At 67.4% G+C, this 57,671-nt stretch carries 40 protein-coding genes and 2 pseudogenes; 27 read left to right on the top strand and 15 right to left on the bottom strand.

Annotated features, from left to right (window positions below):
- The first annotated feature begins 101 nt into the window (after nucleotides 1–101).
- The 9 genes from ACZ6SD_RS14995 (at nucleotide 102) to ACZ6SD_RS14955 (ending at nucleotide 10,618) form a co-directional block, all read left to right on the top strand.
- A complete protein-coding gene (locus tag ACZ6SD_RS14995) occupies nucleotides 102–389 on the top strand; it encodes a hypothetical protein (protein ID WP_465317512.1) in 288 nt (95 codons plus the stop codon).
- 221 nt (nucleotides 390–610) lie between these two features.
- A complete protein-coding gene (locus ACZ6SD_RS14990) occupies nucleotides 611–1,405 on the top strand; it encodes a helix-turn-helix domain-containing protein (RefSeq protein WP_465317511.1) in 795 nt (264 codons plus the stop codon).
- Between the two features lie 122 nt (nucleotides 1,406–1,527).
- On the top strand, nucleotides 1,528–1,764 hold the full coding sequence (locus tag ACZ6SD_RS14985) for a hypothetical protein (RefSeq protein WP_465317510.1): 237 nt from the start codon (nucleotides 1,528–1,530) through the stop codon (nucleotides 1,762–1,764).
- A 265-nt stretch (nucleotides 1,765–2,029) separates the two neighbouring features.
- Nucleotides 2,030–3,268, top strand: coding sequence for a methyltransferase, FxLD system (fxlM, locus tag ACZ6SD_RS14980; protein ID WP_465317509.1), 1,239 nt, complete (start codon nucleotides 2,030–2,032; stop codon nucleotides 3,266–3,268).
- Between the two features lie 60 nt (nucleotides 3,269–3,328).
- Nucleotides 3,329–3,490, top strand: coding sequence for an FxLD family lanthipeptide (locus ACZ6SD_RS14975; RefSeq protein WP_465317508.1), 162 nt, complete (start codon nucleotides 3,329–3,331; stop codon nucleotides 3,488–3,490).
- 86 nt (nucleotides 3,491–3,576) lie between these two features.
- Entirely contained in the window at nucleotides 3,577–6,570 is a 2,994-nt protein-coding gene (locus ACZ6SD_RS14970; RefSeq protein WP_465317507.1) for a lantibiotic dehydratase, read from the top strand.
- Nucleotides 6,567–7,802, top strand: a complete 1,236-nt coding sequence (locus ACZ6SD_RS14965; protein ID WP_465317506.1) for a lanthionine synthetase C family protein — start codon at nucleotides 6,567–6,569, stop codon at nucleotides 7,800–7,802. The genes ACZ6SD_RS14970 and ACZ6SD_RS14965 overlap by 4 nt, the downstream gene beginning before the upstream one ends.
- A 22-nt stretch (nucleotides 7,803–7,824) precedes the next feature.
- Nucleotides 7,825–8,637 (top strand): thiopeptide-type bacteriocin biosynthesis protein, encoded by an 813-nt coding sequence (locus ACZ6SD_RS14960; RefSeq protein ID WP_465317505.1) that lies wholly within the window; start codon nucleotides 7,825–7,827, stop codon nucleotides 8,635–8,637.
- Nucleotides 8,638–9,250: 613 nt separating this feature from the next.
- Nucleotides 9,251–10,618: an RCC1 domain-containing protein gene (locus tag ACZ6SD_RS14955; RefSeq protein WP_465317504.1), complete on the top strand. Its 1,368-nt coding sequence runs from the start codon at nucleotides 9,251–9,253 to the stop codon at nucleotides 10,616–10,618.
- 896 nt (nucleotides 10,619–11,514) lie between these two features.
- Here ACZ6SD_RS14955 and ACZ6SD_RS14950 read toward each other — a convergent pair.
- Both ACZ6SD_RS14950 and ACZ6SD_RS14945 read right to left on the bottom strand, forming a co-directional pair.
- Entirely contained in the window at nucleotides 11,515–11,910 is a 396-nt protein-coding gene (locus tag ACZ6SD_RS14950) for a hypothetical protein (protein ID WP_465317503.1), read from the bottom strand.
- A gap of 157 nt (nucleotides 11,911–12,067) precedes the next feature.
- Nucleotides 12,068–12,832, bottom strand: coding sequence for an alpha/beta fold hydrolase (locus ACZ6SD_RS14945; RefSeq protein ID WP_465317502.1), 765 nt, complete (start codon nucleotides 12,830–12,832; stop codon nucleotides 12,068–12,070).
- Between the two features lie 1,135 nt (nucleotides 12,833–13,967).
- Here ACZ6SD_RS14945 and ACZ6SD_RS14940 point away from each other — a divergent pair.
- On the top strand, nucleotides 13,968–15,317 hold the full coding sequence (locus ACZ6SD_RS14940) for an RCC1 domain-containing protein (protein WP_465317501.1): 1,350 nt from the start codon (nucleotides 13,968–13,970) through the stop codon (nucleotides 15,315–15,317).
- Between the two features lie 654 nt (nucleotides 15,318–15,971).
- Nucleotides 15,972–16,487: pseudogene (locus ACZ6SD_RS14935) on the top strand (IS30 family transposase); the annotation flags it as partial.
- Here ACZ6SD_RS14935 and ACZ6SD_RS14930 read toward each other — a convergent pair.
- The 5 genes from ACZ6SD_RS14930 to ACZ6SD_RS14910 form a co-directional block, all read right to left on the bottom strand.
- A complete protein-coding gene (locus ACZ6SD_RS14930) occupies nucleotides 16,435–17,010 on the bottom strand; it encodes an IS3 family transposase (protein ID WP_465317500.1) in 576 nt (191 codons plus the stop codon). The pseudogene ACZ6SD_RS14935 and the gene ACZ6SD_RS14930 overlap by 53 nt on opposite strands.
- Nucleotides 16,979–17,299, bottom strand: coding sequence for a transposase (locus ACZ6SD_RS14925; protein ID WP_465317499.1), 321 nt, complete (start codon nucleotides 17,297–17,299; stop codon nucleotides 16,979–16,981). Before ACZ6SD_RS14925 ends, ACZ6SD_RS14930 begins: the two co-directional genes overlap by 32 nt.
- 140 nt (nucleotides 17,300–17,439) lie before the next feature.
- Nucleotides 17,440–18,636, bottom strand: coding sequence for an RICIN domain-containing protein (locus tag ACZ6SD_RS14920; protein ID WP_465317498.1), 1,197 nt, complete (start codon nucleotides 18,634–18,636; stop codon nucleotides 17,440–17,442).
- A 1-nt stretch (nucleotide 18,637) separates the two neighbouring features.
- A complete protein-coding gene (locus tag ACZ6SD_RS14915; RefSeq protein ID WP_465317497.1) occupies nucleotides 18,638–20,161 on the bottom strand; it encodes an RICIN domain-containing protein in 1,524 nt (507 codons plus the stop codon).
- A 255-nt stretch (nucleotides 20,162–20,416) separates the two neighbouring features.
- A complete protein-coding gene (locus ACZ6SD_RS14910) occupies nucleotides 20,417–21,952 on the bottom strand; it encodes an RICIN domain-containing protein (RefSeq protein WP_465317496.1) in 1,536 nt (511 codons plus the stop codon).
- A gap of 158 nt (nucleotides 21,953–22,110) precedes the next feature.
- On the opposite strand from ACZ6SD_RS14910, the gene ACZ6SD_RS14905 reads away from it, so the two are divergent.
- Nucleotides 22,111–22,317, top strand: coding sequence for a hypothetical protein (locus ACZ6SD_RS14905; protein ID WP_465317495.1), 207 nt, complete (start codon nucleotides 22,111–22,113; stop codon nucleotides 22,315–22,317).
- Between the two features lie 107 nt (nucleotides 22,318–22,424).
- On the top strand, nucleotides 22,425–23,657 hold the full coding sequence (locus ACZ6SD_RS14900) for a glycosyltransferase family 2 protein (protein WP_465317494.1): 1,233 nt from the start codon (nucleotides 22,425–22,427) through the stop codon (nucleotides 23,655–23,657).
- Here the strand turns inward: ACZ6SD_RS14900 and ACZ6SD_RS14895 are convergent.
- Nucleotides 23,619–24,716, bottom strand: coding sequence for a hypothetical protein (locus ACZ6SD_RS14895; protein ID WP_465317493.1), 1,098 nt, complete (start codon nucleotides 24,714–24,716; stop codon nucleotides 23,619–23,621). The two genes, ACZ6SD_RS14900 and ACZ6SD_RS14895, sit on opposite strands and share 39 nt — an antisense overlap.
- A gap of 155 nt (nucleotides 24,717–24,871) precedes the next feature.
- Here ACZ6SD_RS14895 and ACZ6SD_RS14890 point away from each other — a divergent pair.
- Both ACZ6SD_RS14890 and ACZ6SD_RS14885 read left to right on the top strand, forming a co-directional pair.
- Nucleotides 24,872–25,591: pseudogene (locus tag ACZ6SD_RS14890) on the top strand (transposase family protein); the annotation flags it as partial.
- Between the two features lie 32 nt (nucleotides 25,592–25,623).
- Nucleotides 25,624–26,526, top strand: a complete 903-nt coding sequence (locus ACZ6SD_RS14885) for a transposase (RefSeq protein WP_465317492.1) — start codon at nucleotides 25,624–25,626, stop codon at nucleotides 26,524–26,526.
- Between the two features lie 34 nt (nucleotides 26,527–26,560).
- On the opposite strand, the gene ACZ6SD_RS14880 is transcribed toward ACZ6SD_RS14885, so the two are convergent.
- Nucleotides 26,561–26,827 carry a hypothetical protein gene (locus ACZ6SD_RS14880; RefSeq protein WP_465317491.1) on the bottom strand — a complete coding sequence of 89 codons (267 nt, stop codon included), beginning with the start codon at nucleotides 26,825–26,827 and terminating at the stop codon, nucleotides 26,561–26,563.
- Between the two features lie 350 nt (nucleotides 26,828–27,177).
- On the opposite strand from ACZ6SD_RS14880, the gene ACZ6SD_RS14875 reads away from it, so the two are divergent.
- Nucleotides 27,178–27,936: a hypothetical protein gene (locus tag ACZ6SD_RS14875; protein ID WP_465317490.1), complete on the top strand. Its 759-nt coding sequence runs from the start codon at nucleotides 27,178–27,180 to the stop codon at nucleotides 27,934–27,936.
- Nucleotides 27,937–27,948: 12 nt separating this feature from the next.
- Here the strand turns inward: ACZ6SD_RS14875 and ACZ6SD_RS14870 are convergent, their stop codons facing one another.
- The 3 genes from ACZ6SD_RS14870 to ACZ6SD_RS14860 all read right to left on the bottom strand — a co-directional run bounded on the left by ACZ6SD_RS14870 (nucleotide 27,949) and on the right by ACZ6SD_RS14860 (nucleotide 32,236).
- The gene (locus tag ACZ6SD_RS14870) at nucleotides 27,949–29,355 is read right to left on the bottom strand and encodes a hypothetical protein (RefSeq protein ID WP_465317489.1); all 1,407 of its coding nucleotides are present in this window, start codon (nucleotides 29,353–29,355) and stop codon (nucleotides 27,949–27,951) included.
- 5 nt (nucleotides 29,356–29,360) lie between these two features.
- Nucleotides 29,361–30,143, bottom strand: coding sequence for a serine/threonine-protein kinase (locus ACZ6SD_RS14865; protein ID WP_465317488.1), 783 nt, complete (start codon nucleotides 30,141–30,143; stop codon nucleotides 29,361–29,363).
- Between the two features lie 992 nt (nucleotides 30,144–31,135).
- Complete coding sequence (locus ACZ6SD_RS14860) at nucleotides 31,136–32,236, bottom strand: tyrosine-type recombinase/integrase (protein WP_465317487.1); 1,101 nt, start codon at nucleotides 32,234–32,236, stop codon at nucleotides 31,136–31,138.
- Nucleotides 32,237–32,714: 478 nt separating this feature from the next.
- On the opposite strand from ACZ6SD_RS14860, the gene ACZ6SD_RS14855 reads away from it, so the two are divergent.
- The 10 genes from ACZ6SD_RS14855 (at nucleotide 32,715) to ACZ6SD_RS14810 (ending at nucleotide 51,694) form a co-directional block, all read left to right on the top strand.
- Nucleotides 32,715–33,512 (top strand): hypothetical protein, encoded by a 798-nt coding sequence (locus ACZ6SD_RS14855; protein WP_465317486.1) that lies wholly within the window; start codon nucleotides 32,715–32,717, stop codon nucleotides 33,510–33,512.
- 39 nt (nucleotides 33,513–33,551) lie between these two features.
- Entirely contained in the window at nucleotides 33,552–34,679 is a 1,128-nt protein-coding gene (locus tag ACZ6SD_RS14850) for a hypothetical protein (protein ID WP_465317485.1), read from the top strand.
- Nucleotides 34,680–34,783: 104 nt separating this feature from the next.
- Nucleotides 34,784–36,175, top strand: coding sequence for a hypothetical protein (locus ACZ6SD_RS14845; protein WP_465317484.1), 1,392 nt, complete (start codon nucleotides 34,784–34,786; stop codon nucleotides 36,173–36,175).
- Entirely contained in the window at nucleotides 36,172–37,503 is a 1,332-nt protein-coding gene (locus tag ACZ6SD_RS14840; RefSeq protein WP_465317483.1) for an AAA family ATPase, read from the top strand. Before ACZ6SD_RS14845 ends, ACZ6SD_RS14840 begins: the two co-directional genes overlap by 4 nt.
- Nucleotides 37,504–37,536: 33 nt before the next feature.
- The gene (locus tag ACZ6SD_RS14835; RefSeq protein ID WP_465317482.1) at nucleotides 37,537–38,799 is read left to right on the top strand and encodes a metallophosphoesterase family protein; all 1,263 of its coding nucleotides are present in this window, start codon (nucleotides 37,537–37,539) and stop codon (nucleotides 38,797–38,799) included.
- Nucleotides 38,800–38,804: 5 nt separating this feature from the next.
- On the top strand, nucleotides 38,805–41,798 hold the full coding sequence (locus ACZ6SD_RS14830) for an AAA family ATPase (RefSeq protein WP_465317481.1): 2,994 nt from the start codon (nucleotides 38,805–38,807) through the stop codon (nucleotides 41,796–41,798).
- A gap of 412 nt (nucleotides 41,799–42,210) precedes the next feature.
- Complete coding sequence (locus ACZ6SD_RS14825; protein WP_465317480.1) at nucleotides 42,211–43,785, top strand: DUF2397 family protein; 1,575 nt, start codon at nucleotides 42,211–42,213, stop codon at nucleotides 43,783–43,785.
- Nucleotides 43,782–45,227 carry a DUF2398 family protein gene (locus ACZ6SD_RS14820; protein WP_465317479.1) on the top strand — a complete coding sequence of 482 codons (1,446 nt, stop codon included), beginning with the start codon at nucleotides 43,782–43,784 and terminating at the stop codon, nucleotides 45,225–45,227. Before ACZ6SD_RS14825 ends, ACZ6SD_RS14820 begins: the two co-directional genes overlap by 4 nt.
- Before the next feature lie 66 nt (nucleotides 45,228–45,293).
- Nucleotides 45,294–50,453 carry an SbcC/MukB-like Walker B domain-containing protein gene (locus ACZ6SD_RS14815; RefSeq protein ID WP_465317478.1) on the top strand — a complete coding sequence of 1,720 codons (5,160 nt, stop codon included), beginning with the start codon at nucleotides 45,294–45,296 and terminating at the stop codon, nucleotides 50,451–50,453.
- Nucleotides 50,453–51,694 (top strand): TIGR02679 domain-containing protein, encoded by a 1,242-nt coding sequence (locus ACZ6SD_RS14810; protein ID WP_465317477.1) that lies wholly within the window; start codon nucleotides 50,453–50,455, stop codon nucleotides 51,692–51,694. Before ACZ6SD_RS14815 ends, ACZ6SD_RS14810 begins: the two co-directional genes overlap by 1 nt.
- A gap of 504 nt (nucleotides 51,695–52,198) precedes the next feature.
- Here ACZ6SD_RS14810 and ACZ6SD_RS14805 read toward each other — a convergent pair.
- Entirely contained in the window at nucleotides 52,199–52,858 is a 660-nt protein-coding gene (locus ACZ6SD_RS14805) for a DCL family protein (protein ID WP_465317476.1), read from the bottom strand.
- 222 nt (nucleotides 52,859–53,080) lie between these two features.
- Between ACZ6SD_RS14805 and ACZ6SD_RS14800 the strand changes: the two genes are divergently transcribed.
- Complete coding sequence (locus ACZ6SD_RS14800; protein WP_465317475.1) at nucleotides 53,081–53,305, top strand: NUDIX domain-containing protein; 225 nt, start codon at nucleotides 53,081–53,083, stop codon at nucleotides 53,303–53,305.
- Between the two features lie 516 nt (nucleotides 53,306–53,821).
- Here the strand turns inward: ACZ6SD_RS14800 and ACZ6SD_RS14795 are convergent.
- Nucleotides 53,822–55,255 carry a hypothetical protein gene (locus ACZ6SD_RS14795; protein WP_465317474.1) on the bottom strand — a complete coding sequence of 478 codons (1,434 nt, stop codon included), beginning with the start codon at nucleotides 55,253–55,255 and terminating at the stop codon, nucleotides 53,822–53,824.
- A 5-nt stretch (nucleotides 55,256–55,260) separates the two neighbouring features.
- Complete coding sequence (locus tag ACZ6SD_RS14790; RefSeq protein WP_465317473.1) at nucleotides 55,261–57,561, bottom strand: glycohydrolase toxin TNT-related protein; 2,301 nt, start codon at nucleotides 57,559–57,561, stop codon at nucleotides 55,261–55,263.
- Between the last annotated feature and the right edge of the window lie 110 nt (nucleotides 57,562–57,671).

Genomic DNA, 57,671 nt, shown 5'->3' with positions numbered 1-57,671 from the left:
CGAACGCGCCGCCCCGGGTTTCACCGTGATGGCCCTGCCCGACAGCCGCGCGACACCATCCCGTCGCGCGAACAACCTTGCCCACAACCAGGGAATCATTCATGCGGTCTCAAACAGTCACGATCAACGTCGACCTCCTCGCCGGGCCCATTGAGTACCGGGTCCACGAGGAACTCCTCGAACTCACCATCGGCGCCTCCGGATCAGGCCAGATCACCACCATGAACCTGACCGAGCCCTGCGTCAGGACACTCACCGCGATTTTTCAACTCCTGATACCCACCCTGCGGACCAACACCACACTGATCGACACCGGGCGCCACCAGGAAGCGACATCCACCCCAGAACGCGTCGTGCACATCGGACAGCTTCCGGACACACCCACCTGACACCGGGTGTCGAGACCACCGCCCCCACCACCTCTCGCCGCACTGGGACCTGGTGTCAGTGCGAGTTCTCCGGATCAGGCGAGAGGCCGCGCGATCGGCGCGGAACCGCCGCACCTCGTCCCGCGGTGAAGCCGTATTCCCGGATCACCCACTCGCCACCAACCACCTGACCGACCCGACCGACCTACTTGACTGACGTTGACTTGCCGACAGGAACTCCATTGAGCACCCATCCCAGCCTCCGCGTCCGCACCCTGGCCCACACCCTGCGCGACCTACGTCAGAAAGCCGGACTCACCCAAGAGGAAGTCGCCGACCGACTCAGCTTCAACGACCGCAAGATCAGCAGGCTGGAGACCTTCCAGATCCCCAGCCACCACGAACTGCTCGCCATGCTCGACCTCTACGGCATCCCCGTCAACGAATGGGACCCCTACGTCACCCTGCGCGAAGAAGCCAAAACCCCCGGCTGGTGGCGCGAATACGGCCTCGACAACCGCGGCTACATCCCCCTCGAAGCACAAGCCACCCGAGTCCGCTCCTACCAACTCGGCGCCCTCCACGGACTCCTCCACACCCCAGACCACACCCGCGCCCAAGGCCACAGCACCGTCACCGTCCTGATCAACCAACGCCGCCAACAACGCCTCACCGAAGACCCGCCGCTACACCTTCACCTGATCACCGACCACAACACCCTCACCCGGCCACAACCCCACATGGCCGCCCAACTACGGCACATCACCACGCTCGCCGACCTCGACAACATCACCATCCAAGTCATCCCCCCAGGACCCCAACCCCCCATCGCCCTCATCGGCTCCTTCACCATCCTCGACCTCCCCCTCCCCCACGAACCCGAAATCGCCTGCGTCGAACACATCGCGGGCGCCACCCGCCTGCACCGCACCACCGAAATCGCCGCCTGCACCGCCGCCTTCCACACCCTCACCGAAACCGCCCTCCCCCACGACGACTCCATCACCCTCATCCACGACCTCGCGGCCCGACTGTGAACACCCGTGGATCGAGCGCCCAAGTGCGATGGGCGGCGACTGTTCCCGGTACCAGCCCGATCGGCGGACCAGACCGGTACCAGGAACATCACCCCGGGCGGCGCCACGGCGCCGTGGGCGCGGTGCTCGACCGGCCCCGGCCCGCGACACCGCCGCGCCTTACGGCCACCGGGCCGTCGACCGAATACCTGCCCATCCTCGGACACCTGCCCCACCACGAGGCAGAACCCGACCACCCACCGGACCCGGCAACGGAGAAAGCCGCCGCCTTGCGAGTGGCCCTACTGGAAGAACACACCGACGACGAGCACACCGACATACTCGAACGCGTGCTGGTCGGCTTACGCAGGCTGCAATGACCCACACCACAGACCGAGGTGGTCAGGCCCGCGCTCTCGCCGAGACTCGATCCTCACCGCTCCCAAATGGATCAGGCGAGTTCGACCAGCACCTGGGCGCGATGGCCGGACTCCCCGACACCACGAGACGACCAACCGACCTGCCGTCTCACCATCCGACCAGACCGCGGCATCCCACGCAGCGCCGCCAGCCAGTCGGATGATGATCTTCGACGCATCGGCGCGTACCCGCGGGCCCCGAACCAACGACTGGAAGAGTGACCGAGTGAACACCGCAGAAGACAACGACACCAACCGGCAGAACGCCACCGCGCTGCGTGTGGCGATGGTCGAGCAGCTGCGCGCTCAGGGAGAGTTGCGTACTGATGCCGTGATCCGGGCCTTCGCCACCGTGCCGCGCGAGGCGTTCGCGCCCGAGGCCCCGCTGGAGAAGGTCTACGACCGCGACGACGTCGTGGTCACCAAGCGGGACGAGAACGGGCTCGCGCTCAGCTCGGTGTCGGCGCCACGTATCCAGGCGATGATGCTGGAACAGGCCGACATCCGGCCGGGGATGCGGGTGTTGGAGATCGGCTCCGGCGGCTACAACGCCGCGCTCGTCGCCGAGCTGGTCGGCGCGGGCGGCGAGGTCACCACCGTCGACATCGACCCGTTCGTGGTCGGCCGCGCGCAGCGCTACCTCGCCGACGCCGGGTACCCGAAGGTCCGGGTGTTGCTGGTCGACGCCGAGGGCGGCGTTCCCGAGCACGCCCCGTTCGACCGGATCATCGTCACCGCCGGGGCCGCGGACATCCCACCCGCCTGGACCGAGCAACTCACCGAGGACGGCGTGCTCGTTGTTCCACTGCGGATGCGCGGGCTGACCCGGTCCGTGGCGCTGGTCCGCGAACAGGGACACCTGATCAGCCGGGGCTACCAGCTGTGCGGGTTCGTCCCGATCCAGGGCTCCGGAGCCAACGCCGAACGCCTGGTCCCGCTGCGCGGCGAGGACATCGCGCTGCGACTGGACGACGAGCAGGCCGTGGACGCCGAGGCACTGAGCGCGGCGTTGACCGCGCCTCGCGTCGTGCGTGCTTCCGGCGTGGAGGTGGGTGGGTTCGAGCCGTTCGATGAGCTGGACCTGTTCCTGGCCACGGCGCTGGACGAGTTCGGGCTGCTGGTGGCCACGCCTGCCGGGATCGAGTCCGGGTTGGTGGAACGTTCCGCCCGCATGGGCGCCAAGACCGCCCTGGCCGGTGGCAGCTTCGCCTACCGGGCCTCGCGGGCGACCTCGGAGGAACGCACGTCGTTCGAGTTCATCGTCTACGGCCACGGTCCCGACGCCGACGCGGTGGCCGACCGGTATGTCGCGCTGATCCGCGAGTGGGACCGCGCGCACCGGGGCGGTCCCGGTGCGCGGATCGAGGTCTTTGCGGCGGGCACTCCGGACGCAGAGATCGGCGAGGGCCGCCTGATCGACAAGAAGCACACACGCGTCCTGATCTCCTGGCCGGTCTCGTCCTGACGTTCGCGGCCAGGTAGTCCCATCCGCACGATTCACCAATCCTGCAGAGGAGATTCGTCCATGACCTTGCAGCACACGCAGGCGCCCGCGGCAGCGGACGCCGAGTTCGATCTCGACGTGTCGATCGTCGCCTCCGGGCCGGTGCTGGCCGACCTGATGCGCAACACCGACGACAACTGCGGCCAGACCTGCCAGAGCGCCTGCTCCAATAGCACCTGCTGAACGCGCAACGGCGAGTTGACCCGATGACGGCCTGGCGGGCGTCTCGCCCGCCAGGCCGTCGTTCACGTGAAAGGGGGTTGTCGCGGGTGTTCACCGTCGTGGACGCGGCCGTGCTCCGACTGGCGAGCCGACCGTCCGATGTGGACGAACTGGTGTGGCCGGATCTGACCGGCGATCACGTGCCGGGGTGGTGCGACTGGCTGGTGCGGACGTGGGCGGACGAGGTGTTCGCCCGCGCGGTGCGGGCGGCGAGCCCTGACCTGGCGCGCCGTGTGGTCGCGGTGTGCGCCGGGGGCGAGCGACGGCCTCGGCGGGTGCGCGGCGCGGTGGTGTCACTGTTGCGCTATCGGCTGCGGGCATCGAGCCGGGCCACCCCGTTCGGTTTGTTCGCGGGCGTCGCGCCCGCCCGGTTCGGACCAGCCACGATGGTCCGGGTCGGCGATGACCACCGCGTCACCAACCGGATCGACCCTGTGTGGCTGTCCGGGTTGGTGGGCGAGCTGGAACGCTGCCCAGGTCTGGCCGAGCGGTTGCCGGTCGTGGTGAACAACACCGCGACGGTCCGCGACGGGCGGCTGGTCATCGACCTGCGCCAGCATCCCACTCCGGCCGCTGCCCGCACCGATCCGGCCGAGGTGTCCGTCCGCCGCACCCGGTCGGTGGAGCTGGTCGTGCACGCGGCGCGGACCCCGATCCGCTTGGGCGATCTTGCTGACCGGCTCGCCGCCGAGTTCCCGGACACACCGGCTTCGGTGATCACGGCGATGCTGATGCAGCTGGTCGAGCAGCGTGTTCTGCTCACCGCCCTGCGCCCGCCGATGACGGTCACCGACCCCCTCGAATACGTCCTGGGCGTGCTGGCCGACGTCCGCGCCGAGCACGTTCCGGCCGCGGCCAGGCTGCTCGCCCGTCTGCGTGACCACCATGGCACCGGCGGGGTTGATCTGCGTGCGGACGCCCATGTCGTGCTGCCCCACTGTGTGGCCGCCGAGATCACGCGGGCGGCGGGCGTGCTGGCGCGGTTGACGCCGCATCCGTTCGGCACACCGACATGGCGGGACTACCACGGCCGGTTCCTGGAGCGCTACGGCGTCGGCGCGGCCGTGCCGCTGCTGGAGCTGGTCAACCCCGACATCGGCCTGGGATATCCCGCGGGCTACCGGGATTCCCTGTTGGAACGCCCCCATGCACGGGCGAGTGAACGGGACACCGCCCTGTTGCGGCTGGCCCAGACCGCGGCGATGAACCGGCAGGTCGAGGTCGTGCTCGACGACGCGGCGATCACCGGGCTGGAGGCGGACAACCTCGGGCAGGCGCGATGGCCCGCGCACACCGAGCTTGCGGTGCGGGTGCACGCGCCCAGCCGGGCCGCGCTCGACCGGGGCGAGTTCCAGGTGGTCGTGGCAGGCGCGTTCCGTGCGGCCGGGACCACCGCGGGCCGTTTCCTCGACCTGTTCGACGACGCCGACCGCGACCGGATGACCCGCGCGTACGTCGGGCTGCCGACCGTCGACGACGGCGCGCTGCGGGTGCAGGTGTCCTGCCCGCCGCTCTACACCGAGACCGAGAACCTCGCCCGCCACCCGCAGGTCCTGCCCGGCCTGCTGTCGATCGGCGAGCACCGCCCCCTCTCCGAGACGGTGGTGACGCCGGAGGACCTGGTGGTCGTCGGCGACGCGCACCGGTTCACCATGTGGTCCCGCTCGACGGCGCGCCCGGTGGAGCCGGAGGTGTTCAGCGCGGTGGAGTTCACCAACTTCTCGCACCCGCTGCTGCGGCTGGCCTGCGAGCTGACCACGGCCCGAACCGCCACCTGGGGGCCGTTCACGTGGGGCATCGCCTCACGGCTGCCGTTCCTGCCCCGACTGACCTACCGCCGCACCGTCCTCTCGCCCGCCCGATGGACGCTGACGGCGGCCGACCTGCCCGGCAAGCACGTCCCCTGGCCAGAATGGACAGCCGCAGTAGTCGGCTGGCGAGGCTCGGCGATGGCGCCCGCCGCGGTCTACCTCGGCGGCAACGACCAGCGCCTCCGGCTGGACCTGGATCAGCCCGCGCACCTGCACCTGCTGCGCGCCCAACTCGACCGGGACGGGCACGCCACCCTGCACGAAGCCCCCGACGCCGAGGCGTTCGGCTGGATCGACAACCACGCCCACGAGATCGTCGTCCCGCTGGCGTCCACCCAGGCCCGCACCCGGGCGCCGCTGCCCGCCCGCACCGCACCGATCACCGCCACCACCGCGGACGACGGACACCTGCCCGGCGCGGGGAAGTGGCTGTTCTGCAAGCTGTACGGCCACCCCGACCGGCACACCGCCCTGCTCACCACCCACCTGCCCGAGCTTCTGTCCACACTGGACGATCCGGTGCGGTGGTGGTTCCTGCCCTACCGCGATCCCGACAACCACCTGCGGCTGCGCATCCAGCTCACCACCCCCGACCGCTTCGGCGCGGTCGCCGCCGCCCTCGGCGCGTGGGTCGCGCGGCTGCGCCAAATCGGACTGATCGCGAGGATGCGGCTGGACACCTACCTCCCGGAAACCGGCCGCTTCGGGCACGGCCCCGCGATGGCCGCCGCCGAGGAGGTGTTCGCCGCCGACTCCGCCGCCGCACTCGCCCAACGCGCGCACCTGGCCGCCGGCCCCGCCGCCGACGTGCGGGCGCTGACCGCCGCGAGCCTTCTCGACCTCGCCGCCGCGTTCACCGGCGACCACACCACCGGCAACGCCTGGCTGATCGAACACATCGCCACCGACCCGGTTCCCGCGCCCGACCGCGCGATCCACGACCAAGCGCTGCACCTGGCCGACCAGCGCGACGATCTCGCCGCGGTACGCGGCCTGGCCAGTGGCGAGCAGATCGCCGCCGCGTGGGCGGCGCGACGCACGGCGCTGGCCGTCTATCGCAACGCCCTCGCCGACCGCGCGGCGCCCGCGTCGGACTCGGTGCTGGCCTCGCTGCTGCACCTGCACAGCGTCCGCGCCTGCGGCATCGCCCCGGAGACCGAGCGGATCGCCCACCGGCTGGCCCGCGCCGCCGCCCTGAGCCAGACCACCCACCCGAGGGGCCGTCGATGAGCCGCCACCAGCCCCGGCTCGCGGATGTGGCCGAGGACATCGCCGCAGGTCTGGCCGACCCCGACACCGCGGCCGCCACGCACGTCGGCGTCCACACGCCACGACCGCAATCGCTCGCGGGCGGCAGCGCCGGAATCGCCCTGCTGCACATCGAACGCGCCCTCACCCAGCTCGACAGTTGGACCACCGCGAACACCTGGCTGACCGCCGCCACCCGCGGCGACATCAACGGCGGACCCGGCGCGTGCCTGTTCTTCGGCGTGCCCGCCCTGGCGTTCCTCACCCACGCCGCGGCCGAGGCCACCGGCGGCTACCAGCGCGCCCTGACCCGGCTCGACTCCGCGACCCAGCAGGTGACCCGGGCCCGGCTCGCGGCCGCCCACGCCCGCATCGACCGCGGCGAGCACCCAATGCTGGCCGAGTTCGACCTGATCCGCGGCCTGACCGGGCTGGGCGCCTACCACCTGCTGCACGCGCCCGAGCACCCGGTGACCGCCGAGGTGCTGTCCTACCTCGTCCGGCTCACCGAACCCCTACCCGGCCACGACGAGTTGCCGGGGTGGTGGACCACGCACGGTCCGACCGGCCAACCACCGGCCGACTACCCCGGCGGGCACGGCAACTTCGGCATGGCGCACGGCATCACCGGCCCGCTCGCCCTGCTCGCGCACGCCCTGCGCGCAGGCATCGACGTCGACGGACACACCGACGCGATCACCCGAATCCTGGCCTGGCTCGACGCCTGGCAACAGCCACACCCCCGCGGTCCGTGGTGGCCGCGCACGATCACCGTGTCCGAAGCGCGCTCCGGCCGGTGCGAGCAGCCAGGCCCCGCTCAGCCGTCATGGTGCTACGGCACGCCCGGCATCGCCCGCGCCCAGCAACTCGCCGCACTGGCCACCGGCGACACCGCCCGCCGCCACACCGCCGAGACCGCGCTACTGGGCTGCCTGACCGACCCCGCCCAACTCGCCCGGATCACCGACCCGAGCCTGTGCCACGGCGCCGCCGGACTCCTGCACACCACCTGGCGCACCGCACGCGACGCCACCACCGGCGATCTCGCCGACCACCTCCCCACACTGGCCACCCTGCTGCACGACCAACTGGCGAGGTCCCCGCGCAACGCCCAACTGCTCGAAGGCAGCACCGGAGCCGCCCTCGCCCTGCACACCGCCGCCACCGACACGCCCCCGCGATCACACTGGGACTCCTGCCTGCTGCTCTCCTGACCCCCACACCCGGAGAACCCACATGAACACCGCCCCCACCACCCAACCCACACCGGCCTGGCAGCAGGTCACCGTCGAGTTCACCGACTACACCCACGCCGAACAGATCACCGCCGACCACCTGCGACCGATCATGAACACCATCGCCGAATCATGGTGGTTCATCCGCAAAGCACCCCGCTGGCGAATGCGCTACCTACCCACACCAACAAGCGACAAGGACCAAACCCGCGACACCCTGACCCAAGCACTGAAAGACCTACAAAACGACGGCCGCATCACCAACTGGGCCGACACGATCTACGAACCCGAAGTCCACGCCTTCGGCGGCACCGACGGCATGACCACCGCCCACCAACTCTTCCACCACGACAGCCAACACATCCTCGCCCACCCACCCACACCCGGCCACCACCGACACGAGCACACAATCCTGCTCTGCACCGCCCTGCTCCGCGCGGCAGACCAAGACTGGTACGAACAAGGCGACGTCTGGGCACGCATCGCCAAGAACCGACCACTACCACCGCAAACACCAAGCAACCGACCGCAAACCCTCATCACGGCACTCCGCCGACTGATGACCGTCGACGCAGGCCCGCACAGCCCACTGACCGCACCGGACGGCCAACTCGCCGACATCACCACATGGATAACCGCATTCCACACCGCGGGCAAAGCGCTCAACCACTATGCCAGCCGCGGCACACTCACCCGAGGCCTACGCGCAATCCTCACCCACCACGTAATCTTCCACTGGAACCGACTCGGCCTGCCATACGAAACCCAGAGCGTTTTCGCCACCGCAGCCCGCGAAGTCATCTTCGGCGACTGACACCGAAAACTTGACCAGCCCAAACCCGACCTTGCCGTCGACCGATGACCGCGACGACAGCTCAGAAACCTCGTCCCAGCAGCAACAACGTGGCCCCCACCAGACCAAACTCACTCACATATCAGTACGAAGAGCCCGGATACGGTGCCGACGTTGGGCCCGCCCGGCCGGCCGGGCGTCCGGCCAAGGATTACGGCCCCGGCGAGGAAACGGCACGGCCACAGGGAAACCTGGCGGTGGCCAGTACAACGGAGCCACCACTCTGATTGCCTGTCCTTGAACCCGGGCCGTCACGTATCGCACGAGGTGTGAGTCGTCGCTCCGGGTGGATCGCAGGCGTCTGGTCGGATCGGCTCGGCGGATGTGTGCGCGGTACCTGGTCGGGTCGGTCGCACCACTGGGGGGCGCGCCGCGGGGTACCCGGTTGAGGCAGGGGTGGCATGCCACTTGATCGTGTTGCGGGACAGGGGACGGAGTGGTGACACTGAAGCGCTTGACTGCGTACAGTTGCGACTCGATCACTCGTCGTGATCGAGTCGGGCTATGCTTTTCGGTCGTAGGCCCGTCGTCCCCACCGGTGACCTGTCGACACGGAAACACGGAACGAGGAAGCATGCGATCACCATTATCAGCACGATCACGATCACGGTTGGGGCGGGCGTCGGTGTTGGGCGTGGCGTTGTTGGGCGCCGTGGTCCCCGTAGCCCATGCCGATGTCTCGGCCCGGAATCTGGCCGGGTCGGGCAGCGGGGAGGTGATCGCGTGGGGGTCCAACACCAACCGGCAGGTGGGTGACTGGAATTCCGCCGCGGTCGCGTCGACCGGTCATGTGCCCACGTTCGTGTGCGAGGAGGGGGTGTGTGTGAACAACGCCCTGAGCGGCATGACCGCCGTGGAAGCCGGCGAGCAGCACAGCCTGGCTCTGGGCAGCGACGGCAGGGTGTGGTCCTGGGGCAGCAACACCGGCACGTTTGGGCAATTGGGCACCGGCACCCTCGATGACGGGCCACAGCGACCGAGGCCGGTGTGCGATGTGGATCAGCCCCAGTCCTGGTGTGATCCGCTGGACAGGATCAAGGCCATCTCGACCTACGGCTCTCACAGCCTGGCGTTGGCCGACGACGGCTCGGTGCTGGCCTGGGGCCGCAACACCTTCGGGCAGTTGGGCGACAACTCCACCACGAACGCACCGGCGCCGGTGTACGCCTGCAAGAAGGGCGAGCGCGGCCCGTGTGAGAAGGGCGCCAAGGCCATCGGCACCGGCTACTACCACAGTGTGGCGTTGCTGGACGACGACCGCGGTTCGGTGCTGGCCTGGGGCTACAACCACTACGGGCAGTTGGGCAACAACACCACCGACGACAGCGGCAAGCCGATGTACGTGCTCAAGGACGCCGGCACCAGGCTCGACGGTGTCGTGTCCGTCGCCGCGGGCTTCTACCACAACGCGGCCGTGCTGGCCAACGGCGAGGTCCTCACCTGGGGCTGGAACCATTACGGTCAGCTCGGTGACGGCACCACCACCGACCGGCCGACCGCGGTGACGGTGTCCGGCCTGCCCGGCAAGGCGGTCGCGGTCGCGGCAGGCGGCAGCTCCACCATGGCGCTGCTGCAGGACGGCTCGGTCTACGCCTGGGGCTACAACGGCAACGGACGACTCGGCGACGGCACCACCACCATCACCGGGAGCAGGCCGCGGAAGGTGTGCGCGCCCGGTGAGTCCGCGCCGTGCGCCAACGGCCTGGAAAACGTCGTCGCGATCGACGCGGGCCCCGGCCACCTCATCGCCCGCCTCGAGGACGGCACGGTCGCCACCTGGGGCTACAACGCCAACGGGGAGATCGGTGACGGCACCACGACCGACCGGACCACACCGTGGGTGGTCACCGTGCCCGGCGGCACACCCCTGACCGGCATCACCGCCATGAGCGCGGGCGGCTCGCACACGATGGTCGTGCGCGGTGCGGCCGCGAACTACTGATCCAGCCCGCGAGCGGCGACACCCTGGCCCTGGTGGCCACCACCGCCGGAGCAGCCTCAAGCCGCGCACCGGCCAATCCGCCCCGCTGCTCTTCCCGGCCCGATCCGCCGGGTCGGGAGGAGGCGGTCCGAGCACCACGCCCCGGTAGGACACGGTGTGGTGCTCGACCTCTCGTCCGGTGAAGTGTTAGTTCAGAGAAGCTGGCAGATCCTCGCCTACGCCTGGCTGGACACCCTGGACCGCACCACATCCGGTCGGTGGGCCGGTACCTGGCCCGCCACGGCGTTCACTCTGACGGCATGTGCGAATCCCCCGGCCGATGAGGGGCTGATGCTGTCCGTGTGAGGTGTACGGGCGGCGTCAGCCCCGCAGCGTGGCGTACCCGCCAGCGGTGGAGCGTGCTGTACACGCCGTAGTTAAAGCAGACCGCCGACAAGGGGCAGCCCGCCGAGCAGACCGCGAGCAGCGGGCAGCCCAGCGGACACGTCGCTCCTGTACTCGGCGGTTGATCGCATCGGGGCCAATGCACATGTCTTACGAGAGAGCATGCAGCCGAAGCGGTCGCCATCGGCAGGCGCGTTGTCACCGAATTACTTCGTCGAATCGTGCGTGCGATCGATCTGCCCCACGTTTGTAAGGTCACGAGAAACGGAGGACTTCTCCGGCACCGACCGCCCTCCTCCCTGGGAGGCCAGACGCGCTGGCTTACTGTCTCCAGGTGACAGCCGCCCGGTGTGCACTAGGTGCACGGCTCAGGTTGGGGCAGCCCCGCGCGCGTTGCCAGGCCGGAGTTTTGACGTGCTGCGATCTCGGCCGGTGAACGACGACGGCGCGGTGGTCGCCTTGGCCGTCGGAGAGCAGGGTGACGACCTTGTTCTCGTGTCCGCCCGGCCAGATCATTCCGCCTGCGGCTGTCCATTGGGTCTGGCCCTGCACGCCCCAGCCCTGCAGGCCGAGTCCGACCGGTTGGGAGGAAGTGTCGAAGGGGCAACGTGGAGGGTGAAGGCGGTGCGGATGTCTTTGTTGGCGTTGACGAGGTGCCAGTCTTCGTCGCCGTAGGTGTTCTTGACCTCGTTGAAGAACCAGACGTCGCCCCTGTCGCCGTTGGGTTCGCGGACGACGAGGACTTGGTCGTTGGTGTGGCTGTAGGGGATGTAGCCTGCCTCGCCGGTCCAGCGGTCGTAGGCCTGCTGGGCGCCGTAGGTGGTGCCCCCGTGTGCGGCGGCCAGGCACAGCCCGGCGTCCTGGTTGACGATGCGGAAGAATTTCGCGGTGGGAAACCCGTGACCCATGTGGCTCCTCGAACATGATTTGCTGAGCGCGTGGACGCTTGGTGCCGGGTGCCCTGGGTACGTGCCCCGGGCCGAACCGGATCGCCGACGGCGCTGCTCTCGGCCGATGTCCCGCATTGGCGGCGCGGCTCGGAACCGCCGGCGGTGTCGGGGTGATTCAGACGCTCGTCGTGGCCGGGGTGGTGGTGCGAGCGTTGGCGTCGATCGTGTCGATGATCTGTGGCCAGAGGGGTTGGGGCAGGTCGTGGCCCATGTCGGATAGTTCGAGGTAGGTGGAGCCGGCAATGGCGTGGTGGGTGGCCCTGCCGCCGCTGATGTTGATCAGGCTGTCCTCGGCGACGTGGATGACCGCGGTGGGCATGGTCAGCTCGCGCAGTTTCGGGGTGCGGTTGACCGCGTTGGCGATCGCGGCGAACTGCCGCTTGGCGCCGTCGGGGTGATAGCTGCGGTCGTAGGCGGCCTGGGCCAGCCGCAGGCGGCGGGGCTGCTCGGTGTCGGCGTGGGTCTTGGAGCCGATGACCCCGTAGACGTTCGCGATGTGCTCAATGGCCTGGTCGCGTTCGGGTGGTGTGGGTGCGAGCAGGGTGTGGACTGCTTCGAAGGTGGGGTTGCCGATGGCGCACATGATCGAGCAAAGGCTGGCGACGCGGTCGGTGTGGTGGACGGCGACCAGTTGGGCGATCATGCCGCCCATGGAGGCGCCCACGACGTGCGCCTTGTCGATGCCGAGGTGGTCGAGCAGACCGACGGCGTCGGCGGCCATGTCGAGCAGGTGGTAGGCCGGGCCGGGGTCGGTGGTGGCGGTGATCTTGTCGGACGGGCCGCTGTCGCGGTTGTCGAAGCGGATCACCCGGTAGCCGCGGTCGCCGAGTCCCGTGCCGATGTCGTCGGTCCAGTGGATCAGCTGGGAGTTCAGACCCATGATCAGCAAGCGGCTCGCCGGAGGGGGTTACCCTCGTCGCGGCACCACAGCCGGATCCCGTTGGCGGGCGCGTAAAACACCTGGTTCGTCGGGCACGATAGCGCGTTCCTCTCGGTGGTCGATAAGAGCCAGGTCGGCAGGCGCGTCCGGCGGACTCGTTGCCGGGCGCGGGCGATGGAGCCGGGTCCGAGGGGACGGATCGGTCCGACCACCTGTACAGCTCGGCTTCGAGCCTGGTCGGTGCCTGCGGTTTCGGCCATTCCCTGGACGGGTGAGCACGCAGCGACGGCAGCGTTCTCCCGACGCCGCGGCGATGTCCCGATGGGTCGATGGACCTCGCGCGTTCGTTTCGTGACGGCCCGGACGTCGAAGCGGCGGAGTGCCCTCGCTGCCGTTGTGGTCCGCGGGCAGCCGTTGGCAGGAACGTTCCTCTCCGCGGTCTCGGCCGTCGGACGTCACTCGGGGCACGGTGACCTCTGTGCTGTGACCTTCGCCATCCGTACCGACCCGGCGTGGCCGGCACAGGACCAGGGTGTCGAGGCGCGGGTAGCAGTCCGATATTCGGACGAGTGCTGTGTGTCCTCCGACTTTGTGCCTCGGCGTCGAGTGCGGCCGTCGTGCCGACGAGGTCGGTCTGCGCTTGCTCGGCGGCGTGGACCGAGTTGCGCAGGGTCTCGTGATTCACGCCCAGCTCGCGGGCGACCTGCCGCAACGGCCGATCCGACGAGCGGGTCGGCTCGGACGCGCGTCCCTGCGGAACTGCTCGGGGTACTTCGACTTGCCTGACACGGGGACATCTTCCCCGGACCGCTGTCTGGGATCAGGGCGTCCGGTTCAAGGGGACAACCTCAGAGAGGGTGATCACTCGCCCGGCGTCGAGGCGGGTGCGGTTATGTGGTGGTTGGTCTCGTGTTCCAAGGGCGGGAAACACCCTGTACGGCACAGAATCCATCGAGTACATCGTCTTGCGCCGCAGGGGGTGGGACGGCGACACTGGGCCGCGTGACCACAGTGAGTATCGACCGATACACGGACTGTGGTTGGCTGAGGTTTCGTTTCTGGTCGTAGGCCCCGTTGCCCCACCGGCGACCTGTCGACACGGAAATGAGGAAGCATGAGATCACGATCACTTGGGGTGTCGGTACTGGCCACGGCGTCCCTGCTGGTGTTGCTGACGACCGCCACTCCCGCCCACGCCGATGTCTCGTCGCGGGATTTGACCCAGTCCGGTGTGGGGGAGGTGATCGCGTGGGGTGCCAACGGTTCCCGGCAGGTGGGTGACTGGCAGTCCCACGCCGTGGCGTCGAGCGGCTACGTGCCCACGTTCGTGTGCGGGCAGGGGGCGTGCGTGAACAACGCCCAGTTGACCGGGATCACCGCCGTGGAAGGCGGCAACCTGCACAGCCTGGCACTGGGGGCCGATGGCCAGGTGTGGTCCTGGGGCTCCAACACCTCCGGTGTGGGGCAGTTGGGCATTGGCGATCCCAGCGACGGTCCGCGTCCACCGCGGCTGGTGTGCGACGTGGAACAGACCATGGCCGGATGCGATCCGCTGACCGGGATCAAAGCCATCTCGACCATGCACCACCACAGTATGGCGTTGACCGATGACGGGTCCGTACTGGCCTGGGGCTCCAACGCGTACGGGCAGTTGGGCGACAACACGACCACCAACGCCTCGGCGCCGGTGTACGCCTGCAAGAAGGGGGACCGAGGCCCATGTCAGAAAGGCGTCAAGGCCATCTCCGCAGGCTACTACCACAGCCTGGCACTGGTGGACGACGCCCGCGGTTCGGTCCTTGCCTGGGGCTACAACGCCCACGGGGAGTTGGGCAACAACAACACCGGCACCGACAGCCGCAAGCCGGTGTACGTGCTCAGGGACGCCGCCACCAGGCTCGACGGTGCCGTGTCCGTGGCTGCCGGCGGCTACCACAGCGCGGCCTTGCTGGCCGACGGCACCATCGTCACCTGGGGCCACAATCGCTTTGGCGAGCTCGGGGACGGCTCCACCAGCCGCAGGGCGGTAGCAGTGCAGGTGGCCGGACTGCCAAGCAAGGCGATCGCGGTAGCGACCGGCGCCCACCACACCGCGGCGCTGCTGGAGGACGGCTCGGTCTACACCTGGGGCTACAACGTCAACGGTCAACTCGGTGACGGCACCACCTCTGAGGCAGCACAGACCCGGCCGCGGAAGGTGTGCGCGCCGGGCGAGTCCGCCCCGTGCGCCAACGGCCTGACAAACGTGGTCGCCATCGACGCCAACGAATACCAGAACATCGCCCGCCTCTCCAATGGCACCGTCGTCACCTGGGGACTCAACGACCAGGGGCAGCTCGGCGACGGCTCCACCACCAACCGGAACACCCCGTGGGTGGTCACCGTGCCCGGTGGCACGCCACTGACCAACATCACCGCCATCAGCTCGGGCATGCGCCACATGCTGGTCACACGTGGCGCACCCCAGATCGACCAACCGAACTGACCCCCCGACCTTGCGAGTGCGCGCAGCTACCTCGCCGACACCACCTCGGACGCTGCTGGACAGTCGTTGCAGCACATACCGTCTGTCCAAGATGGACTGTCAATCCTGAGAAGTGCCAGGAGGACAAGAGTCACGGGTCCAGATCCTGTCGTCCCGACAGCCAAGGCATATTCGCAGGCCAGACGCTGCCAAGTCTTCTTGTTATGATCTTGGCTTGTTCTTCGACTTCGAGCACGTCGCCCAGTGACACCTTGACTCGTCGTTTCGTGTCACCTCGGGTCGGTAGGCAGGTCTGCTTACCTGGCCGAACGCGGCGTCGTTCGGCGGTGGAACGGTGTGACGATCCCTTGACGGGTCGCTGGCCGGAGTTGAGTCGAATCCATCCAACCGGACATGAAGACCTTAGTTGTTGCGGGCACACCGGTTTCCAGGCCGGGGTGCCGGGGCCGGCCCGGCACCCTGCCTGCCCGATGAACCCACCGCTATGGGGTGAGCCGCGTCGGTGGGGCCGGACAGCGCTTCAGTGGCTTGGTGTACCGCGGCGAGGCGGGTTCGACATAGCGCTGCACGCCGCGCAGGGACCGCGTGTGAACTCGACTGGCCCGTGTCCTGCTCCGGAAGCAATTCCGACACCGCGCCATGCCCCGACTCTCCATCATCGGCTTGGGCAGCTCCGCGATCGGCACGCTGGTCGAACGGTCCACCAGGTTCACGTTGCTGTGGCACCTGCCCCGCATGGACGGCCACGGCGTCGAGCCGCGCGTGCGCAACGGCCCCGCCCTGGCCGGTCGCGGCGCCGAGGCCGTCCGAGGCGCGATCACCTCGGCCATCGCCACCTTGCCCGAACAACCGCGACGATCTTTGACCTGGGATCGGGGCAAGGAGATGGCTCAGCACGCCCAGTCGCGCATCGACAGCGGCATCGCAGTCTACTTCGCCGACCCACACAGCCCGTGGCAGCGCGGCACCAACGAGAACACGAATGGCTTGCCGCGCCAGTACTTTCCCAAGGGCACCGATCTGTCTCGCTGGAGCCGCGACGAACTCGACGCCGTTGCCGCCACGCTCAATAGCAGGCCCCGCAAGACACTCAGCCGGCAGACACCAGCCGAAGCCCTCAACGATCAGCTACTGTTGCTCCAACAAGCCGGTGTTGCGACGACCAGTTGAACTCAAGCTGGGAGCCGTGGTCGGAATGCGGGATCGTGTTGTTCTCGGGTTTGCGTCGCATGATGGCCATGCCGAGCGTGTCGGTGACGAGTTCGGTGCGCATGTGGTTGTCGATGGACCAGCCGATGATCATGCGGGAACAGGCGTCCATGACCGCGGCGCGGTAGACTTTCCCTTCCTCGGTCGGGTACTCGGTGATCCACAACCGGTCCGACCCGTCCACGGTGAAGCGACGGTTGACCAGGTCCGGGGCCGGCTCGGCCGCCGGGTCCCGCACCGTGGTCCAGGAACGTTTACGTCGGTAGAGGCCCTGGATACCGGCCTGGCGCATGAGCCGGGCAACCCGTTTCCGGTTCACCGACAAACCCAAACCCAGCGTCAACTCGGCGTGCACTCGCGGCGACCCGTAAGTGCCGCGTGAATCGGCTCGAATCTGCTCGATGTGTTTCACCAGCAACTCGTTCTCTCGGGTACGCTCGGACAACGGCCGGTCACACCATTCGTAATATCCGGAACGGGACACACGCGTAACACCCGGCAGGCCACCGCAACACCATCCGCGGCGAGTTCGCGGACCAGCGGGTAAACTTCTTTGGGAGAACGTTCTCCCGGGTGAAATACGCGGCAGCCCGCTTCAGAATCTCGTTCTCCATCTCAAGCTGCCGATTCTTCTTGCGCAGCTCAGCGAGTTCCTTCTTCTCCGCGCTCGTCAACCGAGCCCCACCATCAGTCTCGTCGGTGTCGGCCTGGGCTACCCAGTTCCGCAAACAGGACTGGCTGATCCCCAGGCCAGCCATGACCAGCAGGAACACCCCGGACCGGCATCACCCCACACCGCCTGACAGGTCTCGGATCGCTCTTAACCAGCGGGTTCAAGGCTTCGACCACATCATGAGGTGCCAGGCGCGGAGCCTGCACGGCTTTCGGTGGCGCTCCGCTGTCGGGACACCGGCTAGACGACGGTGCGCCAGTGTTCGGGCACGGGTTCGGGGTGGATCGGCTCGCCGCAGATCCTGTCCCGGTAGAACCAGCGGTGGAACTGGTCGGGTTCGACGATGCGGTTCTGGTAGCCGCGGTAGTTGTCGATGTCGTCTTGCGCGGTTTTGTGGGTGGTGCGCAGGAGGTGGCGGCGGTGGCAGAGTTGGTAGTCCATGCGGTGCAGGTGGATCAGGTACAGGTTCGGGTCGTGGTTGGTGGCGTGGTCGATGCGTTCGTGGAAGCCGCCCAGCCAGGTCATGGGCACCCGTGCGAGCAGGGGTTTGGAGTACAGGGGGTTGGAGAACCAGGTGGAGCGTTGCTTCAGCACTCCGCGTTCGGGGTCGAAGGCGGGTTCGCGGTCGTGCAGGTGCAGGACTTCCCAGCCGGTGCAGTTGACGAAGTCCTGGTCGAACTGGTCGATGTAGCGGCCCAGGTCGCAGAAGCGCGGGTCGGGGGCGACGATCTCGTCGACGTCGGTGCTGAGCACGACGTCGTAGCGGTCGACCAGGTCGTGCTGGTGCTGTTGGACGACGTCGCGGTGCCAGTCGCTGCTGAACTCGTCCTGGTGGATCGGGATGCGCACGAACCGGTCGGCGGGTGGCAGGTCGGGTGCGGGCTGGTGTTCCAGGACGTAGATGTCCTGCGGTGCGAAGAATCGGGAGTAGTAGTCCAGCCAGATCGGGAAGAAGTCCGGTTCGTCGCGGACGAGGGTGACCACGGCCCGGTTGTTGCGGCGGCGTGTGACCGGTCGCAGGCACCAGCGTTGTTGCGGTCCGTGCCAGAAGTCGTACTGGGCCAGTCGGGGTTCGTGTCCGGTGTCGGCGTTCCACAGGTCCAGGTACTTGCCGCTGGCGAGGTTGGCCAGCGCGTGCTCGCCTGAGCGCAGCGGTACCAGTCGCCACAGTTGGTGCCGACCGCCCTTCCGCGGCGCTTCCAGCACGACCTCGGCGCCGTTGTGTCTGGCGGCGCCTGCCACCGACAGCACGAGGCCGCCCGCGGTGTTCTCCACCACGACGGTGTGGTGGCCTTCCGCCGTGCGGCGCAGCCTCCAGCGTTGTGCCGGGGTGTTCACGTCGGGCCAGGTCTGATGGATTCGAGGGCCGTCGGCGGTCAGAGCCTTGCCGCTGGCGCTGTTGACCAGCGCCAGGTGGGCGTTGTGTGGAAAGGTCATCTCAGATGGGCTCCAGGACCCAGTGCTGGTTGTGCTGCTCGTGGTAGGTCGGGTAGTCGCCCCAGTAGCCCTGTTGGGACACCCGTGCGTCGGGGTCCAGGCTCTGGTTGCGGACGTCGAGGACCTTGCCGGAGCGCAGGTTCTGGATCCGGAACACTGGCGCGCTGCCCTGAGCGGCTCCGGCGGGGACGAACAGCCACTGCTTGTGCGCGCCGCTGGGGTCGGATCGGGTGAGCACCTCGGCGCCGTTCTCCGTCGACTCGTCGGCGACCTCCAGGTAGCGGTCGCAGGCGGGGTCGCAGTTCTTGATGTGGTAGCCGCCGCCGGGGACGGGCACCAGTTGCCACCCCACGGCCGCGATGCCGTTGTCGACGTTCTGGTCGACGTTGGCGCCGTCACCGGTCCAGTTCGGGTCGTCCAGCTGCAAGTACAGGTCGCTCAGCGTGCAGCGGATCTTGTAGCTGCCGGTCAGGTCCGGCACGGTGATCTTCACCTGGGTGGATCCGGTCCGCACACCGTCCACGACCACGTCGACCGCGCCCTGCACCGCGACCTCCTGGGTCACTGGGGCGGTCGTGGCGGGAGTGGCGCTGGGGAACTCCAGCGCGAAGTCCAGGGTCTGCGGCTGGGTGCCGGGGAAGGGGCCGTAGCCTGCGGGGGAGACCCGCACGAACGGCGCGATCACGGCGTCGGGCACGAGGGTGACGCTGCCGATCGTGGTGATGCCCGTCGTGCCCAGGGCGATGATCGTGTTGACGATCGTGGCGGGGGTGATGCCGTCGGTGTAGGTGCCGCCGGTGGCGGCGGCGATCCGGCTGCCCTGTCCCGCGGCGCCCCCGATGCTGCAATTGCCTTGGAAGGGAGTGCCGTTGGACAGCGGTACCGGGTCGACGTCCAATCCGGGTCCGCTCGCCCCCGACGGGGTGCTGATCACCAGCACGGCGATGCCTTCGGTCTGCAACTTGGCGATCACCGAGTGTTCGGTGATGTGGTAGGTCAGGTCGGACACGGCTTGGCAGATCGGGTCGTGGCCGGGCGCGTCGCCGATCCAGAGGATGATCCGCTTGGCGTCGGCGCGCCAGCCGATCGTGCCGCCGGGTGGTTGCGCGAGGTGGTCCAGGGCGAAGAATTGCCCCTCGGCGGTGGTGGCGCCGCCTGCCACGGTCCAGGCTTGGATGCCGTTGGCCGCCGCCGACGAGTGCGGGGTCAATGAGACCTGGTGGTGGAAGCGCTGGGCGACCGGGTAGTCGAGGTCGCGGTAGTTGCCCACTCCGAACTGGACGTCCGCGCCGACCTGGCTTGCCGCGGTGACCAGCCTGTTGAGGATGTCCTCCACTCTGGCGCGGACCGCGTTGATGATGCCGGTCATGCTGCCGGTGCTGTCGACGAGGAAGTAGACGTCGATCTTGGGGATCGTCCCGGAGGCGGGTAGCTGCACTTGGACCTGTTCGTGGTGGCTGTCCGACGAGTTGGGATTAGTCGAGAGTTCGATGTTGAGCGGGGTGGGCGGTGTGGTGATGGGCACGGCGGGCTGCTCCTTCTTCAGGCTCTGGGTCGCTAGACGGTCGCGACCCCTGCTGGCAGTGAGAATTTGATTCAGAGGGAGGCGACGAGGTCGGCTGGCCGGTCTCGGAGTGGACGTGTCGATCGTCGGCGATCCTTTCTCCGACACCTGCCGGTGTGGAGCGATTCCGGCGGACACGGCCTCGGGGACAAGCGGAACCGGTGGGGACACGCAATCCCCGGCTCGATCCGGCGCATGGTGCGCGGAAGCGCTGTGTCAGAGGCTTGCCAGTCGCCAGTGCTGGTTGTGGCTCTCGTGGTAGGTGGGGTAGTCGCCCCAGTAGAAGTGCTGGAACACCGGCGCGTCCTGTTGGGTGCTGCCGCCCTGGATGTCGAGGACCTTGCCGGTGTGCAGGTTCTGGATGCGGAACACCGAGCCATTGGCACCGGAGGAGCCTGCGGGGATGAGCAACCATTCCTTGTGCGGGCCGCTGGGATCGGACCGGGTGAGGATCTCGGCTCCGTCGTCGATGGACATGCCGACCACTTCCAGGTAGCGGTCGCGGGCGGGGTCGAGGTTCTTGATCCGGTAGCCGCCGCCGTCGACCGGGATCAGCTCCCAGTGCTGCGCGGCCAGCCCGGTATAGGTGTTCTGGTCGACGTTGCCGCCGTCGCCGGTCCAGCCGGGGTCGTCAAGTTGGAGATACAGGCCGCTGAGAGTGCTCTGGATCTTGTACTGGCCTGCCAGGTCGGGCACGGTGATCTTCACCTGGGTCGAGCCGGTCTTCACGCCGTCCACGACTACGTCGACAGCGCCCTCCACGACGATCTCCTGGGTCACCGGCGTTCCGGAGGCGGGTGTCGCTGCGGGGAACTCCAACTCGAAGTCCAGCGTGTCGGGATGGGCGCCGGTGAAGGGGCCGTACCCGCCAACGGGGTGGACGAGCACGAACGGTGCGATCGTCGAGTCCGGCACGAGGCTGACGTTGCCGAGAGTGGAAACCCCCGCGGTGCCGAGGTCGATGATCGTCTGCACCACGGTGTCGGGGGTGATCCCCTCGGTGTACGTGCCGCCGGTCGCGGCGGCGATGCGGGAGCCCTGGCCCGCGTGACCGCCGAAGGCGCCGCAGAAGTTCTCGTACACGCCGCCACCGGAGGACAGCGGTACCGGATTCGCATTCAACCCCGAGCTCGGCCCACTTGGCCCGGTACTGATCACGAGCACGAAGATGCCCTGCGCCTGCAACTTCGCCGTGACCGAGGTCTCGGTGATGTCGTAGCTCAGGCCGGACAACCCTTGGCAGATCGGGTCGTGACCGGGCATGTCGCCGATCCAGACAACGATCCGCTTGGCGTCGGCGCGCCAGCCGATCGACCCGCCGGGGGGCTGCGCGAGTTGGTCCAGGGCGTAGAACTGGCCTTCGGCATGACTGTAGCCGCCCCCGGTGGCGGACCAAGCCCGGATGCCGTTGGCGGCCGCCGCGGTGCCAGCGCCCAATGGGACCTGACCGCGGAAACGGTCGGGCTGGGGATCTTCCATGTCCTTGTAGTTTCCGACACCGAAGTGCACGTCCGCGCCGACCGTGTTCGCGGCAGTGATCAGTCTGTTCAGGATTTCCTCTACCCGTGCGCTGACCGCTCCGATGATGCCGCCCATGCTGCCGGTGCTGTCGGTCAGGAAGTACACGTCGATCTTCGGGACCACCCCGGAGCCGGGCAGCTGCACCTGCACCTGTTCCCGGTGGCTGTCCGACGAGTTGGAGTTGGTCGAGAGCTCGACACTGGACGGGGACAGCGGTGTGGTGATGGGCATGGCGTAGCGACTCCTCAACCGGCCTTAGACCGCCTCGTGATTGCAGTCCTCAGACCGAGGATCACAACCCTGATCCCCCAAAGGAATAGACAATTCGCTCGGTTGACCCGAAGGTGTGCATCTTTGTCATCCGCGACCGGGCGTCACGGAGTCCACCCGTGCAGGGAATCGACAACGACTCAAGCATCTCCAGGACACACTGGAATGCGATCCTCCCGGCCATGTGGGTGATTCCGCGCCGTATCGAGCAGGCGTCGACTGCCGCATCCGGCTCCGTCCTGACGGTCAGTGATCACGGCTTCGAAGCGCGGTCGTACCTGATCGAGGTATCGCCGGTCGGCGGCCGGGGAAGCGATGCTGTGTAGTGAGGCTCGACATGGGAGGGTTATGTCCCTGCTGGCCAGCACCGGCATCGGCGCGGTCCTGCTGACAGTGTCGGCATTGGTTCGAATCAGATTGGGGGCATCCTCGGATGAGCTCTGGGGACACACCCCTGAGGGTGATCGAAGGCGAACGGGAAACGCCCCCGGACCATTCCGGGAAAAGAGGGTGGTCGGACTTCCCGAGCAGTGTGTCCCTGGTGATCCCGGCGCACAACGAAGAAGCGTCGATCGCGGACACCATCCGGTCCTGCCGCGCGCAGAGCTATCCGATTGACCAGATCATCGTGGTCGCGGACAACTGCTCGGATCGTACCGCCGACATCGCCCGCGGCCTGGGCGTGGTCGTCATTGAAGGCAAAGGTGGGTCGAAGGCCTCGGCGCAGAACATGGCCCTGCCGAGGACCACCAGCGACGCCGTCGTCGCGCTCGATGCCGACGCCACCCTGTCCCCTCGCGCGGTGGAGCAGATGATGGCCACCCTGCGCCGTGGCTACGCCGGAACCTGTCCCTCGGCGATGCCCCGCGACACCGACACCCCCTACAGCCGGTACCGGACGCTGTACCACGCGATCGCCAACGGCTGGGTCCGGCCGCTGCAGGACGTGTTCGACCGGCAGTTGGTCCTCAGCGGCATGGCCAACTGCCACCGCACCGACGTGCTGCGCGAGGTCGGCGGCTACCCCGACGACAACATCACCGAGGACTTCAACCTCACCTGGACCCTGCATCGCCTCGGTTATCGCGTCGCCTTCACCCCCGAGGCGTTCGTCTACACCGGGGAACCCACCTCGATGCGCGAGCTGCTGTCCCAGATGCACCGCTGGACCGCCGGGTTCGCCCAGACCATGGTCAAACACCGCGCCCCGGTGATGGACGGCGGGGCGTTCATCATCGTCGCCTCCCAGGTTGTCGACTCCCTCATGGGCGGCCTTGCCATCTGCACCCTGCCCTTCTACATAGCCCGCCACGGCGTGGTGCGCGGGCTGTGCAGCTGGTGGAGCCCGCTGTGGGTCATCGTCACCGCGGCGTCGGTCGCGGTCGCGGTGCGCCAGCTGGGATGGCGCACGACGGTGAAGTGCCTGCCCAGTTGGATCGCCCTGCAAAACCTCACCGGACCGCTGAACGCTTGGTGGCTGTTCCGCGAATGGGTGCTGGGCCGCAGTCTGACGACCTGGACCGGTCGGCACGGCCGACGACCCGCGCTGACCCCGGTCACCAAACGCCGCAAGACGGTGCTGGCCGCAGCCGCAGGCGTGTTCCTCTGCCTGTGGTCCTGGCGGCGCTCAGCCGAGCAGGCGCCGCAGCAGCCGCGGCGTCGGTGACACCGCGCCGGTCAGGTCCGCGTCCGGGAACCGGCGGTGAAAATCCCGCAGTTGCCACTCGTACGCCTCGGCCGCACGTGTCAACAGCTTGCCCCCGGCGCGTACCTCCTGATCATTGGCAGGCCGCGCCCCGCGATCACACCATGTCCTGACCGCCGCCTCGACCAGCATCGACGCTCCCGTCGCCGCGTGCCCGATGTAACGCCGAGCCGCACGACGCTCCGGCACGGCGTCCACCACACGCTGCAACACCTGCTGCACCGCCACCGCTGTCACCGCCTGCGACAACCAGTTCATCCCCACACCCATGACCAGCGACCCGCCATGCCCCGTCGAACGCCCCGCACGACCGTCAGCCGCCCGCAACACCTGCGACAGCACCGACAACAGCGGCACCACCGCCTGCTGCCCGGCATCCTCACCGGCGACACTGACCGGAATCAAAGCCACCGCCCCCACCTCGTCAGGGCGCGCCGACAACCGCCGCAGAACCATCGCGAAACCCGGATGCCCCAACAAGGCATCCCGCACCTGAGCCAACGAGGCACGACCCTCCAGCAAATCCCACTTGGTCACCACGAAGCGCACCACCTTCCTCGGGGCGACCACCAGCTTCCACACCGCGGCCATCGCCTGCTCGAAACCGTCCCGATCGCCATCGAGCAGCCCCGCGACCCGTTCCCCGTCCAGAACGCACAGCAACGCGTCGGCTCCACGAACCCGGGCCGCCAACGCCCGGCCCACCGCATGCCGATCAACCGCTACGGCTTCGCCGCCGTAGTCGGTCAGCCGCGTCTCGAACAACGGCTCCCCGCCGTCCGCTCCGGCCTCGAACCACAGATCGACCAAACGACGGTGGCGAACACCTGCCGGATGCCCGGTGCCGCACACCTGCCTCGACCGCCACACCTCATCCAGCATCATGGCGGTCACCGGGTCTGGCTTCAGCATGGGCGCAGGTGACTGCTCCCATCCCCTCAACCCCTGATTCATCGCGGCCAGCAGGCAACTTTTGCCCGCACCCGCTGGACCCACCGGGACGATGTCGATGAACGGCATGTCCCGCACCGTAACGACCAACCGATGACGCCGTCAGGCTGGGCAAGCCCGCGTATCGTCTGCGGCGCTCACCCACCGCCATCTTGCTACACCGTCGGAGTCATGAGCGGATATCTCATGGGGGATGGCGCGGCACCGACCCACCGCATGCACCCATGAAAATCGTTCCGAATGCGGGCACATCACACCACCGGTGGAACTTCATGCGGACAAATGACCTGCGTCTGGCAGTTTCATACGTCGCCCCAGACTCCCCAGATAAGTCGAAGCTGGTCCCACGTGTCGGTGAGATGAGTGCAATGGTCGATCAGTCGTCGCGGCGGTTGGTACCGGACAAGTTGCGGACACCGCCTTCCGGCGATGTGATCGTGGTGCGGGCATCCACCAGGGGCGATGTGGTGGCGTGTCCTGCTTGTGGGACTCCGACGGGCCGGGTCCACGCCTTCCACGAGCGGGTCCCCGCGGACGTGCCGGTCGATGGACGCCGGGTGCTGCTGCGGTTACGGATCCGTCGGATGCGATGCCCGGTCATCGCGTGCGCCCGCCTGACCTTCCGGGAGCAAGTGCCTGGCTTGGTCGAGCGATACCAGCGACGCACCGTGCGGCTCGGTGAGCAGATTCGTCGTGTTGTTCGGGAGTTGGCAGGCAGGGCCTCGGCCAGGTTGCTGCCTGCGATCGGGATCGTGGTCGGCAGGGACACCGCGGTGCGGGTGTTGCTGGGCATTCCGTTGCCGGATCGGGCGGTGCCGCGGGTGCTGGGGATCGATGACTTCGCCCTGCGCCGCTGTCATGACTACGCCACCGTGTTGATCGACGCCGACACCGGCACTCGGATCGACGTGCTGCCTGGGCGCGGCGCGCAGGTGGTGGCCGAGTGGCTGCGAGCGAATCCAGGAGTCGAAGTCGTGTGCCGGGACGGTTCGGCGGCTATGCACAGGCGGTGCGGGACGCACTGCCGCACGCGATCCAGGTCGCCGACCGATGGCATCTCTGGCACGGCCTGTGCGATGCCGCGGGCAGGGAAGTCGCGGCCCATAGTGCGTGCTGGGCCTCCGCCACGGGACTGCGCGAGGGAAAACTCGCCGAGACCACACTGCAACGCTGGCAACAGATCCACACCCTGCTCGACGCCGGAGTCGGGCTGCTGGACTGCTCACGCCGCCTCGACCTGGCGATGAACACCGTCAAGCGATACGCCCGCGCGGCCACACCGCAGCGCATCCAACGGGTCCCCAAATACCGGGCCTGCATGGTCGCCCCATACCGAGACCACCTCCGCAATCGGCGCGAACAACACCCCGGCATCGGGGCGACCGCGCTGCTGGGCGAGATCCGCACCCTAGGCTACAACTGCAGCCCCAATCTCCTGGTGCGGTATCTGAACCAGGGCCGGCATCTCGACGAGCGTCCGCACCTGTCGTCACGCCGTGCGACCCGCCTGCTGCTGACTCAGCCCGAGAACCTCACCGACCAGCAACACCAGCGACTCCAGGACCTCGCCGCTGCCTGCCCCGAAATGGCGGCGCCGGCCGACACAGTGCGGTCCTTCGCCGCCCTGCTCACTCCCCGCGAGGCCAACCCGGCCCGGTTGGCGGCATGGGTCACCGCCGCCCGCGAAGCGGATCTGCCCTACGTGCACTCCTTCGCGCGAGGCATCGACCAAGACAACGACGCCGTCACCGCCGCGATCACCCTCAACCACCACAACGGGCGCACCGAAGGCGTGAACACCAAAACCAAGCTGCTCAAACGACAAATGTACGGGCGAGCGGGCTTCGCTCTCCTGCGCCACCGCATCCTCATCGCGTAACACCACCACCGAAAGTGCGCCAGAGCCGCTCGTTTTACAGTCCCCCACCGTGACGACAAGAAGAAATCTTGGCCGGGCGCGTGCGGCGCGACGTCATCCAGGTTCCGACCCACCCGTCGAAACCGCCGACGCCGTCGTGATCGGCGACGACCTCGACACCATCCCCGCCCTCGTCGCACTCGCCCGCCGCGCCCGCCGGGTGGTCATCGCCAACCTGACCATCGCCGCGACCTTCATCGTGGTCCTGGTCGCCTGGGACCTGTTCGGCACCCTGCCGCTGCCACCGGGCGTCGCCGGACACGAAGGCTCCACCGTCCTGGTCGCCCTCAACGGCCTACGCCTACTCACCAACAACACCTGGCCCGGCAGGAACAACCACCCTGACCGGCGCCGGGCGAGGCTCCCGCAGAGGCCAAGTGATCACGCGCGTAGTCCCACGACCGTAGGGCCGATCGAACGGATGCCATGCGCTGACCCGAGGTCGGCGTATGGCGGCCGGGGTTACGCAGGCAGGCAAGCGGCGATAGCATGCCGTTGCGCTCGGCGCAGTCGACTTGGCCTCGACGAAACGGAATCATGCGATCTACATCGGACAGCGCGGAAACCGTGGCGGCGACAGGCTTCGACTGCGAGGCCGACATGCTCTTCCCCTTGCGTGAGCAAGGAGGCGCTGTCGTCGGACCCCATGGTCGGCGCTCGCACGGAAATCGCTGGTCGGCGCTGTTCGAGGTGCCGACTTCCACCGGGGTGGTCGATGTTCTCTACGTGCGGTTCGACGACCGGTCGGTGAGTGCTCGGCGGGCGCTGGGGGCGATGCCGATCGTGAGCTGGAATGACCTGGCAACGTTCGCTGTCTTGCAGGTCGCGGGCGACCGTGTGATGCGTGGGCGGGAGTTGGCGGCGCGGGTGGGGCTGTCGGTGGACGGGTTGCGGCGGGGGCCGCTGGCCCGGTTGATGTCCGCAGGGCATGTGGTGCGCGCCGCGCGTGGAAGGTTCGCCCCCACGTGGCGGTATCAGCCGCCTGCGTTGTCATTGGTGGCAGTGGAGGCGAAACTGTCGGATTGGCGGGGAGCTGCGGCGCAGGCAAGCAGGCACACCGTCTTCGCGGACCGATCTTTCCTCGCGGTGCCTCCCGCAGTGGGGCGGCGGGCCGCGGCGCAGCGTCGGATTGTCGAAACCGGGGAGATCGGAGTGGTCACCGTCGACCCGGTGACCCGACAGGTCGCCCAACTGGTTCCGGCTCCCGCTCCGACTGGGCGACGGCGGCTGCTGAGCCGGATGTTCGCGGCCGAGCAGGCTCTCGCCGTGGCATGGGACGGTGGCGTGTCCGGTCCGGTGCGGCCGGTGTTCGGGCGGATGCTGACCACGTCAATGAGCCCAGATCCGCGGTTGCCCTCCTCAACACGGTGATTCGGCGGTCGGTCAACCGAGCGCGCTGGCCCACAAAGGTAGGTGCTTGGGATCGGACTCATCGCGCAGGACGAGGTCGTGGGAGACCCTGTCGACAAGTGCACGAGCATTCTGGACCGCTGTTGCGACTCCTGTGCGGTAGTCGGTTGTGACCCGACTGCTGCCTCGGGAGAGTTCGGTGGTGACCGCGGCGACGGCGGACACGTGATGGCAGCCTTGGAGTTCGGGGGTCCATGGGTGTCCGCGGGCGGCCATGCGGCAGTAGACGCAGCCGCACTCGCCCACGTGCCCTGCGGTCATGAGGCGCTGGTGTTCATCGCGCAGGATCGTGTGCAGCAGCGGCGACTCAAGGAACCGCTCTTTGGTAGTACCGCGGCGGCCACCGCCGCCGCTCCTGGTGTGTGTGAACGCGCGGCCCGCCGCTTTGATTCCCGTGCCGAATCCGGTGGCGCCCCAGGCCAGGGACAGCCAGCCGGTGAGGTCGATGTCGGGAAGCAGAACACGGAGGCGTTCGGCGGTAGCGACCTCGCAGAGTTCTCGGTAGCCCTGCAGCAGGGCCTTGTCGACCAGTTGGGCGGCTGGCCCCAGTGCGGGCCAGAGCACACGGACATACAGCAACGGGGGACGCGTTTCGTTGATCCGGGTGAGCAGGTCGTCGAGGCGTTCCGTGCGGAGGAACCACTGGCTGGACAGGGTCAGGTTCATCGCCACGACCTCGCCTTCGCCCGCGAGGCGTGCGGTGATGGCGAAGTGGTTCACGGCGGTGTCCAACTCATGGTCGGGCTTGATGGCGGGAAGGTACCGACCGGGTGAGAGCAGCACATTCGCCCCTGCCCTGCGCTGGGCGTCGAGAACATCAACGATCCAGTTCTCGTCGTCGCCGCTGGTCAGAGTGTCCTTCTGCTGGTAGGGCCAATGCAGCTTCGCCGGGTCGCGGGACGCGCGCTCAGGGACCTCATCGAAGACGGCGAAGGCCCTGGGATCGGCGATGCGCAGGGCCGCGGCGCCGCACTCCCGCAGATAGTGGTCCTTGTGCTGGGGCATGACGTCCAGCAGGGAGGCGACGGAGCCCAGCACCAAGTCGGACTTGTGAGCACGGGCCAGCACCCGCAACAGCGGCGCGATCACACGGTAACCAGTGTGAGGGCGGCTGACCAGCAGAATCGGCACGCCCGCGCCGAGGGCATCCTCGACCGGCAGTGGCATCGGATAGGGCTGGGCATCTTCCTCCGCGTCCGGCACGGCGGTGACGGACCCGGTGGAGTCGTAGTCTTCGGCGAGTTCGTCGACGAAGTCCTGCTCGTCGAAGTACTCATCCTCGGGGAACCAGTGGTCGGTGCTGGGATCATGCTCGTCCCCAAGAGGACCGTAGTGGCTGGATTCCTCCGGGTCCTCATCGGACAGTTCTCGTACCACCATGCTCTCTACCCTTCGCCAAGAATCGCCAACGCCGAACTTGTGGAACCGCGTCGCGCCTTGCTGGGCGACACCAACTTCCGAATCACGGCGGCGACGGGAGCCGACAGCGCCTCCGGCAAGCTCAGGACGAGGTCACGTTGGGCCGCGAGCACCTCAGCAGGCCCGCTACCCCGAGTCCAGTACGGGTGCTTCCCGGTGGCGACTTCGGCCACGACGACGCCTATCGCCCACAAATCCGCCGCTTGACGCGCCCGCTGACCCATGAGCTGTTCGGGCGCCATGTAAGGCAGGCTGCCGATGTGAAAGGGATAAGCGGTCATGCTGGAGATGTCCAGAGGCTTGGCCAAGCCCAGATCAAGCAGGACCGGCTCGGTGAGCGTCCCATCGCGCAGCGCGATGTTGCCCGGCTTGATGTCGCGATGCACCACCTGCGCCTCGTGCAGCGCGTGGACCCCCTCCAACAGACCCCGTAGCAACGCAGCCACTTCGCCCGCCGCAGGGCGTATCCCTGCCTCCATGGCCTGCTGCAGATCACCACCCGGGACGTACTCGAACAGCAACACGGGCCTCAGGTCCCCGTCGACAACGAGGTGAGCGTCATCGAGAAGCTTCACCACCCGCGGATGCCGGACACGCCGAAGACCGTCAATCTCCCGCTCGATCCGTGCGGCCGGGAACTCATCAGAGTAGATGATCTTGCATGCGACCTCCGAACCATCCGCGCGCCGGACTCGCCAAGTCTCCCCGAACGCCCCCGTCCCCAGATGGTCCACAGCGACCTCGTCCACTCCAAACGCCCTGGCGACAACCTCCCCGTGGTACTGCCGATCCACTCCCATGCCACCCCTTCACTCGAAAGTGGCCACCGTTGGCCACTCTCGGCAACACAATGTAAGTGACACCCATCACAAAGTACAGAAGTTGCCCCGTTCATCCGCGCCGTCACATGCCTGAGTGCGTGGACGAGGACTCCTCCAGACCCGCAGCACGACCAGCCAGCTCCGGCCACTCGGCGGTCCCCACATCCCGACTTGTCCTCGACACAGCAGGCCGCCATGCGGACCACCCGCAGCGAAGGCGACGCACTGGCGGGTAACCAACCCGGTGAGCGGACCACCAGCACGGTCGAGCAGAACACACCGCAGGCGAACACCCCGGTAACCAGGACAGCGGAGAGATTCACAACAGATCTCCTAGGAAAAGGGGAAGGAAGGATCGGCCATCGCCTCCAGCCGGAGAACCGGATGCGCCGCTTCCGCCCAGACCGTGGCCCGGAGCAAACGTGCTAGAACAGCAGCCCAGTCTTAACCAGCGGGTTCGGGGTTCGAGTCCCTGGCGGCGCACCATACTGCATCAAAGCCCACCTGCGGGTCCTCTTGATCAAGAGGATCTTGCAGGTGGGTGTTGATCTTTGGTGAGTCCGCGGTGTGGCCGGGTCAGCCCTACGATTCAGGATCCCTCTTCCGCAAATGTGCGCGTTGACCTGCGAGGGAGTCCGCCTCGCGTTGCAGCGCACCACAATCGTGCTGGTTTCACAATCGTTTCAGACAGCCTTAACCAGACATGCTTGTTGAGTCCCTCGCGCCTGGCTGAGCTGGCATGGCTTGATCGATCGTCGTCGGCCTGCGGTCCTGCCCCAGTTCGGATCTTGGGCACGACCAGTTGGCCCTAACTGCCGGGCGCCCCGGGCGGGGCCGACCGAGATTAATTGTGGCGGCGCCTGCCGTCCTCAATGTCCTTTCACCGATAGGCGCGAGTTCTCGTTGCCCCTAGACGATCTTCAAAGTAGCAGCCTTTGCTGCGACGCAACGCTGTGAGCTTTCGGCCTGCGGTTGTGCTTGGCGCGCCGGGAGCGCTGCTGTACGGCACGCGAGGTGCGATGCACAGCTTTCATGACCAGTGCGGCGGTCTTCTCGGCCGCCTGGTGCGCCAGGCATGGCAACACGCTGGTGTAGGTGTCGGCGCTGAGCACGATGCTCGAGTGTCCCATCAACTCCTGCACTGTTTTCAAATCATTGCCCGCCGCGAGAGATAGACTCGCGGCGCCATGCCGCAGATCGTGCAGCCGGATCGGCGGCAAGCCAGCAGCGGCGACCAACTTGGTAAAGGTGTGCGTCAGGTAACCGGGGCTCATCGGCCCGTCAGCTCGGTCCGGGAACAGGAACCCGCTCGGGACCCGCCCCTTCGGCAGCGCTCGTTGCCGTTCGGACCGCAACGTGCGCAGCGCTGCAACCAGGTGATGATCCAGCGCCACGAGGCGGACACCGTTCTCGGTCTTGGGCGGGCACACCACCGTCCGACCGCTGTGGTCCTGCACTTGGTGCGACACCATCAACACCCGCGCGTTGAGATCGACGTCGCACCACCGCAAGCCTGCGGCCTCACCGCGGCGCAACCCCAACAGCGTGATCAACAGATACAACTCGTACAGGTGATGCTCACGGATGCTGGTCAGGAATTGCGCGGTCTGCGACACCGTCCACACCGCCACCGCAGGCCGGTCCCCCGTCTCCTTCCAATGCGCGACACGGGCTTCGGTCCACACCACTGCCCGCGGCCGCCGCCCCGAAGGAAGCTCCACCCACCGCGCCGGATTCTGCTCGATCAACCCACGACGGATCGCACCATTGAGTGCAACCCGCAGCACACCACGAATCCGCTGAAGCGTCGCACCCGACAACGGATCCCCACGAACCGTGCGCATGCGCATCAAAGACGCGAACATCGCCTGAACCTTGCCGATCGTCAGATCACGCAACACAACGCTTCCCAAGTACCGCTTCAGGTAGTCGTTGATGTGCTGGTGATACAGCCGCCGGGTGGAGAACCGAAGCGTCTGCCGCATCTCCATCCAGATATCCAGCCACTGCCCCACCGTCACAACAGCACGATCCGGATCGACATCCGCACCCTGCAAATATCCCCGCGCCTGCTCCGCCGCGGTCTTCGACCTGAACCCACCCCTCCGGACCCGCTGCCGCTGCCCAGCCCGCGATGGCGGCAGGTCCAGCGAGAAGTACCACGACCCGTGCCCTCGCTCACCCAGCCGAGGACAACGAGCACCGAGCCGCCGCCCGTTCACCGGATTCCGGCAACCACACCGCTTCAACACCCCAACACTTTTCGACATCGCAACCTCCTCATGGTCCTGAGGGCCGCAGCGCGGTTGAAGCTCACTCACGCCAGCCCACCATCCATAGTGACTCCAAGCGTCCGTCGCAGAACATCAGCCAGCCCGCGAGCCCGCCCTGGCCGCATCGACTACCTCCACCCCAGCTCGCGCAAGCTCCTGAGCTACCAAAACGCGGACAAGACTGGCAATTACTGGAAAGCACTGGAACGCTGGTACAGTCTCAGCCATGGCGGAGCCCCTGGAGGAACTAGAGCATCACATCGAGGGCCTACGGGCGGAGGTGCGGCGCGCGGCAATGTCCGGTGATCCGGTTCGAGCACGTGAGCTGCGGGCAAAACTGCGCCTGGCGGAGCGTGCTTGGGATGAGGCTCTAGCGGCCTTGACTGCGCCTGACCGGGAGCCTGAACAGGTCAGAGCATCAGGGGCTCTGCTGTCAATCCGCGATCAGGTCCATCAAGCGCTAACTCTGCTTGGTGTGCCGTCCGCACCCAAGTTGATCGTCACCGTGCACAGCGCGTTCTTCGCCGGTGAGATGGCCAGCGCACAGCTGACGAGCCTGCGGCGGGACGAGGAGCGCTCATTCCGATCATCGCCGCACGCACGCCCGTACTACCTCTGCAGCGCATTGACCGCAGATCGGCTGGTGCCAGCTCGCGGGCTGTTAGCTGTGTCTACGTGGCCCCTGACCCGCCGTGTCATCGGCCCCCTGAGCGCGCGTGTCGATTTCCTCACGGCCGCCATCGGACTGTCAGAGCAGATCGACAGGATGGTCGAACGCACCTTGCCCGCGTGGAGCATGTTGTGGCGGTTCGCCGCCAACATCCCCGGTGCCGCCGAGTCGTTCGACGCCATGAAACCCGCGACAGTCGCTGAAGCGGCGCGAGCGGAACTAGCGATACACCAGGATGCCGATCAAGCGCACCGAGAGGCGGCGGCATCACGAGCGCGGACACAGCTCGATGAGATCCATCAGCTGTTCGGTTCAGCGTTGAAAGTCGTATCACGCACCACCACGAAGAACTAGCGGACTTCCTGCCCGCGCTTCCCCGCGAAGGAAGAGTAGTTGAACAACACCGACACCCGCCTGGACGTCATCCGCGGGTCGGCCGAGCCGAAAAAGCACAATGCCAGAACGATCGCCGCCCTGACCAGCAACCCCGGCTGCGCCCGACGGAGTATCCTGGACGCCGCGTCCATCGACAAGCAGGCCCTGGCCGAGCACATCGGCTACCCCGCCGCGTTCGGCCTGTCCAGCTTCGCGATCGCCCGCGGCAATGCCTTTGAGACGTACGTGAAGGCCAACGGCTGCGCCGAGCTGCTGCGGCTGCTGCGGGAGCACCTTGCCCTGCCACTTCCCGAGGTGTCCTACGACGATCTCAACAGCGTCGCCGGACACGAGACACTTGAAGCACGCTACCGCCGCTCCCGCCAGTTGTTGGCGCACGCCGCCCGATCCGACCAAGACGCAGGCACACTGTTCGATCACCCCCTGCTGCGCATGACCATCGGCGGTCGAGACGTGTACCTGGAGCCGGACCTCGTCGCGTTTCGGCTGCGGGATCGCTTCCACGTCGTGGAGATCAAGTCATTTCCGGTAATTGATGGCCGGGCCGATTCCGGCAAGGTCGCCTCGGCGGCGATCCAGTCCGCCGTGTACGTCCTGGCGCTGCGCCAGTTGATGGAGCAGTTGGGTTTCGACCCGGCCGCGGTGTCGCACGAGGTGTTCCTGGTGTGTCCCGAAGACTTTTCCAACCGGCCGACCGCGGCGTTGGTCGATGTGCGCAAGCAGTTGACCGTGGTGCGACGCCAGCTCGCCCGCCTCACCGACGTCGGCGCCATCACCTCGACGCTGCCGCCGGGGTTCACCCTGGACCTTCGTCGTGACGAGGCCGGTGTGGCCACGCGCCCCGTTGACGAGCTGTGCGAGGCGTTGGGCCAGATCGAAGCCCGCTACGCGCCCGAGTGCCTGGCCACTTGTGAGATGGCGTTCTTCTGTCGAACCGGCGCCCGCGGACACACCGCCGCGCTGGGGCGATCCGTTCAGGAAGACCTCGGTGGGGTCGACACCATCGCCGCCGCGCTCGGGTTGGCCAGCGGCGCGCTCGACCCCGGTGAGCACGCGCACGAGGCGACTCAGGTGTTGCGGATGGCTGAACGTTTGCGCCGCGAGTGTCTCGGCGGTGCGGCATGAGCACACTCACCTCGCTGGCGCGGGCACACGCTGTCGAGCTCGGCCGAGCCCAGCCGATCACGACCGTCCGGCACGTCCACATCAGCCAACGGCCGCTGGTCTGCGTGCCGCTGGCGATGGCGGGCGAGGCGAACGCCCCACTGGCCGCCCTGGTCGGCCGGGACCGCAGCGCGCCCCGCTTGCTGATCGTTCCGCAACCCCGCAACCGTGAGCTGCGTTTCGAGTTCGCTCATTCACTGGCGTTGAACGTGTTGGGATACATCGGGAGTTTCGCCAGCACGATGGTGGCCAGCAGTCGGCCAAGTGGCGGGTCCAAGCCTCGCGTCGCCGACGCGCCACAAGTGTGGGTGCCCAACCGTGCGGGAATCGATTTCCTTCGGCTGTTCGGGCGTTCCACGCGATTTCGCTCCACCACCGGCCCCTACGCGGTTCCCATCTCGGTGCCCACGCTGGGCAAGTGGCTGACCTTCCTCGTGGAGCGCTCTGAATACCCCGGTTCCTCGTTGTTGGTGGCCGCGACGGAGGTCTTGGCCGACCATTGGGCTACCGGTCAAAGCGCGGTCGAGGACGGCAACCTCGCCTCCTTGCTGGGATGGATCGCGCCGCCGCCGGGATCAGACGGAGCACAATCCGCGCTGGCGGCAGAGGACCCGCTGGTGTGGCCGCCTGCTGGCCCTGCGACCGACACGACGTTCGACCGGGAGGTGCTGGAGCCCGGCATCGCCGATTACGACCGCGCCTCCGCTGATCCCGAGCGGCGACGGCGGGCTGTCACTCGGCTGGAAACCGCCCTGCGCGGACAACTCGAACCCACTTGGCGGCTGATGTGGCAGGCTATCGACCAACTCCGGGTGCTAACACCGGGAGAGCATGTCGCAATCCGGTGGGATCTGGACAAGGACGCCTACCTGCGCTTCCACACACATGTTGCGACTGGCGGCCATCCGCAGCCCAAGCGGGACAGCGCGGTGGCCGCAGCGATGCGGCTTGGCCAGCTCGAACGGCACCAGGCCGAGTACGGCGCGCAGCGGGCTTTCGACGACCCGCTGGTGATGGCCGAGTACCGGCTCGCTGGTGACGCCTTCGTGGGCGTCGTCGCGTCAGCGGTGCCGAACCGACGGGTCGGCGCGGGGCGCAGCGCTGTGCTCCGGCCCCTGATCACCGTCTCGACGCAGGATCCTGTGCGGCTTGTCCCGGGCGACGGCCCGGTGACCGATCGGGCACGGCCACGGCAACACGCGGAGATCGTCTCCGTGACCGAGACACCCGACGGTCTGGAGATCACGCTGGAGCTGGCGGGCGGTATGGGCCGTGGCAGAACGGCACCCGCAGGCACCGTGCCTGCGGTGGGGGATCAGGTCTGTTTCAGCGTCTTGACCGACGACTATCAACCGCGCGGCACCTTTCCGGCGCGGGAAAACACCCCGTGGACGCACGGCGGCCCTCCGGCCCTGCCGCTCCCGACAGGTGATGACGCGAAGGAGGAGTGGTCGTGACCGCAGCAGATCCCGCTGTCCGCGCGGCAGACGAGGTAGAGCAGGTCATCGGCGCGGCGCTGTCCGATTTCACCGCCAGCGGCCACCGCGGGGTCGTGGTGGATTCCCCACCGGGAGCAGGCAAGTCAACCCTGGTTGTCCGGGCCGCCACGCAGATCGCGCGTGGGGACGAGCCGGTCATGGTCATAGCGCAGACCAACGAGCAGGTCGACGACCTGGTCGACCGGATGGCGCGCGAGGCGCCCGCGATGCGCATTGGCAGACTGTCCGCGCAGGGCTATGTCCCTACGGAGCGAGTGACTCACCCCAATGTCATCGTCGCCGACCGAGTATCCGACCTCCAGGGTTCCGCGATCACCATCGGCACGGCGGCGAAGTGGGTCCACGTCACAGACGGCCCGTGGCCGTGGGCGATCGTCGACGAGGCGTACCAGATGCGGTCGGACATGCTGCTACGCGTCGCCACTCGGTTCGAGCGCGCGTTGTTCCTCGGGGATCCTGGCCAGTTGGACCCGTTCTCCACCGTTGAGGTCGACCGCTGGACCGGCCTGACGTGGGACCCGATGCAAAGCGCGGTCGTTGCGATGCTCCGCAACAACCCCGACCTGCCGATCCACCAGCTTCCCTTGTCTTGGCGGCTGTCCGCATCCGCAGCGCCGCCGGTGTCCGAGGCGTTCTACCCGTTCACCGGATTCCGTGCGGCCACCTCTGCCGCCCAGCGACGGCTGACCTTCCAGACCCGAGGACTCGGCGGCCCGGTCGACGAGACCTTGGAGATGGCCGCCCGCACGGGCTGGGCGTTGTATGAGTTGCAGGCGCGGCACACGTTGCGCACCGACATTCAGGCGGTTGACGCGATCACCGACCTAGCCCTGCGGGTGATTCAACGCGGCGCCGTGGCCCAATCCGAGCGCGACCCGCACGACGTCCCTGTCACGGCAAACCGCATCGCGATTGGCGCCGCGCACCGTGATCAGGCCGCGGCGATTCGCCGTGCGCTCCACGAGCGCGGCGGAGGGGCTATCAGGGTCGACACGGCCAATCGCTTGCAGGGCAGCGAATACGACCTGGTTCTCGTGCTTCACCCGCTGTCCGGCCGTCGGGACGCTACCGCCTTCCACCTCGAATCGGGCCGCCTGTGCGTTCTGACCTCGCGACATCGACACGGCTGCATCGTGGTGGCCCGCGCCGGTATCCAGGATCTGCTTGACGCCCACCCACCTGCCGAACCGATGCACTTGGGCGTTCCGGCGAAATTCCCGGACGGCTGGGAAGCGAACCAGGCGATGCTCGCGCATCTGCGTGCGCATCGAGTCCCGGCGGCATAACGGCCCAGTGCCGAGTCTCACCTGAGAGGAATGATGAGAGTTCTCCACGTCTCCGATTGGCATCTCGGTCGAATCACCTACAGCGAACCCCGCGCCGAGGATCATGACACCGTCCTCACCGAGATCATCACTTTGGCCCGCAGCCAGAAACCCGACTTGATCGTGCACTCAGGGGACCTCTTCGACCACGCCCGACCGTCCATTCCGGACATGAGCAAGGCTACGACGGTCTTGCAGGAACTCGCGGCCGTCGCGCCCGTGGTCGTCGTCTGCGGCAACCATGACTCGCCACTGCTGTTCCAACTTTTCGCCCAGCTTCTCGGCCCCGACAGCAGGATCCACTTCATCGACAAGCCCCACGATCCCGATCAGGGAGGTGTCCTGCGATTCCCCGGAACCGACGGCAGCGTGCTGCGCCTGGCGGTTCTGCCGTTTGTGCACTCCAACCGGGCCATCGACGCCTTCAACGACACCAGCCACTGGCGCGACACCTACGCCGAACGCATCGGACGGATGGAGCGGGCGCTGGCCGCAGAGCTGCTGCGCGACTTCGACGACCGCCGCGACATCGCCATGTTCGCCGCGCACCTGCACGTCGGCGGAGCCAACTTCGCCGGAAGCGAGCGCCCGGTGCACGCCTCGGACTACTACGCGACCAGCGCGGAGGATGTCCCCGCCGTCAGCTACGCCGCCTTCGGGCACATCCATAAGCCGCAGAAGCTGCCGGGCACGCAGGTCACCGGGCGCTACGCGGGGTCGCCCATCCAGCTCGACTTCGGCGAGGCAGGGGAACGCAAGAGCGTCGTCATGGTCGACCTGCGTCCTGGACAACCAGCCCATGTCGACGTCGTCGGCCTGAGCGGTGGCAGGCAACTGCGCCGGCTCGAGGGCACCCTGGACGACCTGCGCGCCTCGGCACCGTCGATCGGGCGAGACCTGTGCCTGGTTACCGTGTACACCCCGTCGCACGAACCGACGTTGTCCGAGCAAGTTCGAGACTTGCTGCCGAATGCCGTTCTGCTCCAAGTGAATGAGGTCTGCGCCGACCAGAAGCTGGAGGTCCTCACCCCGGAAGCGGTCGCCGGTGACGTCGAGCCTGACATGCGCCAACTGTTCCGTGACTACCTCGCCGAGCAGGGCAGCACGACGGTGGCAGCCGACCGCATCCTGCAGACCTTCGGCCAGATCCTGACCTCCATCGAAGAACAGCGGCCCATCACGTTGCCCGAGGAGTCGCTGCTGACCGACCCGCTGGAATGCGACCACGGCATGCACGCCGAGGAGGTGGCTCGATGAGGCCCTTGACCCTCAAGTTCCGCGGACTGCGCTCCTATCGGGCCGAGCAAGAGATCGACTTCACGAACGTGAGCCTGATGGCGATCGTGGGCGACACGGGCGCAGGCAAGTCCTCACTTCTAGAAGCCCTGTGCTTCGCGCTGTACGGCGGGTGCACCTGGGATGCCCGCAGCGGCAAGGGGCTCATCGCCGACGGAGGCGACGGCACCCTGCGGGTGGAGTTGACCTTCCAGGCGAAGGGCAAGACCTGGCGGGTCACTAGGACCACTTCCGCGAGTGGCTATCCGCCATCGACCCATCGCTTGACCTGCTTGGACGACGGCACCGAGGTCGACAACTCTCGCGCGGTCGACAGCGCGATCCGTGGCCTTATCGGGCTGGACTACACCGCGTTCCTCAAAGCGGTCGTCCTGCCGCAAGGGCGATTCCAGGAACTGCTCCAGACACCCGAGGCGAACCGCACCGCCATCCTCAAGACCGCACTCGGACTTGATCACATCACCGATGTCCGGAACCAGGCCAAAGCCCTGCATGAGCGGCTGAACCCACTGTTGGCCAAGCTGGTCGTGCGCCGCGCCGGTCTGCTGCCCGATCCTAAGGAGGCACTCCGTGACGCGCGCCACCGACTGTCCGAGACCAAGGAAGAGAACGGCAGACTCGAAGCCGTCAAGACCGCGGTCACCGAAGCGCAGAAAACCCTTGATGATGCGACTCGCCGTGGACAGGAATGCCGATCAGCCGCGCGACAGTTGACGACAAGGATCCCGTCCGACACCGAACACCGGTATCAGCAGCTGATCGAGCTCGATGCCGCACTCAAACACCAACTCTCCACCATAGAAGGAGAGTTGATTGTCGCCGAGGCGCGCGAAGAAGAACTTGGGGCGGTTCTCGAAGGCGCGGACATCGACGGTACGGGTGTCGTCGCCGTCGCGTCCACGCTGGCCACGTTGAAGTCACTGCTTGACCAACTTCCCGCTATCGAAGAAGACCAGCGCCATCTGGATGGTGAGGACGCGGCCATCCAGGCCGAACGCACAGACCTCCAGGCGCGCAAGGATGCGTACGTCAAGATTGTCCGCGAGGCCGAGCAAGCTCAAACCCATGCCAGTGAGCTGGACGCGGCCCATACAGCCGCAGCGAACGCGCTTGGTCGGTACCGTGTGCTGCTTACCGACGCCCGGAATGCCTCCACAGCAGTCGACGCCGCAACCGCCGAGGTTGAGAAAGCGCGGAAAGCAGTACAAGAGCATAAAGAAGCAGTTGACAAAGCGGCGAACACTTCCGCCCAAGCAGACAAAAAAGCCGAGGCAGCCGAGGAACAAGTCGAGGCCGTGTCCCGGACGAACGCCGCCGCCCACGCGGCGGAGCACAGTAGTCCAGGCGATCCATGCCCAGTCTGCCTGCGCTCGTTGCCCGACGGCTTCACCCCGCCTGCCACCGCCGACATCGCTCGGGTGAAGGCACTTCGGACTCGCGCCAACAAACGCGCCCGAGCACTGGCAGACGAACTCGCCGCCACCGTCGAGTCCTACAACACCGCCCAGGCCGCTTTCCAGGACACCCTCGGCAAGGTCAGCGAAGCAATCAGCCAGCACGACACCGCACTCGAATTGGTGCAGGCCGAACTCGGGAAGGTCGATCTTGGCCAGGACGATGAAACTCTGCTCACTGACGCCAAGCTCACGGTTCGCCGGGCCGCCGACGCCAAGCAGACGGCAGTGGACGCCGCCAAGGTCGCTCAGGACGCCAAGACCCGTGACATCACCGAGATTCAGCGCGACGAAGCCGCGCTGATCAAGCGTGAGAAAGCACTCACCAAGTCTCGGTCAGCCCTCAAACGGCGGCACGACAAGATGGCCGAATCCCACGACACGCTCCCGACTGCGTACAGGATCTCCAGCGGTCTGAGCACCGCCGCGATCGAACGCGCCATGGACCAGGCGCAGCGTCGTCAGGGTGAGTTGGGGGAGGTGACCACCCAACTCAAGTCCGCACAGGCACAGGCTAAACGGTTGCGCGACAACAAGAACGGTGTGATCAAGGACATCCGGTCTGGGGTCGAACGACCCGCAGAACAGTTGAGCAGGGCCATCCAAGCCGTGGCGGACACCGCTGCGGCCATTCCCTGGCTCACCGAACCTCCCGCGATACCCGTGCGCCCAGAGCCGTTCTCGATCCTCACGGATGCGCAGTGGGGCAAGGAGGCCCTGAATCGCGTTGATGAGATCATCCGGCTGTCTCGCGACGTGGCGTCGGCACAGGATGACGTCGCTGCGGGCGCGGAAACTGCTACCGCGAAAGCGCTCTCCCGCGCCGGAGTCGCCACGATCGACGACTTAACGGAACTCTTTATCGCAGCCAAAGCGAAAGCCAAGGTAGCCGAACGGGATCGAGACAAGGCGCAAGCTGATCTCCCGATATGCGCCGAACTGGATCGTCGCATTTCGGTTGCCCAACCGACGGTCGACAGCTTGCGTGAGCTCAGCGGCCTTCTCGCTGACGGCAAGTTCCTGGCCGCTGTCGTCAAACGTCGGCAAAGGGCTCTGCTGGGCATCGCGTCGGAACTCTTCCTGTCCATGACCGAAGACCGATTCGCGTTCTCTGAAGACTTTCGCGTCATCGACGGTCACACAGGCCAACCACGCGACGTGAAGACGCTTTCGGGCGGTGAGACCTTCCTGGCAAGCCTGGCCCTGGCCTTGGCGCTGGTGGAACTCACCTCCCGCGGTGGAGGCCGCGTCGAGGCGTTGTTCCTCGACGAGGGATTCGGCTCCCTGGACACCAACGTCCTGGGCGAAGCGCTCGAAGCTCTCACCCGCCAAGCCACTGGTGGCCGACTGGTCGCGGTGATCAGCCACATGCGGGCCGTGGCAGAGAACATTGACGACCTCCTCATGGTGACCCGGACCCTCAACGGCAGCGAGGCCCACTGGGCAAGTGCGGCTGAACGAGACCAACTGGTCACCGATGAATTGGCAGCGGGGCTACTCACATAGCTCGCGTCATGCCGCGAAAGTCGCAACCAACGCGGCGGCACCACACGTTCAACAGTCGATTCGCCAGCTCAATTGGGCCGAACCGGCGATCCGCGCCGCCAGTGTTCACTCAAACGGCCCATCGCTTGTCGCACACCGCCCTCGAACGTTTGTTCCCGGCGTGGATTGTCGGTATGTCCGTCTACAGTTGGTGCCGCGCAGGTTCACTCGTAAACGGTGGGAGCTGAACCGCTTGTGAGAAGCGCTGTGCGACGTCGGAAGGAGGAAGTGTCGGTGTGGTGTTCCATACTCCGTAGGTTGGCTACCTCGGGTGCACTGAAACAGCTCGTGCGAATGGAGGCCTCGTGACCGTCCCCCGCTGCGTTGACTGCGGTTGTTCGTTCCGCGTCGACAAGCCTGCCAGGGAGCCGCGTTGAGCGCCGCGTCGGAACAGCCGCAACAGTGGTGGCGGCACGTCATCGCCAGCGACTGGACAGTCTTTGCCATGCCCGAGGACTTGGCTCGTGAACGGTATGCGGCGCTGCTCGCCGCGCTCGATGAGCTGAGCACTCGTGGACCAATGTCGACTTTGGGTGAGATCTTGGAACGGTTGCGTGCGGTCGGCTTCGGTGATCCGCTATCCGAGGCTGACCTCCGAAGGTTGCTCGACCAGCTCGCCGTGTGGAGGTTCGCCGAGCCGTTTCGCGATTTCGCTGCTCCGGTGCGCAACTACCATGGTGTGATCGGTCGGCAAGAAGCCTGGGCGCTGACTCGTCGCGGCCGCAACGTGGTCGCCGCGGTACGGGCAGCCATCGGTTCTGCCGATCGGGCGCTGCAACTGCCAAGCCGCCTGCTGGATAGTGTTGAACAGACGCTGCGGGCATTGCTGGCTCACGCCGTGGAGCCTGCCGATCACGGTCTGCTCGATGCCGATCTGGGCAACGTCGGAACGCGCATCGCCGAACTGCAGCGTGTCACCGCCGACTTCTACGATGCGCTCGGCCAGCTCGTGCAGTCTGATGTGACCAAGGACCACGTTTTCGACGGCAACCGCGACCGAGTCGTCGAGGCGCTGAGGCAGTTCGCCCGCGAGTACGACCGGGCGCTGGTGCGGGTCGACGCCGTGCTCGCCGACCTGCGGTTGGTCGGGCATCAGCACGTTGTTCAGTGCGCCGTGGTGCACGCTGGGCTGCTCGATGCGGCGGCGCAGCAGCAGTGGGTGAGCGAGCGTGTGTCACTGCTGTCATCGCTGGAGGCTTGGTTCGTTCCGTTGGGCAGCGTGCACCGGCTTATCGAGTCGGCGTACGGCGCGGTGAACACGCTGCTGAACGCTATCGATCGGCGATACAACGCCCGACTGCGCGGGTCGGACCTGTCGGTTGATTTCCGGATCTTGGCTCAGTCGCTGCACCAGCAAGCCGATGACGACGCGGCGCGGCAGGTCTATGCCGCCGCATTCGGAGACTGGCCCGCCTGGCATGTCGTGGCCGGTCCGTCGCTGGAGAACGTGGACTTCGCCACGACGGCCGCGGCAGCGCCGGTGCCGTTCACCGTGGAGCTGACGTTGCGCGAGCACGAGCGACACGGGCCTGCGGGCGGCAGGCCGCGCAAGGTCGCCGACGCGACAGCGGAACGGCAGCGGGCGCTGGAGGAAGCGCGCGCTCAGGCCGAGTACCGGCGTCGTTGTGCGCAGGCGTTGCTCACCCCGGGTGAAGTCGGGCTCGACCACTTCACCGGGCTCGAAGCTGAGACCGCGGCGGTGCTGTTCGATGCTCTGCAGCTGGCGTTGGACATGGTCGACCCGGCGACGGGGATCGGGCAGGTCGACGCGGACGAGGCTGGTGTGCTCATCACCGTACGGGTCGTCAGCGGCGCTGACCCGGTTGTCGTGCGCCTCGCTGAGGGCGTGCTGCAGGGTCCCGACCTCCGGTTGACGGTCATCGCGGCCGGTTCGGCCCAATCGGATGTCGAAGCGTCGTCGACGCCCCGGTCCCGGAGCGTCGCGTGAGGCAGGACGCGTTGCTCAAACCGGATCTGGCCGATTGTGCCCGCGTGCTGATCGCGCAGGGCAGGCTCCTGGCGGAGCGTGAGCCCGAGCTGTACCGTGCCGCGGTTCGTGACCGAGTCGAACTGACACGGTTTTTCGCCACGGAGCTCGGTTGGACACTTGATGTGCTCGGATCAGCGGACATGATCCGGTTGCACAAGCGCCGACAAGACGTGCCGTTCCGTCGCGGGCCGCGTCTGCGCAGGGAGGGCAAGGAGAGGGGGCTGGCTCCGCGACTGGTTCTGGTCTTGTCCGCGCTCGCCTGTGAGCAACTCTGGCGGCGGCCCAGAATGACCCTCAATGATCTGCTGCAGGGGGTGGCTCAGGTTTGCGCGACTGGCAGTGAGCACGGCCTGTTGCCTCAGTTTGTGGTGGTCGCGGGCGAGGGAATCAGCAAACAGGAAGCCCGTGGGAACCGACATAGCCTCGTGGACGCGTTACGGTTGCTAGAGGCTGACGGGACGATCACCGTGGACGCCGACCTCGACCGGGTGGCCAGCGACGACACCAGCGACCTGGTTGTGTCCGCTTCCCGCGATCGGCTCGCTGCGAAGTTTTCCTCCCTGTCTCCATCGCTGCTCAAGCTGCCACAGATGCCGCCTCCCGGGCACGCCCAGGCGCTCACCGCTGACCTCATCGTTGACGACAGCGGGCCGCTCCCGGAGCCGGACGCGACCCCGCTCAGCAACGGCGTCCAAGACGCCCTCCGGAATGACGACGAGCACCAAGAAAAGCACTCGCAGGCGCAGCTTGACAGTCGTGGTGCCAGGAGCGAGACCGCCGTGCGTCGTCAGCGCGCGATCCGGCGGCTCGTAGACGATCCCGGTACCGACCCGGCTGATGACGATTACCTGCAGACCTCGACCGGCCGCAACCGCGCCCTCAACGTCCTGCACGCACTCGGGCTGGCGGGCACCGTGCGGCGCGACTGGTGGCAGGTCAGCGACCCGTCCGGGCTCGGCAGCACCCTCGACTTCCCCAATGGCAGGCGCAGTGAGCGGCAAGCGGCCCTGGCCCTGCTCAAACATCTCGGCGGCCGCGAGATCGGCGCAGGTGGGCGTGAACAGCCGGTGGGGATAGGCGAGATCGTGACCTTGTTCGAAGAGGTACGAGCCACGCTGCCACGCTGGGCCGCAGCATACGACCGGCGATTGCCCGCCCTTGCCCGGGCTGCCGCAAACGAGCTGGTCAACGCCGGGTTCCTGCGCGAGGACGCCGTAACCGGCGACTCGATCCAGGGCACCAGAGGCGTCGAACAGCACCAATGGCAACCGACCCCGGCAGTGCGGATGTGGCGCGTCAAGCTCAAGGCAGCTCCCTCGACCTCTACAGCCGACGACGAGCAGCTCACCAGCGACGTCACCGGGAACACCGACGACCCGCTCACGCTCTTCGACAACTGATCCATGACCGCAGGAACCCATACCCGCCCAACACGCGAGTGTGCTTTCGTTGTGCATAGGAGCCTGATGACGAACTCCGACCAAGTCAGCCCTGCTCAGTCAGGTGATGGTGCGGCACCGGACGCTGTAGGGGTCGACCTGTCCGGTTCTGAACCCGACTCCGTCCTCCTCGGCTTCCCCGGAGTGGCCGGCCGATGGCAGCCCACCCGCGCTGGAGTGCTCAATAGCTGGAAGTGGACCGACGAGGAGTTCCACTTCGCCGACGGCTGGCTGGCGTTCATCGGCCGCAATGGTTCGGGCAAGTCCCTGACCGCCTCCCAACTGATCACGATCCTGCTCGACGGCGACACATCGCAAACCGCCCTGAGCGTGTCCGGCCGAGCCGCGGGCACCCTGATGAGCAGGCATACCGACAACCGCGACAAGGACGACAAGACCGGGGTGTGGTGGTTGGAGTACGGCCACACCGATCCTGACACGGGGCGAACCGATTACGTGACCACCGGGCTGTGGCTGCGCTCATCGAGCCAGTCGCTCCTACGCGCGTTCTTCCTCGTGCCCGCTCGCGTCGGCAGCCAGCTCACGTTGCAGGTCGACCGTAACGCGGTCTCGATCGACAGCCTCGCTGAACAACTCGCCGTCCACGGGGGGCAGATGTTCACCGACTCGCAGCGGCTCAAGCCGAAGGCGGCCGCGCGTCTGAGCGCTGTCAGCCCGGAGGGCAGCTATCGCACAGCTGTCCGAACGCGGCTCTTCTCCCCACTCGACGAGGTCCAATATGACGCACTGCTGAGCGTTCTGCGGACCCTTCGCAGTGTCCGCACTGCCGAGAAGATCTCCGCTCGGGAGATGCTCGCCGTGCTCACCGAGGCACTGCCCGCGCTCGACCAGGGCAAGCTGAGCGAGATCGCCGGAGCGATGCAGCGCATCGCCAGCCTGGAAGCCCAGTTGGCCGACACCAAGGAGCAGTCCAAGAAGCTAGCGGGCACCGACAGGCTCTACGAGCTCTACCGGCAAGCCGTCACACTGACCGCCGCGGCGGCCCTGCGCTCGGCGAACACCGAGTTCGACAAGCTGACGCGGTCACAGCGCACTGCGGAGAGAGCGCTCAGCGATGCCCAGATCGCCGCCGAGGACGCTCGGTTGACACTGAAGCGAGTGAATCTCGACCTGTCCCGGCTCGAAGGCGAACTTCACGCCGCCGACACCGCAGTACGTGATCACGCGGGCGCCGAGCTGCCGCACCACGAGCAACGCGCCCGCGACATGGACGACGTCGCTGCCACGGCCGAAGGTCACGCTGAGCGAGCAAACACCGAAGCGGCAACCGCGCGCACCAGTGCCGAAAAGGCAAACCAGGACGCGGGCTCCGCCCAGCGGAGCCTGGCGACGATCGGCCAGGAGCTCGCGGCGACGGCCGAGGCCGTGCACGCGGGCGGCGCCGTGACGAGCTTGCTGGGAATCACCAGCGAGCTGGCTGACCCCGCGCAACTGGATCCCGACAAACCTGCGACTGAGGTGTCGGTCGACGAGCTTGCCGCTGTCCCGCTGGCCTGGGTCGACATGCGCCAACAGAACGTTGGGAAGGTCAGTGCGGCGTTGGCGGAGGTGAATGCCGCGAACCTGATCGCGCTGGAGGCCGCGGACCAGCATCGCGCCGCCCATGACGAAGTCGACCGCCGCGACGCCGCCTTGACCGAGCTCGCGACATCACGGGGCGAGCTCGAGCGACAACTCGACGCCGCTGTCATCAGTTGGCAGAAGTCGGCCACTCATTTTCCGCCCGTGCCGGACGAGTTGATCGAACCGGATCCGATCGACGGGAGGGTCAACCCGGAGCGGCTGACACGCTGGATCGACCAGCAGGCCGCGGCGATCCGTCAGCGACTCGACGTACCTGGGCACTCGGCGCGCAAGGCTGCCGCGGACGACGCCAGTGAACTCGCTCGCACATTCGCGGAAACGCAGCAGGTCGCCGCAGGGGAGGCAGCCGACGTGGCCGCGGAATCACGGACGCGACACGACGAACAGGCCAGGGAGAACCTCACCGCTGCGGAAGCGGACGCCGAAATTGGCTTGCGCGCCGAGAACGATCACGCCGAGCAGGTCGACGCCGCACGTCACTACCGCCACGAGCACCTCGTCACCCAGCTCGGGCAGGCACACACGGCACTCGACGCAGTGACCACCTGGGCTGGGCAAGTACGGCGGTGGCAGGCGGCGTTGACACACCTGGACGGCGCCGCACTCACCGTTCCCCAGTCGCTGACCGAACAGATAGAACAACTGCTCATCGAGTTGGGAGTTGCAGGCGAGCTGGGCGATGGTGGCGAACCACACGCCAGCCATCGATTGGACCTGGGCTCCCCGGCGGTCATCCTCGCCGACAGGGCCCTGGCGGCCCTGGCGAAGTTCGACGACACGGCACTGAGGGCCGCGCTGGGTGAGTCGGCACAACGAGCCTTCGGGCGGCTGAACCGCCGGATCGTCGAAGCCGAGCGGACGCTGCTGGAGATCCAAGGTGAAATAGACGGTGTCACCGCCAAACTGGAGGAGGCGCGACAGACCCCCGCACCGCCCCCAGCCCCGGCATGGCGGACCCGCAGCGGCGGCAACCCGCTGTGGTCTCTGGTCGACTTCCGGGACGAGGTGCCCGACGACGCCCGTCACCGCTACGAGGGCGCACTGTTGGTGTCGGGGCTGCTCGACGCGATCGTCACCGCCGACGGCCGTGCCCGCGCTGGCGATACTGTCTTGACAGCCGAGCACCCGGTCAACGGACCCAACCTGGCTGACATCCTGAGCGTGGAGCCCGACAGCCCCATCGATCCGGCGTTGATACGTGGTCTGCTGCGCAGCATCGCGGTCAGCGACACCATGGGAACAACCGTGCGCTCCGGGGTGCTGACCGCCGCCTCGCCAGACGGGTACCTCGCGCGCTACATCGGCACGACTGCCAGGGAACGGGCCCGAGCGGAACGGATCGCCATACTCGAAGCGCAGGTCGCGGGTCTCGCAGCTCAGCACCAAACGGCAGAAATCGAGCTGCTCTCACGCCAGGATGACCTGGCCGCAGCAGGCATCGAACAACAGGCGTTGCCCGCTTCGACGACGTGGCAGCAGGCACGCACGCGCGCACAGCAAGCGCAGCTCGAAGCTCGGGAAGCAGATCGAGTCGCAACGCAGCGTCAGACACGAGCCGACACGACACTGCAAGCCGTCCGTGAAAGGTTGGCCGCGGCTGAGCAAGCTCGCACCCAGGTGTTGGCGACCTTCCTCAGCAGGCTTGACACAGCCATCGCCCTGGCCAAACAGGCCGAGCGGTCAGCGGCGGAAGCGCTCGCCAAAGCAGTGGACAGCGCCGAACTCGCCGAGCAGGCGGCCGCCCGGCTGGAGAGTGTCATCGCCGAGCAAGCGCAGGCAGATGAGCAGCGACAGCGCTTCCCCTCGCTCACGGCGCTGTTCGACGCGCTGAGCAAGGAAGACGAAGCCACCCGTGAACTGACTACGGCCCAATCACTGGTTGTCAGCGCGGCAGGACGGGTAAGCGAGGTGCGAACCCGCACCAAGCGGGCTTTGGCGGCCCTGAACAGAGCGGTGGACCTCGGTGACGGGCGGATGCTGCCCAGCGAGCCCGAGGCGTTGAAGACGTTCGCGGGCAAGGTCGCACAGCTGGCCACGCAAGTCACGTCCTGGCAGCGGATCACCGACCGTGCGGTACAGCTACGGACACAGGCACGGACCACGGCGGTAGCCGCGGCTGAGCTGGCCAAGTACGCCGAAACGCAGTCCCACAAGGCGACGACGGCGCGAGCCACGGCCGTGCGCGAGCAAGCGGCGGTCGCACAACTGCGGGAACTGCACGGCGCCGCGTACGAGCAACTCCGTCTGGCGCGCGAACAATCGGCGCAGGCGTACGCGGCCGCGCAGGAAGAACTCGAGCGAGTCCGCGAAAAGGGCCACCAGGCGGAGATCACCGCGGCACAGGCGAGCAGCACACTCGATGGCATCGCTCCCCGGCGCGCGGATGCCGAGCACCAGCGCGAGCAGTGTCTACGACAGATGAATCGGCTGGTCGAGGAGTCGATCGCGGCCGTCGACGGTGACATCGCCGTCGACGAAGCCGGACGGCCTGCCAACCTGACCGCGGCACTCGCGTGGGCTACGCACATGCTGGCCGCCGAGCCGCGCGGCAACAACCGCGACGAGCTCGCGAGGCTGCTCGAAACCAGGCGCGCCCGATTGGAGACCGAGGCGAAGAAGATCAGCGCCGAACTGACTCGCTTCGACCGGCAAGTGACGCTGCAGACCATTCCCGGTACCGACTGGCGCCGAGCGGTCGTCGCCGCGCCGGACGCTCTTGGCGGGGAGGATCTGCACCTCACCGTGTTGACACTGCAGCAAACGGCCGAACAACTGGACCGAGATCTCCGTGATGACGTGAAGGTCACTCTCAAGACGAGCATGTTCACCGCGCTTCGCCGTGACATCGCCACCCGCCGGGCTGCGGCACAGGAACTCGTCAGGCAGATTCGCTCAACCCTCGGCGATGTCCGCACTGGCGTCGCGCGCGTCGGCGTCGAAGTCGACTGGAAGGTCAAGAACGATCCCGACGCACAACGGATGATCCAACTGGTCAGTGCACTACCTTCCGACGAAACCTTTCAGGAGATGTACGAGGTACTGCGCCAGCGGCTGGAAGACGCCCCAGGTGACACCTGGGAGGCCCGGGTCGCACATACCTTCGACTACCGGGTCTGGCACGAGTGGGACATCAAGGTCACACACGCGTCGTTCGGGGACAGCACCACCGAAGTGTTCCGGCCCCTGACAGCCAGGTCGAACCCGCTGGCGTCGTTCAGCACCGGTGAGATGCGCCTGGCGACGATGCTCCCGCTGTTGGCCGCGGCGTGGTCGATGTACGAGGCGCCGGGCTACCAGGGCCCGCGGCTGCTGTTCGTCGACGAAGTGAACGCCGCGTTCGATCCGCAGAACGTCCGCAAGCTGCTGGGGCTGCTCCGTGAATGGAACTTCGACGTGCTGTCGACCGCGCCAGAGATGAGCGCGATGCTCAAAGCCGAGTCAAAGCGGGTGATGATCGCCCAAGTAACGCACGCGGGAGCGGTGCGGGTGTCGATGCCATGGCTCTGGACCGGGTCAGGGCAACCGGCACTGGTCGTAGACCGGGCCGAGCAGACCATGCACGCCTCGACAGGGCGTTCGTGATGGCGGCAGAAATGCCCAATGCGATCCGGGACCTCGCAAGTGACCGAGATCTGCGGGCATTGTGGGAGGCCGTCCACGACAGACTGTGTTCCGGGTCCGAACCCACCGAACTCGCAACAGTCAAGGTGACCGGCCTGCCAGTAGGGGGCGTCGCGATCCTGCGGACATGGCTGGACACCAGCACCCGCCGACGACGAGGGAACTCCGCGGTCTCGAACACAACCGGAGTAACAAACGTGCCGCTACGGGAACTCCTCGCCCGGTTCAACCTCGCAGCCGAACATCTTCCCATCATCGCCGAACTGGCGGTCGGCAGACAAGTGGTGAACCGATCAGCGGCACGTAGAGCCATCGCCGGTGCCCGTGAAGCGCTGTGGGCCCAGGTCGAGCTAGACCTCGCAGCCGTGCCGAGGCTCGCGCGCAGGATCCGAGCCGCAGGGGTCGCGGAGCTCGACATCGACACGGTCGCGCAGCAGGCCCGGCAACTCCGGTCCGCGGTGGCAGCGATCATTGAACAACGCCAACCGGGGGTTCTGCCGGTGACGTTGGCCAAGCTGGCACACGATTGTGCTGGCGATCCGCACGCTTTCGATCTTGACCGACTGACCGGCAGACGGCTGGTGGAGGCAGTGGCGGAACTCCTCGAAGAAGCAGAGCCGTCTCGGCCAGACGCGATCCGGGCCCTGCTGGCCCGCGCCGGAGTACTGGCCGACCGGTTGTCCGCCACCATGCTCGTGCTCAACGTGTCGGCACGCGGAACAGGGGTGGTGGATGAGCGCCTACGGCTCGGGGGCGGGCCCGTGCCCCTGACGCTGTACGACCTGACCGTGCACCCTCCAATACTCGCCGCCGAACCGCTGCTGGTGGTGGAAAACCCCTCCGTGCTCGAAGCCGCCACGGCAGCCGGGTACACCGGCTCCCTGGCATGCACAAGCGGGCATCTACGCGCAGTCGACCACGCCTTCCTACAGCGAGCAGTCGACTGCGGAGTGCCATTGACCTACGCTGGCGACATCGACCGCGACGGGCTGATCATCGCCGCGCAAATCCAGGCCCTCTACGGCGCGCGCCTAGTCAGTATGGATGCGGACGTGGTCACACAGGCGGGGGCGAGCCCGTCGGCGGTCCCCCTCGGTGCGCTCCCGGATGGGATCCCCACCGATCTCGCCGCGACGTTGGCCGAGCATGGGCGCGCCGTGTACCAAGAACACGACGCGATCCTTCAGAGCCTGCTGTGCTGAGGCCGGAGGGGCTGTCAATTAACGGTGTAACTGAGGTGATCTCAGCAAGATCAGCTTGGTAGTGCGGCGTCCAGGCGGGGGAGGCGTCGGTGGGTGCGCCGGTTGGCTGATGATGTCCGGTGAGATATGGGCGGGAAAGCTCCTGATACGACTGAATTTGCAAAGATCAAGTCCAAACGACCAGGGACTCCCCGTGATTGCCGGCCTTCTCCGCAGACCGTTGTGGAGAGAATACTGTGAGCGTCAAGGGAAATAGATCGACCTGCGCTACTCCGGGAAAGCTCACGAGCACGGCGGCAACATTCAAGCAGTCATGGAACCGGACGGGTTCCCGCAGTGGGGGGCCGATGCCGAGCCCGGCTCAGCCCATAACCTGACCGTGGCCTGAGAGCATGTGCTCGGCACCTTATACTGGGCCGCGTCCCATCGTGACCTGCCGACTCTGATACCTTGCTAAACCTGCTGGTCGAGCAGTCCGATCGCGCCCGCTCGACCAGCAACCAGTCACGTGTCCTTACGTTTGCGGGTCAGGTTCGCGGTTTTCGACACGACTCGCAGCGACGCATTTCGCTCATGAAAATTCGACCAACGTGCCTCCAATTCAGGGTCTTGTAGCTGACGCCCAATACCATCTGGGCAAGCCACCAGTTTGATGTCGTCCACGGATCCGTCCAGCTCGATAAACTTGTCGGCAAGCTCAACGAATGTGGGATTTTCGTGATCGACGTGTGCTTCTGGCCCCATGGTGAGACGTTCACCAGTGAGAGCGCAGCGCGGGTCGAGTTCACTATTGAAGTAGGCGATCCGGAAGGCGTTGATCTGCGGTCGCACAGCAACGCGGAAGGCGGCATGTACCGCTTGTCGCTGGCTCGGCGCACCATTGACGCACTTGAGGTAGCTGATATCGACCTCGGTCCCGTCCACCCGCGTGATCCAAAACCCGCGCTGATTGTACGGACTGACGCGAACAGAGATGCTGGCAATTCCTGGTCCGATCTTGCCATTAGCTTCTGGATGGCACGCGACTACGTCCATGATGAAATCGAGCTGACCGCCAGCCAACTCCGTTCCGATGGGAACCGAGTAAAGAACTTCCTTGACAGCGTCCTGCGCATCTTTCAAACGAGCGAAACGGATATTACCGATGATTCGTTCGCGCGCCATCCTTAACCTTTCGGTCACTCCTGGGCGTCAGGAAAGTGGCTGTGATGCGTTCAATGGTGGATCGTTCCAACAGCATCCAACGCTCCACCCGTACGCGAAGTTCCCCTCCGCCCGGTCCTGCCGAACCGGCATGCGGCTCACGCATGTGCAGCAGCGGTGGCCATAGGCATGTCTTGCCATGAGTAACGGACTCAAGGACACCCCAGCTGGCAGTTGGCAGGCGTGCGGCCAGCGCGATCCTGGTCGACCAGGACAGCGGGACTGGTGCTGATCAAGCGGACGAAGCCAGGGCAGCCGCAATGTTGGACGGCTCCGAACGGAGGCGTTGACGACACCGACAGCTCAGTCGAGGCGGCGCTGTACCAGGAGCTGGCCGAGGAGTTGGATACCGAGGTCACTGGGCATCGCAGGTCTTGCTGTTCAGCTCACCCTCGGAAACTGGGATGAAGGTTCAGCACTTCTTCGCAGCGCGGCGGGATACAGCCCGCCCGATCCCGATCACGAACGCACTCGAAGGGCGAGACGCCCACGGCAGACCAGAAAAGGCCGTAGCGCTCTAACACCGCCGCCGTACTCATCGGACCGCCCCTTCCCGGCTGCTCGAATCGGCCGACAGAATCTGGCACGTGCGCGCCCGAGGGGAGCCCGAGAAGACAGGAACAGCACGACACCAGCCAACACCATGCGACCCAGCCGACAGGACACAACCAGCGGAAACGACCCGATCCGACATCACCCGACACCACCCGACAGGCTCTCGGGTCGGCTCTTAACCAGCGGGTTCGGGGTTCGAGTCCCTGGCGGCGCACCAGATAGCAGGTCAAGGCCCGTCCATTTGAGACGGGCCTTCTGCGTTGGGACGGTTTACGGACCACATTGCCGCGGACCGCGTGGAAGCCAGTCGGCGAAGGAGTCCGGGGTCGGCGTCCGGATCGCGCCGGGGCTCGGCGCGCAGGGCGGCGGTCACCCGGGAAGGTCGGACGGCGGGGTGAGCAGAAGCCTGCCCGCCAGGTGGGCAGCGGCGTCGGCGAGGTCGCCGAATCGTGTGGCGTGCCGCATCTCCCCGCCCTCGGCCAGGTACACCCGGTACCAATCGCCGTCGCGGACGAGGCACCAGGCGCCGTCGCGGTGCTCGCCCAGCGAGCAGCCCGCGGGGAAGCGCGCGGCGACGGGGGCGACGGCCGCGGCGAACTCGGCGTCCACAGTGGACTCGTCCCACGGCCTGCCGGTGGCCAGCGCCGCGGCCCTGGACAGGGCGATGCCGGGAAAGTCCTCAGGCGGGCGGTAGCGCTGGTTGCGGATGTGGTCCACCAGGTCGGTCACCGGGGGAACCCCGTGCTTGTCGAGGTAATACGGGACCGCGCTGGACCACACCCAACGGCCATCGGTGTGGAAACCCATGGGGACAGTCGATTCGCCGGTGAACTCGTCGGCGGCGAAGCCGCGCGCCGCCACCACCAGCGGGGCGTTCTCCAGATACCGCAGGACGCCAACCGCCTCCCGCGCGTCGACGACCGGACGGTGCCACACCGGCAGGCCCTCGGCGTCGCGGCCGTCGAAAAGCCGCACCATGGCGCACGCGGGCGGCTCGGGCCGCTCCGCGCCGGTGATCGCGGCGACGTGCTGCCGCCGCAGCACCTCCAGTCCCGCGCTGACCTGCCAGGCGGGCAGCAGGTCCGCCCTCGGCGCCACCGGGAGCAGCCGCCAGTCGTCGGCCAAGTGCTCGACGGCGGAGCCGGTGTCCACCCGCCAGGCGGGCGGCTGGTCGATGGCGTACTCGGCCTCGGCGGGCTGACCGGGCCGCAGCGCGAACCGCGCGGTGAACCACTTCGGGTGCAGGGCGCGGTGGTGGCGCAGCCGCAGCCGGTGCAGCCACTGGCCGACGATGGCGGGTGGCGACCAAGCCCGGACCCGCCCGTCCGCCCCGGTGACGGTCGCTTCGACCTCCATCCGGCGGACCGTGGTCCGGCACTCCAGCCGCACTTCCCGCCACCCGCGCGGCGCGGCGGCCTCGATGGCCGCCATCGCGGCGGCGCGGACCGGCTCGCGGTCGGGGTCGGGGGTGGACGCCCCGGTCAGCAGCACGGGGAACCACGGCCGCGACAACGGCGGCGCGAGGCGGACCTGCACCAACGGCCGGTCGTCGTCGGCCAGGAAACCCGCCAGCGGGTCCGCGTCGGCCACCGCCGCGCCGCCCGCGGTCCGGGTGGAGAGCTGGAAGACCGACTCGAACAGCGACCGCCGCACGCGGCGGGCGACGCGACCATCGGGCAGGGCGACGATCGGACCGGCCAGCGGCTCCTCCGGGGCGACGTGCGCCGACGCGCCCGGCGCGGGCTCGATCCGGAACACCCGGTCACCCACGACGGCCAGGTCGAAAACGGCGTCTTCGCGCACCCCCGTCACCGGGCGGCGGCGATCAGGTCGTCCCCGGGCAGCTCGATGCCGAAGTCGCCACCGGGGTTCACGATGAGCGCGACGCCCGCCAGCACGGGCAGCAGGGCCCGGCCCTCGGCCCGCATGACCGCCGTGGCGTCCTCCGGGACGTATCGGGGCGACGAATAGACGGCCAGGAAACGCTTGCCCGGCGCGTCAACGCCGACGCGAAGGCCGCCCGCGCCGTCGGTCTCCATGTGGAACGGCGCTTGCAGGGCAGCCGGGAGGATACGCTCGTGCGGTAGCCAGCCCGCGGCGATGTAGCCGAGTTCGAACTCTGACCGCGGCTCCGGGAAGCCGCGCTTGCGCGGGCTAGGCCGATATTCGTCGTTGAAGTACGTCTCGCCGGTAAGCTCGCCGTCCGGGCCTACCTTGTAGCCACCCAGGATGGCGAAGTGCGGCACACCCTCGATGTGGCGGGGGTCGATGTCGGGATCGGCGCAGTACACCCAACCGCTGGGGGTGCGCGCGGCTTCCTCGCGCATGGCGTCGGTTATCGGTGGCAGCCCCGGGTGCCCGCGACCAATCTCCTCCAGGTAGCCGGTCGTCATGTGGTGGTTGACCGAGCTGGGCAGCAGGTACGCCTCGCCGCCCGCCTCGTCCCGCAGAGCCACGACCCGCCACTCCCCCTTGAGGCGATAGCGGTGGTACTCGCGCCCGGCGTGGTCGGCAGGCAGACCGCGCCGCTCGAACGGGGTGTCGGCGCGGAAGACAAGGTTGCCGTCTGGCGTTCCGTACCGGTCGACCTCCAGGTCCCGGACGGAGGTCAGCCGCGCCGAGGCGAACGCGGTCGGCGGCGGGTCCTGCGGCGACAGGTTCGGCAGCGGCGACTGCCAGGGCGGGAACTCCTCGTCTGTCCGCAGCTTCAGTTCGTGGCTGTGGGCGCCGAGCTGGCCGCACAGGTAGGCGGCGGCCTGCCCTATGTCGGCGAACCGCACGGACGTGCGCGCATCGTCGGACCACTGCACGCGGTACCAGTCGCCGTCGCGGACCAGACTCCAGGCGCCCTCGCGCACGGTGTAGACGCTGTAGCCGCGAGGGCTGATCGACCAGTTCCAGATCGCGTGATCCAGCACGACCAGCGCCCTGGCCGCGGCGTCCTCGGTATCGGCCTCGTTCCACGGTCTCCCCGCGGCCAAGGCCGCGGCGCGGTCCAGCGCGATGGTCGGGATCGGGTCGGGCAGCCGGTAGTGGCGCTCGCGGATGTGGTCGACCAGGTGCGGAACCGGCGGGACGCCGTGCTCGCGCAGGTAGTGCGCCGCCGCGCTGGGCCAGACCCAGCGGCCGTCGGTGTGGAAGCCCATCGGGACGTCCTGCTCGCCGGTGAACTCGTCCTCGGACAGACCGCGGGAGGACAGCACCAGCGGCGCTTCCTCCAGATACCGGACGATCGCCTCGCGCTCGGCGAGGGTGATCATGGGCCGGTACCAGACCGGCAGGCCCTGGTCGTCGCGGCCGTCGAAGAGCCGGACCACCTCAGTGATCCCGCCCGGCTCGGGTTCGGGCGTCTGCTTCCGCGCCTTGAGCGCGGCGGTAAGCAGCCAACGCGGGATAGCGTCCGCGGGCAGCGGGAGCAGGCGCAACTCGTCGGCGTAGGCGGCCTGCTTGGCGCGCTCGCTTGGCGGAATGGCCCAGGCGGGCTCATCCCGGCTCACCGACCGCTGGACACCGCCGTCCGCGGTGTACTCCAGGCGGGCACTGTGCCAGGCCCCGCCAGCGCCCGGGGCGTACTCGGCCATTCGCCAGCGGTGCAGCCACTGGCCGACCATCGCGGGCGGCGACCAGTGCCGGACCCGGCCGTCGGCGAGGGTGACGGTGGCGGAGATCTCACCGCGCCGCACGGTCGCCCGGTATTCGACCACCATGCTCTGCCAGCCCTCCGGGGCCAGCCCGGTAATCGCGCGCCGCGCGGCCTCCGACACGGCCTCGGTGTTCCACGGCGTCCCCTCGGCAGCGACCACGACCGGGAAGCGTGCCGTGGCGGGCAGCGGCGGGGTGAGGCGGACCTGAACGAGCGGGGTGTCGTCGACATGCCCGGCGATCGGGTCGGCGTCGACCAGCTCGGGCGGGCCGCCCGCCAGCCGCCAAGTCGCGACCTCGACCACCGCCTCGAAAGCCGAGCGCTCGACCTGCTTGACGTCGCCGCCCTCAACGGCGAAACCGTCCACAACGAACACGTCGGCCGCGACGCGGGCCGCGGTCCCCGGGCCCTCATCGAACCGGAAGGCCTGGTTCCCGGCGACGGCGATGCCGAACGGGCTTGTCACGCGCGCTCTCCCCCTGCTCCACTGCCTGTCGGCCGTGACCGTATCTCGCCGGGCTTCCTGACCGCGGCCGAACGCCGCAAGACCACTGTGCGGTCGGAGACCCCGTTCGG

The organism is Actinokineospora sp. NPDC051303, from assembly GCF_055586285.1.
This window is presented reverse-complemented; position numbering and strand designations above follow the sequence as displayed.

Excerpts from the sequence above, each read along its gene's own strand:
- ACZ6SD_RS14855 (WP_465317486.1), top strand. The coding sequence starts at position 32,715 with ATGGCGGAGCCCCTGGAGGAACTAGAGCATCACATCGAGGGCCTACGG.
- ACZ6SD_RS14955 (WP_465317504.1), top strand. The coding sequence starts at position 9,251 with ATGCGATCACCATTATCAGCACGATCACGATCACGGTTGGGGCGGGCG.
- ACZ6SD_RS14910 (WP_465317496.1), bottom strand. The coding sequence starts at position 21,952 with ATGCCCATCACCACACCGCTGTCCCCGTCCAGTGTCGAGCTCTCGACC.
- ACZ6SD_RS14920 (WP_465317498.1), bottom strand. The coding sequence starts at position 18,636 with ATGACCTTTCCACACAACGCCCACCTGGCGCTGGTCAACAGCGCCAGC.
- ACZ6SD_RS14975 (WP_465317508.1), top strand. The coding sequence starts at position 3,329 with ATGACCTTGCAGCACACGCAGGCGCCCGCGGCAGCGGACGCCGAGTTC.
- ACZ6SD_RS14965 (WP_465317506.1), top strand. The coding sequence starts at position 6,567 with ATGAGCCGCCACCAGCCCCGGCTCGCGGATGTGGCCGAGGACATCGCC.
- ACZ6SD_RS14815 (WP_465317478.1), top strand. The coding sequence starts at position 45,294 with ATGACGAACTCCGACCAAGTCAGCCCTGCTCAGTCAGGTGATGGTGCG.
- ACZ6SD_RS14960 (WP_465317505.1), top strand. The coding sequence starts at position 7,825 with ATGAACACCGCCCCCACCACCCAACCCACACCGGCCTGGCAGCAGGTC.
- ACZ6SD_RS14870 (WP_465317489.1), bottom strand. The coding sequence starts at position 29,355 with ATGGTGGTACGAGAACTGTCCGATGAGGACCCGGAGGAATCCAGCCAC.
- ACZ6SD_RS14835 (WP_465317482.1), top strand. The coding sequence starts at position 37,537 with ATGAGAGTTCTCCACGTCTCCGATTGGCATCTCGGTCGAATCACCTAC.
- ACZ6SD_RS14810 (WP_465317477.1), top strand. The coding sequence starts at position 50,453 with ATGGCGGCAGAAATGCCCAATGCGATCCGGGACCTCGCAAGTGACCGA.
- ACZ6SD_RS14945 (WP_465317502.1), bottom strand. The coding sequence starts at position 12,832 with ATGGGTCTGAACTCCCAGCTGATCCACTGGACCGACGACATCGGCACG.
- ACZ6SD_RS14895 (WP_465317493.1), bottom strand. The coding sequence starts at position 24,716 with ATGCCGTTCATCGACATCGTCCCGGTGGGTCCAGCGGGTGCGGGCAAA.
- ACZ6SD_RS14995 (WP_465317512.1), top strand. The coding sequence starts at position 102 with ATGCGGTCTCAAACAGTCACGATCAACGTCGACCTCCTCGCCGGGCCC.
- ACZ6SD_RS14950 (WP_465317503.1), bottom strand. The coding sequence starts at position 11,910 with ATGGGTCACGGGTTTCCCACCGCGAAATTCTTCCGCATCGTCAACCAG.
- ACZ6SD_RS14900 (WP_465317494.1), top strand. The coding sequence starts at position 22,425 with ATGAGCTCTGGGGACACACCCCTGAGGGTGATCGAAGGCGAACGGGAA.
- ACZ6SD_RS14805 (WP_465317476.1), bottom strand. The coding sequence starts at position 52,858 with ATGGCGCGCGAACGAATCATCGGTAATATCCGTTTCGCTCGTTTGAAA.